This window comes from Microbacterium canaveralium (genome assembly GCF_047238045.1).
Taxonomy (GTDB): domain Bacteria; phylum Actinomycetota; class Actinomycetes; order Actinomycetales; family Microbacteriaceae; genus Microbacterium.
Genome location: NZ_JBDFMA010000003.1, coordinates 1361039 through 1414505 on the forward strand (window position 1 = coordinate 1361039; position 53467 = coordinate 1414505).

Genomic DNA, 53467 nt, shown 5'->3' on the forward strand with positions numbered 1-53467 from the left:
CCGTCTTCTTCGGATCGGCGGCGCGGTGGTTCACCGAGGACGTCGAGACCGCCTGAGGGCGGCATCCTGACTCACACCGCGCTGGCGCGCGTGGCGGAGTCGTCGATCGCCCGGGTGGCGATCTCGACGCTAGCGGGCCCACCGTGCCCGTCCTCCTCGACGACGTGCAGGAGGCTTCCCGGCCAGGCCCGATGCAGTTCCCACGCCGTGAGGACGGGGCCGCTGATGTCACGTCGTCCGTGCACGAGGACTCCGGGAATCCCGGCCAGTCGATGAGCGCGAGCCATGACCGCGTTCTCGCCCGGCAGGAAGCAGTCGTTCGCCCAGTAGTGAGTCACGAGCGTGGCGAAGTTCAGACGGTGCCGTGCGTCGTCGTGCAGCGGCCCGGGGGTGGCGAGGGGCCCCAACGAGATATGTGTGGCTTCCCATGCATCCCACCGCTCCGCGGCATCCGTGCGCACCGCGGGGTCGGCGTCGCGCAGGAGGCGGGCGTATCCCTCGATGGTCCGCTCGTCCGGGCGCAGAGGCTCTCGCAGGTGCTCATGCGCCTCCGGGAACACCGGTCTCATGCCGTCGGTGATCCAGTCGATCTCGGTCCGCCCGCCAGTCGTGACCGCGAGGTTGACGATCTCCGTCACCCGCTCGGGATGTGCGAGCGCATACGCGAGCGCGAGCGTCGATCCCCACGAGACGCCGTGCAGCAACCACTCGTGGATGCCGAGATGCTCGCGTACCGCTTCGATGTCGGCGATGAGGTGGGTCATGGTCTGCGTCTCGAGCGTGTCGAGGCGGTCGCATGCCCAGGGGGTGCTGCGTCCACATCCGCGCTGGTCGATTCCCACGATGAGGTGCCGAGTCGGATCGAAGTGTCGACGGTAGCCACCCCGACCGAGCCCACCGCCCGGGCCGCCATGCAGGTAGAGCGCGGGGCGTCCATCGGGGTTGCCCGATGCCTCCCAGTACAACCGGGCGCCGTCGGGCCGGGAGAGGAAGCCTGTCGTGAAAGGTTCGAGGGGAGGATGCACCACTGAGTCAGCCTAGGCCAGAGCTCGGGGCGGCTCTCCTCAGCGCCGGACGACCATCACGGTCGGGTCGAAGACGCGCTCGAGCGGACCCTCATCGTTCTCGTACGGTTGGCCTTCGCGCACCCAGTACTCGTACCCGCCGATCATCTCGCGAACCTGGTACCCGAGCCGGGCGAACTCGAGGGCGCCCTTCTGGCCTGCGTTGCATCCGGGGCTCCAGCAGTAGACCACCACTGGAATCTCGCGATCGAGTTCACTCGGGGCGCGATCGGCGATCTGGCGATAGGGGATGTGGACCGCGCCGGTGATGCGTCCCTGTGCCCACGCGTCGTCACCGCGGACGTCGACCAGGACGAAGGAGTCGCCCGCCCGCTGTGCAGCATAGACGTCGGAGGGATCCGTCTCGAAGGCGAGTCGGTGTGAGAAGTAGCTCTCGGCGTCGTTCATGGCACCACGGTAGAGCTGCGTCCCCCGGCGGGGGAGTGCCTGGGATGCCACTCAGCCACGGCATCCTGCCAGTTCGGCATCCCGTCGCGAAGAACCCGAGAACGACGGAACCCCGATGCCGAAGCACCGGGGTTCCGTCGTGATGACTACTCGCTCTTGTCGCCGTGAGGCGGGTTCTGCTCACCCAGGCCCTTCGGGGCGGGGAGCTCGACCTCGACGCGCTCACCGATTGCCATGTGAGGCCGGCCCTCGGCATCGGCCCGAGCATTCGCACCGGCGATCTCGTCGGTCTCCTCGTGGTCGATGTGGTCGAGCTCGTGGTGCTGGTGAGCCACCGCGGCGTCGAGCTCGGCCTGCGTCAGCGGAGTGAGGCGGTCTTCGAAGAACCACCGCGACACCGAAGCGCGGAAGTTCTGGAGAGCCGAGATCTGACCCTTGGCGTTCGGCCGCACCACGAGAGGCTCGTACGTCTCGTTGTCGACCAGCTTCCAGCGCTCGTACTCGTCCACGGGCTGGTGGACCTCGATGTACTCGCCACCCGGGAGACGCACGATGCGGCCGGACTCGTAGCCGTGCAGCGCGATCTCGCGATCCTTCTTCTGCAGCGCGATGCAGATGCGCTTCGTGACGAAGTACGCGATGATCGGGCCGACGATGAGCAGCGCCTGCAGGGCGTGGATGACGCCCTCCATCGTGAGGTGGAAGTGCGTCGCCATGATGTCGGACGAGGCGGCAGCCCACATGACCGCGTAGAACGTGACACCGGCGGCGCCGATGGCCGTGCGAGTGGCGGCGTTGCGGGGGCGCTGAGCGATGTGGTGCTCGCGCTTGTCACCGGTGATCCACGCCTCGATGAACGGGTAGATCAGCACGAGCACGATGAACAGACCCAGCACGCCGACCGGGATGATGATGTTCCAGGACCAGGTGTGGCCCCAGAGCACGAACTCGAGGTGCGGCGGGATCAGGCGCAGCATGCCGTCGGCGAAGCCGATGTACCAGTCGGGCTGAGTACCGGCCGACACCGGGGACGGGTCGTACGGACCGTAGTTCCAGATCGGGTTGATCGTCACCAGCGCGGCGATCAGCACGATCACACCGAAGGTGATGAAGAAGAACCCGCCCATCTTGGACGCGTACACCGGGAGGATCGGGTAGCCCACGACGTTGCTGTTCGTCCGAGCCGGGCCCGCGAACTGCGTGTGCTTGTTGATGATCATCAGCATGAGGTGCACGGCCAGCAGCGCCACGAGGATCGCCGGCAGCAGCAGGATGTGCAGCGTGTAGAGGCGCCCGACGATCGCGGTGCCCGGGAACTCGCCGCCGAACAGCAGGAACGACGTCCATGTGCCGATCAGGGGGAGACCCTTGATCATGCCGTCGATGATGCGGAGACCGTTACCCGAGAGGAGGTCGTCGGGGAGGGAGTATCCGGTGAAGCCCTCGGCCATCGCGAGGATGAAGAGGATGAAGCCGACGACCCAGTTCAGTTCGCGCGGCTTGCGGAAGGCGCCGGTGAAGAACACGCGGAGCATGTGCACGCCGATACCGGCGACGAACACCAGCGCGGCCCAGTGGTGGATCTGACGGACGAGCAGGCCGCCGCGGAGATCGAACGAAATGTGCAGCGCGGACTCCATCGCCGCGGACATCGCGATACCGCGCATCGGCTCGTAGGCGCCGTTGTAGTGCGTCTCGACCATCGAGGCCTGGAAGAAGAACGTCAGGAACGTGCCCGAGAGCAGGACGACGACGAAGCTCCACAGGGCGATCTCGCCCAGCATGAACGACCAGTGGTCGGGGAAGATCTTCCGACCGAGCTCTTTGACGATGCCCGAGATGCTCGTGCGCTCGTCGAGGTAGTTCGCGGCGGCGCCGACGAACCGACCACCGAGGGGCTTGCCGTTGAGGTCTGCCTTCGGCGGGCCCGAGTAGACCGCCGGTTCAGTGGTCACGTTCTCCGTGGGGTGGGTGGCGGTGCTCATGAGCGCTCCCAGAAGCTGGGGCCGACGGGCTCTTCGAAGTCACTCTGCGCGACGAGGTAGCCCTCGGCGTCGACGGAGATGGGGAGCTGCGGCAGGGGACGGGCGGCCGGGCCGAAGATGACGGCCGCTCCGTTGGCGACGTCGAACTGCGACTGGTGGCAGGGGCACAGAAGGTGGTGGGTCTGCTGCTCGTACAGGGCGACGGGGCAGCCGACGTGCGTGCAGACCTTGGAGTACGCGACGATGCCGTCGTACGTCCAGTCCATGCGGTTGGTCTCGGGGTTCAGCTGCTCGGGCTGCAGACGCATGAGCAGGACGATCGCCTTCGCCTTCTCCTCGAGATAGCCCTCGTCGTGGCCGAGGCCCGCGAGCTCTTCGGGGATGACGTGGAACGCGGAGCCGAGCGTGACGTCGGCGGCGCGGATCGGCCGTCCGGACGGGTCGTGCGCCAGGCGCATGCCGCCCTTCCACATGGTGTGGCTGAGCGCCTCAACCGGGTCGACGTCCTGAGGGGCGAGACCGCGGAACAGCGTGATGCCGGGGATCACCGAGGCGAGCAGCGCCGCGAACATCGAGTTGCGGATGATCTCACGCCGACCGAAACCGGAGTCTTTGTCGGCCTCGACGAAGGCGTTGATCGCACCTTCGCGGGTCGCATCGCGCCCACGCGTCGCGTGGCGGTCTTCGATGTGCTCCTTGTCGGACATGACCGACTTCGACCAGTGGATCGCGCCGATACCGATCGCCAGCAGCGCGAACGCGATGCCCAGACCGATGAAGAGGTTGTTGTACCGGATGTCGATCAGCGCGCCCGACTCGATCGGGAAGATCATATAGGCGATGCTCGCCCAGATGCTCGCCGCGACCGAGAAGTAGAACAGCGTGTAGACCGTGCGGACCGCACGCTTCATCGCCTGCGGGTCCTGATCGGTCATGCGCTGGCGGTGCCCCGGGATACCGGGGTTCTGCACGGGGTCGGGAACCGCGACGGCGAGCCCGGAGCCGGGCTTCCATGAAGCCCTCTCGTGCTCGAGTGCGTCTTCCTCGTGTGCCATGGTGCTCCTCGTACGTTACGTAATGTCGATGACGACGATCAGTTGGACTTCGCCGTGATCCACACGGTGAGCGCGATGAGCGCCCCGATGCCGAAGATCCAGATGAACAGACCCTCAGAGACCGGACCGAGTGATCCGAGTGCGTACCCGCCGGGGGACTCGGACTTCTGAAGGAACATCAGGTACGAGATGACGTCGCGCTTGTCTTCGGGCGTGAGGTTGAGGTCGTTGAAGACCGGCATGTTCTGCGGACCGGTGACCATCGCCGCATACATGTTGACCGGGGTGACCGTGTGCAGGTCGGGCGCCCACTTGCCCTCGGTGAGAGCGCCGCCGGCGCCGGCCACGTTGTGGCACATGGCGCAGTTGATGCGGAACAGCTCGGCGCCGTGGGACACATCGCCCTCGCCGTCGACGATCTCCTCGGATGGGTACGTCGGCCCGGGAGCGGCGGACTGCACGTAGGCGGCGATCGCGTTGATCTGCTCGTCGGTGAACTGCACCGGCTTCTGCGGAGCCTGCGGGCCCTGGGCCTGCAGCGGCATGCGACCGGTCGACACCTGGAAGTGGACCGAGAGCTCGCCGACGCCGAACAGCGAGGGCCCCTGCTGGCTGCCCTGCAGGTCGAGACCGTGGCAGGTCGCGCAGTTGGCCTGGAAGAGCTTCTTGCCCTCGTCGACCGTGCTGGCCGAGTTGGAGGCGCTCGTGGGGGTGTCGGTCGCGGCCATAGCGGCCGATGCGCCGGCGTAGATGCCGCCGGTCAGCAGCAGACCGATACCGATCAACGCGGCGGCGGCCAGGGGGCTGCGGCGTCCGTTGGAGCGACGCGGCTTCTTCTCTCGTGCCATGTGGGGTACAGCTCTCTTACTTCAGGAAGTAGATGACGAAGAACAGTGCAATCCAGACGACGTCGACGAAGTGCCAGTAGTAGGACACGACGATCGAGGTGGTCATCTCTTTGCGACCGAAGTTCTTCACGGCGTACGCCCGGCCGATCACGAGCAGGAAGGCGATGAGGCCGCCCGTCACGTGCAGGGCGTGGAAGCCGGTGGTCAGGTAGAAGGCCGACGCGTAGGGGTTGGCGCTGATGGGCATGCCCTCGGTCACCAGCGTCGCGTACTCCCACACCTGACCCGACACGAAGATCGCGCCGAGGATGAAGGTGAGGTAGAACCACTCCACCATTCCCCACTTGGCCAGACCGACTCGCTTGCCGGTGCGGTACGGCTGGTACCGCTCGGCGGCGAAGACGCCCATCTGGCACGTGACCGAGGACAGCACGAGGATGATCGTGTTGACGGTCGCGAAGGGGACGTTGAGCAGCTGCGTCTCTTCGGCCCACAGGGGCGCGGACGTGCTGCGCAGAGTGAAGTAGATCGCGAACAGGCCGGCGAAGAACATGACTTCGCTGCCCAGCCACACGATGGTGCCGACGGCGACCGGATCGGGCCGCTTCACGGCACGCACGGCCTGGGAGTACGTCGCTGGGGTCGTCACCATCCCATTATGCGGGATCCAACGCGGCGATATTCCCATCTCCCGCTGGAGTTATTCCATCGTCGAGACTTAGGGATACCTAAGAATCCGCAAGGAATCCCCGGTGCGGAACGGGTTCTCCAACCGTGCCCCACGACCGAGGACGACACGCCGTGTGTGGAAGGATCGTGGCATGGCGGAACCCTTCACCTGGCCCGATCTGCTCACCTCTCTGCTGGAGGGCCGCGACCTCAGCGTGTCGGAGTCGACATGGGCGATGCGTCGCGTCATGGCGGGTGAGGCGACACCCTCTCAGCTGGCCGGCTTCCTCATCGCGCTGCGCGCGAAGGGCGAGACGGTCGAGGAGATCGTCGGGTTCCGCGACGCGATCCTGGAGGCCGCCGTCCCGCTGCCCGTCCGCGCGGAGGTCCTCGACATCGTCGGCACCGGCGGCGATCGCTACGGCACCGTCAACGTTTCGACGATGGCGGCGGTCGTGGCTGCGGCATCCGGAGTCCCCGTCGTCAAGCACGGCAACCGCGCCGCCAGCTCGGCCTCCGGATCCTCCGACGTGTTGTCCTCCCTCGGTATCGCGCTGACCCTCGACCCTGACGCCGTGGCCGCGACTCTCGAGCGCACCGGCATCACGTTCGCCTTCGCCGCCGCATTCCACCCGGGATTCCGTCACGCGGGCCCGACGCGTGCCGAGCTCGGCGTCCCCACGGTGTTCAACTTCCTCGGTCCGCTGTGCAACCCTGCCCGCGCCGAGGCCAACGCGGTCGGGGTCGCGCATCTCGACCGGGTCCCGCTCATCACGGGAGTCTTCCGCACGCGCGGGGCGACGGCCCTGGTGTTCCGCGGCGACGACGGACTCGACGAGCTCACGACGACCGGGCACAGCCGCATCTGGGAGATCAGCCGGGGCGACGTGCACGAGCACGATCTGGATCCGCGGGATCTCGGCATCCCCCTGGCCGACATCGACGACCTGCTCGGTGGGTCGCCCGATCACAACGCCGAGGTCGTGCGACGGACGCTCGCGGGCGAAACCGGGGCCGTGCGCGACATCGTCCTGCTCAACGCGGCTGCGGGGCTCGTGTCGTACCGGTTGTTCCAGGATGCCGCCGAGGTGCAGCGCCCGATCCTGGAGCGCATCGCCGAGGCCATGTCCGACGCGGCGGCGGCGGTCGACGATGGTCGCGCGCTGAAGAAGCTGGACGAGTGGGTGGCGACGACCCGCGAGCTGGCGGGCTGAACATGCACCCGCTCGACGCGCTCACCGAGATCGCGTACCTGCTCGAGCGGGAGAGATCGTCGCGCTACAAGTCGAAGGCGTTCCGCACGGCCGCCGCGGCCATCGACGGACTGAGCGACGAGGAGCTGCGCGATCCGGGCCTGCGCCGGCGTCCGGGCATCGGGGACTCGACGTTCGCGGTGATCCGCGAGGCGCTGGACGGCGGTGTGCCCGAGCGCTTGGCGGTGTTGCGCGCGGCGGCTGGGGTGGTCGGCGGGGGAGAACTGCGGGCGGCGCTCCGCGGCGATCTGCACAGCCACAGCGACTGGTCGGACGGACTGACGCCGATCGAGCCGATGGTCGAGGCCGCGCGGCGGCTCGGGCACGAGTACCTCGCGCTGACGGATCACTCGCCTCGGCTCACCGTCGCCAACGGGCTGTCGCCCGAGCGGCTGCGTGAGCAGATCGAGATCGTGCGCGGATTCTCGGACGATCGCTTCTCGCTGCTGACGGGCATCGAGGTCGACATCCTGGATGACGGCGGTCTCGACCAGGAGGACGCCCTGCTTCGCGAGCTCGATGTCGTCGTGGCATCCGTTCATTCGAAGCTGCGCATGGAGGCGCCGGCGATGACGCGTCGCCTCGTCGCGGCGGTCGGTAATCCGCGGGTGAATGTGTTGGGCCACGTCACGGGGCGACTCGTGGAGGGCTCACGCGGGACACGCCCGCCATCGGAGTTCGACGCGAGAGCGGTGTTCGCGGCGTGCGCGGCGTCGGGGGTCGCCGTCGAGATCAACTCGCGTCCCGAACGCCAGGACCCGCCGGACGATCTTCTCGCCCTCGCCCTGGCGGAGGGATGCCTGTTCTCGATCGACTCGGACGCGCACGCGCCGGGCCAGCTGTCGCTGCTGGATCATGGCGCGGCCCGCGCCGAGGCGGCGGGCGTGCCGGCCGAACGCATCATCACGACGTGGCCTTTGCACCGGCTGCGAGAGTGGCTCGCGCGCGACCGCTGACGTCAGCGGCGCAGGGCCGCGACGGCTCGGGTCATCGACGTACCGAGGTTCCACCGCTCGGCCCACTTCGCGGCTGCCTCGGCGCGGGCGTCGTCGACGAGGATGCGGTCATCGGTCGGGACGAGGTCGAGGTCGCGCGCGACCCGCACCACCGTCGGCGCCACGTCGAGGTACTCGCCGGCGGCCAGGATCTTGGCCCGTTGGGCGGGGGTTCCCGCGGTGCCGTCGGCGGCGGCGGCCCGGATGCCGCCGAGGTCGCCGGACGCGGCCAGCAGCGCCGCGGCAGATTTCTCGCCGATGCCCGGGACACCCGGCAGCCCATCGGAGGGGTCACCCCGCAGGGCCGCGAAATCGGCGTATTGACTCGCGCGGATTCCGTAGCGCGCCTGGACGGCCGCGTCGTCGATGATCTCGAGGTTGCTCATTCCCCGGGCGGTATAGATGACCCGCACGGCGCGCTCGTCGTCGACGAGCTGGAACAGGTCGCGGTCGCCGGTGACGATGTCGACGGGGGCGTCGGCGTGGGTGGCGAGTGTGCCGATGACGTCGTCCGCCTCGTGGTCGGCGGCGCCGACGATCGAGATACCGAGCGTTTCGAGCGTTTCGCGGATGAGCGGGATCTGCGCCGTCAGCGCGGGCGGGACCTCTTCGACGTCGGGCGCGCCGTCGACGGTCTGCACGACTCGGTGAGCCTTGTACGTCGGAAGCAGATCCACCCGCCACCCCGGCCGCCAGTCATCGTCCCAGCAGGCCACGAGCCGCGTCGGCTCATAGGTCGTGACGAGCTTGGCGATGATGTCGAGCAGACCCCGCACGGCGTTGACGGACGTGCCGTCGTCGGCCTTGACCTTGTCGGGGACGCCGTAGAACGCGCGGAAGTACAGCGACGCGGTGTCGAGGAGGAGCAGCTTTTCCGGACGGGATGCCATGTCATCAGGGTAGTGATGACGTGCGGCTGGGCAGTGGCATCGGTGCCTTCTTTCAGGGCTGACCCGACCAATAGGCTTTCGATCATGTCCGGAGCGGTTTCGACACTCGCGGTCCTCGGCGTGCGCTGGGCAGAGTTCCCGCGCTCGGACTTCGGGCCCCGTGTGCGGCGCCGCATCGGACGCCGTCTTCCATCGACACGGCGGATTCTCGATTGGACGGTGGATGGCGTCCCTCTTCGGGAAGTGGTCCTCTTCCCGGAAGGGGTAACGGTCGACGAAGTGACATTCCTGGACGACGATCTCAGAGGCGACAGTTTCGTCATCGGGAGCTTGCGTGCGCTCCTCGGCGAGGACGTCTCGGGCGTGGACCCGTGGGTGTCCTTCATCGACGACCGCGTGGCCGTCTTGTTCTGTCCGCAGTGCGGCGATCTCGCGTGCGGGGCTCTGACCGTCGACGTGCATGTCGACGGCGAGATCGTCGAGTGGCGCGACATCGGATATCAGACTGGTCTCGGGGACGAGCGCGTGACGTCCACCACCCCGCCCGTCACGCTTCGTTTCGACCGCGCGCAGTACGAGGCGACAGTGCGCACGCTGCTCGCCGTGTGGAGTGCCTAGAGTGTCGGGGTGTCCTTCGGTGCCCGACCCCTCCGCCCCTCCGCCTCCGCCCCGTGCCCGTGCGGGCGCGCGGTGTTCGGCGAATGCTGTGGGCCGCTCCTGGACGGCGTCCCGGCGCCGTCGGCCGAACGCCTGATGCGGTCGCGGTACACCTCCTTCGTGGTCGGCGACGCCGACCACCTCGTCCGGACGTGGCATCCGCGTACCCGGCCGACCGAGATCGATCTCGACGACGACGCGGTCTGGGAGGGGCTCGTCGTCGATGAGGCGCTCGAGGACGGGGATGCCGCGGTGGTCGTGTTCCGCGCATCGTGGCGGCGCGCGGGGGAGCAGGGTGTGCTCTCGGAGCGGAGCAGGTTCACGCGCCGTGGAGGCCGCTGGGTGTACGTCGACGGTGACGTCGGCTGAGCACGTCAAGCCCGGCTCCGGTGTCGGAGGCGGTGCGTAGGCTCGCGAATCGACACCCGATGAGAGGACACACATGATCCCCGATGCGCTTCGCGATCTGCTCGAGAATCCGAACTACGGTGCGCTGGGCACCGTTCGTCCCGACGGATCGGTGCAGGTCAATCCGATGTGGTTCGAGTTCGACGGCGAACATCTGCTCTTCACCCACACGACGACGCGGCAGAAGTATCGCAACCTGCAGGCGAACCCGTCGATGAGCCTCATGGTCTTCGACCCCGATCAGCCGTACCGCTACATCGAAGTGCGCGGACGCCTGGTGGACGAGGTCGCTGATCCCGAGGGAGCGTTCTACGTGCGCCTCGGACAGCGCTACGGCAACCCCGCGCAGCAGGCGCCGCCCGACCGGGCGCAGCGCGTGATCCTGAAGATGTCGGTCGAGAAGGTCGGAGGGCAGTGACATGGAACGCATCGTGATCGTCGGTGGGCACGGCAAGGTCGCCCTGCATCTGGCGGGTCTGCTGGCCGAACGCGGAGACGAGGCGATCTCTGTCGTCCGCAACCCGGATCACCGCTCCGACGTGGAGGAGGCGGGCGGTCAGCCGCTGGTACTCGACGTCGAGACCGCTGAGGTCGACGATCTCGCCGCGGCCTTCGACGGCGCCGACGCCGTGGTGTGGTCGGCCGGTGCGGGCGGTGGCTCGGCGGAACGCACCTACGCGGTCGACCGCGACGCCGCGCAGCGTGCGGTCGACGCGGCCAGCCGGGCCGGTGTGCGGCGGTTCGTGATGGTGTCGTGGATCGGCTCGACGCCGGACCATGGCATCCCTCGGGACGACCCTTTCTTCGCGTACGCCGACGCCAAGCTCGCGGCCGACGATCACCTCCGCGCGAGCGACCTGGACTGGACGATCCTCGGCCCCGGCACCCTCACGCTCGACCCGCCGACCGGGCGCATCACCACGGCGCCCCAGGGGAAGGCCGAGGTCGGCCGCGCGGATGTGGCGGCCGTCGTGGCGGCGACCCTCCTGCAGCCGGCCACGATCGGCCGCTTCATCCGTTTCGGTGCGGGCGACACGCTGATCGCCGAAGCTCTCACCGACATCCCCGAAGGAGAGAACGAATGACCGCCCTGTCCCCGAAGGTCGAGGCCCTCGCCGCCCTGCACCACGCGCCCGAGATCCTGCGGGTGGTGAACGTATGGGACGTCGTGTCGGCCCGCGCCGTCGCCGACCTTCCTCAGACACGCGCTCTCGCGACCGCCGGTCACTCGATCGCCGCGACGTTCGGGTACGAAGACGGCGAGAAGATCCCGCTCGATCTCATGCTCGACATGGTCGGGCGCATCGTCGCCGCGGTCGATGTGCCCGTCTCGGCCGACCTCGACTCGGGGTACGGCAACCCGGGCGAGACCGTCCGCCGCGCCATCGGCGTGGGCGTCGTGGGTGCGAACGTCGAGGACCGCATGCAGCCGCTCGCCGATTCGGTCGCTGCCGTCGAAGCGATCATCGCCGCGGGGCAGGCCGAGGGCGTCCCGTTCGTCCTGAACGCGCGCACGGACGCCGTCCTGAAGGGCGGCGACCGTCCGCTGCAGGACAAGCTGACGGATGCCATCGAGCGCGGCCGCGCCTACCTCGCCGCCGGTGCCACCACTGTCTTCGTGCCGGGGTTGCTCGATGCGGACTCCACCCGGCGGCTCGTCGACGGGATCGGGGAACGCAAGGTGAGCGTCATCGGCGTCCCGGGCGCGCTCACCGCGGCGGAATACGAAGCCCTCGGCGTCGCGCGGATCTCCTACGGCCCGCAGACCCAGCGTGTCGCACTCACCGCTCTGCAGGACCTCGCGATCGACCTGTACGCCGACGGGGTCATCCCGTCGTCGGTGCGCGCGCTGAACTGAGGGGACTCAGTCCTCGACGTCGTCATCGGGATCGTCCACGACCACGATGACGCCGTCGGGGATCGGGTCGCCCAGCAGAGGTTCGGCCGCGATCGTGAGGTCGATGGTGGCGCGCAGCAGTCCGCCCATCGTGGGCGAGCGCAACAACTGCATCTGATCGAGTTCCCCGAGCGGGGCGATCGCGGCGACCTGCCAAGCGCGCTCGAGCGGCTCCTCCGACAGCTCCACCTCGGGGTCCCATCGTGTCGCACCGAACTCCCGAGCACGTCCCAGGACGCGGCGGACGATGCGTTCGGCCTCCTCGAGGAGGGGCGCGAGCGCGTCGTTCCATTCGAGATCCGGGAGGGGACGCACCTCGGCCCGCGGATAGGGGGCGTCGTCGAGCCACTCGACGATCTCGAACCGCTCGGCCCCGCGGGCGACGATCGACATCTGCCCGGCCTGCGGCACGACATGGCTGAGCCGCGCCATCGTGCCGAGCGCGAAACGCTGGTCGCCGCCACCGGTCTCGGTGCCGCGCTCGATGAGGACGACGCCGAACTCCGGGTCCGCTTCGTCGAGCAGCATGCCCAGCATGACGAGGTAGCGCTCTTCGAAGATCCGCAGCGCCAACGGCGTGTGGGGGAAGAGAACGGCTCCCAACGGGAACATCGCGGTACCCATGGCTCCAGTCAACCAGCGCTGCGGGGGACCGGGGTCGTCACGGCCGGGTTCGCGGCCGTTCAGGGCGATTCGTCGCGAAGCGTCTCGTGGATCCGGTGGAGGTCCATCAGCAGCGAGCCGATCAGGACCCAGTGCTCGGGCGAGGGCGTCCGGATCTGCAGGGGCCGCGTCAGCGCGGGCTCCTCGGCGACCGGCTCGCGTTCGGTGCCCGGGTCGAGCGAGAAGTCGAGGCGCACGTCGTGCGCCGCGCGGTGCAACTGCTCGGCGATGGCCCGGACGGACGGATCCTCGACGATGGACGACGTGTAGCCGTCGTAGACGGCGCGCGTCATCCCGATCGCCTGCGTCACGACCGGGGAGAACCGATCCAGCCGCGCCTGCATCTCGGCGAGGTCGGCACGGTGACGCGAGCTGCGCGGATTGAGCGAGAGGGAGTCCGCCCCGTCGCGGATCGCCTCGGCTGCGGCATCCCGGACGGGGCGCAGCAGGCGCGCCTCGAGCAGGAGCCCCTCGAGCGACTCGCGGGTCTGTGGGGTCTCGAGGGCGTCGGCGAGACGTTCCAGGGCCGCGGCGAGTTCACGGCCGAGGATGTCGAGCTTCTGGCGCGCCGGCGGGACGAGCACCGGTGGAACCAGCACGGTGTTCACCACGATGCCGATGATCGCTCCGATCACGGTCTCCACGACGCGGTCGAGCGCGTAGTTCGGTGTGGCCGTCCCGAGGGCCAAGACGAGCACCGCGCTGATCGCGACCTGGTTGGTGGCGCCGGGCGACATCCGCAGGGCCCACGCGACGAGGAGGGAGATGGCGCCGGCCAGCAGGATGACCCACGTCGGGGAGCCGAGAACGATGCCGAGCACGGACGCGATGACGACGCCGACGATCACGCCCACGCTCCGCTCGACGGCGCGCGTGAACGACTGGTTGATGCTCGGTTGGACGACCAGCACCGCCGCGATCGCGGCGAAGATCGGCGGAGGACCCGGCACGAGGATGTCGGCGACGATCCAGGCGGCGATCATCGCCACCGCCGATTTCGCCACCTGGAGGAACGGTCCGCGGCGCGCGGAACGGAAGCTCAGGCTTTCGCTCGGGAGTCGCAGCGGGAGGCGCATGAATCGAGCGTAGGACGCGCCGGCGCTCAGGACGGCCGGTCCAGCATGCCGGCGGCGTTGTCGGCGACCCATTCCATGAGCGGCAGGACTCGCTCCATGAGGTCACGTCCGAGGTCGGTCAGGGCGTACTCCACCCGAGGCGGCACCTCCGGGTAGGCGGTGCGCCGGACGAGGCCGTCGGCTTCGAGCGTCTTGAGGGTGCTGGCGAGCATCTTCTCGCTGATGCCCGTGATGTTGCGGCGGAGCTCGCCCCAGCGTTGCGTCCCGTCGGACAGGCCGACGAGGACCAGCACGCCCCACTTGCCCATCACGTGGTCGAGGACCGTCGGAGTAGGACATCCCTCCGTGAAAACTTCGGGACGCTCGGCGCGGATTTCCGCAAGACTCACCACCACGTGAGTACCTAACCACAAAGTGGGTACCGTCATTCCGGAATGTGCCCCTCCGAGACGCGTTGGTTTCGACGTACCAACGAAAGGACACCCCATGACCCTCCTCGTCTCCGCCGCCACCGGCCACCTCGGACGACACGTCCTCGACGCCCTCCTCGAGCGCGGCGTCCCGGCATCCGACATCGTCGCCGGCGTCCGCACGCCCGCCAAGGCGGAGGACATCGCCGCGCGCGGCATCCGCGTCGTCGAGTTCGACTACGTCCGTCCCGAGACCCTCACCGCCGGGCTCGAGGGCGTCACACGCGTTCTGCTCATCTCGGGCACCGACGCGGACCGCGCCACCGGCCACCGCAACGTCATCGAGGCTGCGCGGGCCGCGGGCATCGAGCGCCTCGTCTACACCAGCGCCCCGCGCGTCGACGAGATCGAGTACGCGCTCGGTGCCGATCACCTCGCCACGGAGCGCGCGATCGCCGAGTCGGGAGTGGATGCCACCATCCTCCGCAACAACTGGTACAACGAGAACTACCTGGACGCCGTCTCTCGCGCCGCGGACTCGGGCGTCATCGTCGCCGCCGTCGGTGACGGGCACGTCGCCAGCGCGAACCGCCGCGACTACGCCGAAGCGGCCGCCGTCGCGTTGACCACCGACGACCTGCGCGGTCAGACCCTCGAGCTCGCCGGCGATGTCGCGTGGACGTACGACGCGCTCGCCGCCGCTGCGTCGGAGGTGCTCGGGCGCGATGTCGCGTACCAGGCCGTGTCGGTCGAGCAGCTCGCCGCGGGCTTGGAGCAGGCGGGGCTGGATGCCGGAACCGCGGCGTTCGTCGCCGGCATCGACGACGCGATCGCCCGGGGTGTGCTGTCGCAGACCGACGGCACGCTCGCCCGGGTCATCGGTCACCCGACGACGCCGCTCATCGAGGGACTGCGCGCCGGCCTGAAGGGCTGACGACACCGGCGTGAGTCGCCAGGGTCCGTCGCGCAGGATCTCTTGCGGGCGCCAAGGCCTGGCGACTCACGCCTGGCGACTCACGCCTGGCGACTCACGCCTGGCGGCTCACGCCTGGCGACTCACGCCCTGCGGCGGGCCGTCAGCCTCCGCTCCCGCATCGCGAGGAAGAGCGGGAACGTGAAGGCGAACGCGGTGAGCCCGGAGAGCACGACGTAGACCCACGCGTGCCGCATGCCCTGGCGACGTGCCTCGACGAGGATGAACACGCTGCCGGCCACGGCGACCACCAGCAGGTCGACGGTGATCGACGACACGGCGGGGCCGCTTGATACGAGGTCGCCGAAGAAGTCGGCCATCTGGACCACCGCGAGGACGTTGAAGGTCCACGTACCGACGAGTCCGAGGATCGACAGCACGAGGAACGCCGCCGCGAGCGGGGTCCAATTCTTGGTGAGAGCAGCCATGCACCGATCGTGTCGGTTGGGCCGCGAGCGATCCAGCCCCGCGCCCGTGTCGATGGTCCGCGGTACCGTCAAGGGATGGATGCCGCCCGTGCGACCGCGCTGCTCGACGAGCTCGACCGCGCCGCCGGCCGTCGGCTGCGGCACCTGACCGCCGACGCCGAGAGCCTGCGTCTCGATCGGGCGGATGCTACGGCCGACGACGAGCACGATCCCGAAGGTTCGACCCTGTCGGGCGAGTGGGCGCACGTCGATGCGCTCTCACGCGAGGCGCGCGAGGAGCGAGACGAGATCCGTGCGGCGCGCGAGCGCGTGGCATCCGGCACCTTCGGCGTGTGCGAGGTGTGCGGCCAGCCGATCGCGGATGCGCGATTGGAGGTGCGTCCGACCGCGCGACGCTGCATCTCCTGCGCGATCTGATTCCGGTCCCCACGCGTAGGCTCGAGGGGTGGAACCGCTCCTCATCGTCCTGCTGTTCGCCAACGCCGTCTTCAACGCCGTCGTCTGGCCGCGGTTCTACCCGCGGATCGCGAAGGACCCGCGGGCCCGCGACGCCGCGGGCAAGCCCACCGCGTTCCTGATCGTGCACACCGTGTTGATCGCGATCGCCCTCGTGCTGGCGCTCGCATCGGTGATCGGGGCGATCGCCGCCCTCGTCTCCTAGGCCGACGCGCGCGGAGGTTCGGTAGAATCGAGATGCGGGTTCGCCCGCCGCACCTCGTGCATCTACCTACCGGACCGGCAAGGCGGCACCGCCCCCTGCTCCGGAGATCCCCATGCACCACCCCGTCCCGACCGCCACGCACCGCCCCCTGATCCACCACACGGGCTTCTGGTATTTCCCGGTCGCGTTCGTCGCCCGGCTGCCGTTCGCGATGATGACGGTCGGTGTCCTGGCCCTCGTCGTGTCGGTGCGCGGCTCGGTCGCGCTCGGCGGCCTCACCTCGGCGGCCGTCGGCGTCGGCGTGGTCGTCGCCGGCCCCATCCTCGGTGATCTCGCTGACCGCTTCGGGCAATCGCGCGTGCTCGTTCCCACGGGCTTGGCCAATGGCATCCTTCTCGCCGTCTTCCCGGTCGTCGTGGGCTCGCCGGCCGCCGACGGGTTTGTGCTCGCGACGGCCGTCGCGATCGGCCTCACCGGTCCGCAGACGGCGGCGATGTCGCGCAGCCGGGTCATGGCGCTGATCGGCGCGCGGGTCGTCCCCGAGCGGCGGGAGCGCACGTTCTCGCGCGCGATGGCGTACGAATCCGCCGCAGATGAGACGGCGTTCGTCATCGGGCCGTTCGTCGTCGGCGTGCTCGCAGCTGTGATCGCGCCGTGGGCGCCGATCGTCGCGGCGGCCGCGCTCAGCTTCGTGTTCGTCACCGCTTTCGCGCTCCACCCCACGGGGCGGGTGGTTCCGATCGCGGCCGAGCGCGGCGCCATGGCGCCCGCCCGCGACCTGCTGCAGCCGCGCATGCTCATGCTCGTGGTGGCGGTGTTCGGCGTGGGCGCGTTCTTCGGCTCGACGCTGACCTCGCTCACGGCGTTCATGGAGGCCCGCGGCGCCCCCGAGGCCGGCGCCCTGCTGTACGGAGTCATGGGCGTCGGTTCCGCGGTGCTCGCGCTTGCGGTGGCCGTCCTCCCGGCGCGGTTCCCGCTGCGATGGCGCCTCGTGGCCTTCGCGATCGTGCTGTTCGCCTCCGCGGGGGCCTACTCGGTGGGCGGATCCGTGACCACGGTGACGGCGGTGCTGTGCCTCATGGGCATCGGCGTCGGGCCGTCGCTCGTGACCCTGTTCAGCCTCGCCGGACACCGGGCTCCGGCCGGACGCACCGCCACGACGATGACGCTGCTCGCCTCGGCGCTGACCCTCGCCCAGGCGCTTTCCTCCGCCGTCACCGGCGCCGTGGCGGAACGCGGGTCGGTGGAGACGGCGATGCTCTTCCCGGCGGGAGCAGCCCTGCTCGTCTTGGCCATGGCGGCGCTCAACGCCGTCCATGCGCCCCGGTGGGATGCCGTCCGTCACTCGATCGGGTAGAACCTCCGGAGGATCAGACGCTGCCCGAACGTCCACACCGTCGTGACGGCGAGGTACAGGCCCGCGGCGAGCGGAACGAAGAGGGCGACGACCGCGGTCGTGAACGGCAGGGTGGTGACGATCCACGCGGTCCAGGCCGGGGCGGCCGGGTCCTGCGCCGGCCGGAGGAAGCGCCGGGTCAGCTCGCCCGCCCCGGCGATCACGGCGACGACGACGCAGAGGAGGAGGAGCGTCCTGGCATCCGCCGTTCCTCCGGTGACGGCGGCGAGCAGGCTCGTCCCCAGCGGCACGCCGGAGAGGGTCTGCGCGAGCAGCGCGTTGGCGTGGCCGCCGACCTGCGCGTGCAGAAACACGGCGTACAGCAGACCGACCACCGGGGCCTGGGCCAGGACGGGAAGGCATCCCGCGGTCGGTGAGACCCCGGCGTCGCGGTAGAGCTGCAGGGTCTCGCGCTGCAGGCGTTCGGGGTTCTTGCCCCACCGCTCGCGCAGGAGGCGCAGTCGTGGGGCCAGGCGTGCGCGGTCGCGCTCCGCGCGGGCCTGCGACACCCCGACGGGGATGAGCGCGGCACGGACGACGACGGTGACGAGGAGGACGGCGAGCGCCGCGGCCGCGCCGCCGGCGACGGGGGAGAGGAGGGCGGTCAGGGCGAGGAGGCCCTGGGTGGTCAGGTCGAGCAGGGCCGCCAACGGCGGCAGGGCGAAGAGGTCCAAGGAAGTGTCCGTTCGTGGGAGCGATCAGGGCGCGATCGGCCACGAAGGGATGCCACAGCGGTGCCGTCGACGGCGCCCGGGCGTTCTACGCGGCCGGAGCCGCGCGTCCGGGAGCTCGCGGGCGGGGGTGCCCGGCGGCGTCGGGATCGCTCTGCGCGAGCGGGGCGGAGGGGTCGATGGGCCGTGTCGGTCGAGCGGGGGGAGCGCCGGTGAGGAGCCGGAACACCAGCACGGCCACGGCGACCGTCAGCACCACGGCGGCCGCCAACGCCAGGGCGAGCAGAGGTGCGGGGGAGGCGCCGCCGTCGGGGGTGAGCGCGAGCTCCGCGGTGACGAGGAGGAGGTTCAGGGCGGTCAGGAACGACGCGATCATCCCGTGCCCCCTCTCATCGGTCCAGCCCTCACGCTACCAGCGGCCCGGTGGCTACGCTTTCGAGCATGACGACTCTCGTGATCACCCTGGTCGGCGACGACCGTGCAGGCCTCGTGGCATCCGTCGCCGACATCGTCGATGCGCACGGCGGCAACTGGGAGACGAGCGAGATGGCGGAACTGGCCGGAGCGTTCGCGGGCATCGTCGAGGTGTCGGTGGCCGCTGAACGGGCGGACGACCTGCGTGCCGCGCTCGAGGCGTCCGCCGAGACGCTGCGCGTGACGGTGCACGGTCCGGCGACCGTGCGCGAGACCGCGGCGCGGACGGTGGCGTTGACCGTGATGGGCAACGACCGGCCCGGGATCGTGCGGGAGATCACCGGTGCCCTGAGCGCGCGCGGCGCGAGTATCGAGCGGATGTCGACGCAGACGACGGATGCCGCGATGGCGGGCGGCCGTCTGTTCGAGGCGTCGCTGACCGCGACGCTGGGCGAGGACGGTCGAGTCGACGACCTCGTCGAGGACCTTCAGAACCTGGCGGCCGAGATCCAGGTCGACGTCACGCTGACCGACTGACGCGGATGCGGGCCACGAGCGCTGCGATCGCACGCCAGCCGACGAGGAACAGCAGCAGCGTGATCCCCGCGACGATCACGAACGCCACCGCGATCCCCTGACCGCTGAGCGCCCGGAGCAGCAGGCCGGCGACGAGCGTCACTCCCCAGACGGGCAGTCCCGTGCGGACGGGTGCGAAGGGGCGACGCCATCCCCGACTGACGATCCAGCCCAGCAGCATCGCCGCGAGGAACGGCCACGCCGTCGTGGCGAGCCCCGAGCCGGCGGGACCGAGCACATCGCCGTCGTGCGTGGCCCGACCGATCGCGGCGAACACGACGATGAGGACGGCATCGACGACGAGGGCGAGGAGGAGCGAGCGGCGATCGGGGGTCACCGATCCATCCTCGCACCCGGGCGAGGCGTATCGCGGGTCTATCGTTCCGCGCAGACACGGACGCAACGGCCGACGCGATCGGATGGAGTCTTCTGACCTCCGGAGGTTCCCCGTGCATGACCGCGATCGTTCCGCCCCCTCATTCACCCCCGCGCGCGTGCTCGTGGCGGCGTCCGTACTCGCCGCGGTGGTGGGGCTGACTCTGGCACCGCGCACCATCGCGTGGCCCGTCCGCTCCCTGTTCCTGGATGCTCTCGCGCACCTGCCCGCCCGAGTGAACGACGTGCTTCTGGGCGGGGACGCGGACACCGTGCTCAACGTGGCCTTCTTCGTGCCGCTCGGAATCGTGGTGGCGATGCTGCTGCCGCTGCGGTGGGCGCCGGCATCCGTTGTGCTGGGGGCCGCGGTCTCGCTCGCGGTGGAGATCGCGCAGTCGGTGATCCCGGGTCGTGTTCCCGATGCGGGTGACGTCGTGGCCAATACGACGGGCGCCCTCATCGGCACGGTCGTGGTCGTGATCGTGCGGCTCCTCGCGCGGCGGTGACTCCAGGCCTCGTACGCCCGCCCGGTCGCCCTGCACGGGAGTCAGCGCGGCAACCGCAGCCGCGCGTGGAGTCCACCGCCGTCGCGCGGCCACAGTTCGAGGGTTCCGCGATGAGCGCGCGCGATCGATGCCACCAGGGCGAGCCCGAGACCCGCGCCATCGGCTCCGGTGCGGGTGCGGCCGGCTCCCCGGACGAAAGGCTCGGGGAGTGTCGCCACGAGTGCGCGCGAGAGCGCGGGGCCGGTGTTCGCGATGTCCATGACGACCGAACCGCCGTCGGCGGCGACGGCGACACGCACCCACCCACCGGCGACGTTGTGCAGGACCGCGTTGCGCACGAGGTTCGTCACCGCCTGGCGCGCGAGCAGAGCGTCGACGTCGGCGACGATCCCCGCGGACTCCGTCATCGCGAGATCGACCCCGGACTCCTCGGCGTGGGGGCGCTCCTCGGCCACGACCGACGCGACGAGGGCGCCCATGTCGACGGCGTCGTGCGAGAGTGCACCGCCCCGCGACGCGCGGGCCAGTGCGAGCAGAGCCTCGGTGAGGCGGATGGCGCGCTCGTTGGTGACGTCGAGCCGGTGCAGAAGGACGGGCAGATCGACCGCGGCCGGGTCCGCCCGCGCGACCTCGAGCAGCGTTCGCATGGTCGCCAGCGGGGTGCGCAGCTCGTGCGAGGCGTTCGCCGCGAAGCGCTGCTGTTCGTCCAGGGTCGCGGCGACGCGGGTGAGCATCGCGTCGAACGTGTCCGCCAGATCGGTGAGCTCGTCGCGGCGCCCGTCGAGGTCGACGCGGCGCGAGAGATCGCCGTCGCGGACGGCCCGCGCAACGTCGGCGATCCTCGTGAGCGGGCGAAGCATCAGTCCCGAAACGATCCAACCGCCCCCGAGCCCGACGACAGCGAGACCCGCGACGGTGAACCAGGCGTAGCGGACAAACGCCTCGATGAGGTCGCGGCGTGCGGGCGTGAAGGCGCCGCTGTCGGAGAACAGGTTGCCCTCGGGTACGAATCGCAGCACGAGGAACCCCAGCGCGAACACCGCCGCGCCGACGAGGACCACGAACACGGCGTAGCTCAGCGTGAGCTTCAGCCGGACCGAGAGACCCGGGGCTCGCTCACGCATCGGCGGGACCCATCCGGTAGCCGACGCCCGCGACCGTCTGGATGAGCCAGGGCTCCCCGAGACGCTTCCTCAGCGTCGAAATCGTGATGCGCACGGCGTTCGTGAACGGGTCGGCGTTCTCGTCCCACGCCCGCTCCAGAAGGGTCTCGGCGCTGACCACCCCGCCCCCGGCGCTCATCAGCACCTGCAGGACCGCGAACTGCTTGCGCGTGAGAGAGACGTAGCGACCGTCGCGATACACCTCGCGACGGAACGGATCGAGCCGGATGCCGTGCTGCTCGAGGACCGGTGGGGTCGAGGCGGCGGGCCGACGCGCAAGAGCCCGCAGCCGTAGGACGAGCTCGCGCAGCACGAACGGTTTCGTGAGGTAGTCGTCCGCGCCGTTCTCGAACCCCGAGGCCTTGTCGTCGAGGCGGTCGGCGGCGGTGAGCATCAGAACACGCGGGCCCGCCGGCCGGGTCGACAGGTCGCGGGCGATCTCGTCGCCGTTCGGCCCCGGGATGTCACGGTCGAGCACGACGACGTCGTACGACGTGTAGCTCAGGAGGTCGAGGGCGGTGTGGCCGTCGCTCGCGATGTCCGCGGCGATGGCCTCCAGACGGAGACCGTCACGGATCGCCTCGGCGAGGAAGGGCTCGTCCTCGACGATCAGCACGCGCATGCCGTCATCGTAGGCGGGGACGTGTATTGCGGGTGTAAGTAGCGTGGGGTCATGGCGACCCGACTGCTGCTCCTGGCCGACACCCATGTGCCCACACGCGCGCGGGTACTACCGAAGGCGGTTCTGCTCGCGGCATCCGATGCGGATCTCATCGTGCACGCCGGTGACTGGGTCGACGCGGCCGTGCTCGATGAGCTGAGCGCCCTCGGTCCGGTGCTGGGGGTGTGGGGCAACAACGATGGCGCCGATCTCCGCTCCCGGCTGCCCGAGGTGGCGCGCGCCGAGATCGAGGGCGTGCGGATCGCGGTCGTCCACGAGACCGGGCCGGCGGTCGGGCGGGAGACGAGGATGGATGCCGCCTTCCCCGACACCGACCTCCTCGTCTTCGGCCACAGCCACATCCCGTGGGACACCGTGACACCTCGCGGCCTGCGCCTCCTCAATCCGGGTTCGCCGACCGATCGCCGCCGTCAGCCCGCGTGCACGTTGATGACCGCCACCCTCGCCGACGGTGGCATCCACGACGTGCGACGGCACGAGGTGTCGCGCGCTCCCGGTCGCTGACACCCGCGACGTCGGCGCCTATCGTCCGCGTATCGCCCGCGACATACGCGACCGCAACGCCGCAGACGCTGCACTGGGGACATGGCATCCTCGTCCACCGCGTCCACCACGCGTCGCGGCCTCGCACTCCTCGCGGTCGGCGGCGGCCTCGCCGTCCTCATGATCCTCGTCGCCGTCCTGTTGGCATCCACGACCGCCTCGTCGTTCACCGCGCGCGTCGTGGCCGGCGTGTCCTTCTCGCCCACGGAGACCGACGGCGTGATCGAGGAAGGAGCGCCGCTCTCGGTCGACGACGATACCCACGTCGCGATGACGAAACTGGACCCTGCGTTGCGCGATGCCCTCCGTGATGCACAGAACGCGGCGGCCGAGGACGGCGTCGTCTTCGACGTCACCAGCGGCTGGCGCAGTGTCGCGTACCAGCGCTGGCTCCTCGACGACGCGATCCGCACCTACGGCAGCGAAGACGTGGCGCGCGAGTACGTCGCCTCTCCCGAGCGCTCCAGCCACGTCACCGGGCACGCGGTCGATATCGGCTCCCTGGACGCCCAGCTGTGGCTGATGGAGCACGGTCGCCGGTGGGGGCTGTGCCAGACCTACGCCAACGAGCGCTGGCATTTCGAGCGAGCAACGGATGCCGGCGACGAATGCCCGACGCCGCATGCAGACGCCCGCGGTTGACACGGGCGGACGAAAAGACGGCGCCGACCCCGGAATCCGGAGTCGGCGCCGACGTGTCGAGCGTGGGTCAGACGCGGCGTGCGGCCGAGGTCATGGGGCACTCGAACGGGTCACGCGCGGCCAGGCCCACCTCGTTGAGGTACCTGATGACGATGCCGTAGGACTGCAGGAGCGACGTCTCGACATACGGCACGCCCAGGGTCTCGCAGTGCTCGCGCACGATCTCGCGCGTGCGGCTGAGATAGGGCCGCGGCATGTTCGGGAAGAGGTGGTGCTCGATCTGGTAGTTCAGGCCGCCCATGAGCCAGGTCGCCCACCACCCGCCGGCGATGTTGCGCGAGGTGTAGACCTGCTTGCTGAAGAAGTCGAGCTTGGCACCGGGTGCGATGACGGCCATGCCCTTGTGGTTCGGGGCGAACGAGGCGCCCATGTACACGCCGAAGACGGCCAGCTGCACGCCGAGGAAGGCGAACGCCATCCCGACGGGCAGGAAGATGAACACGGGGGCCACGAACACGGCGAAGCGCAGGGTGAGCAGCGCCAGCTCGGTCCAGCGTCCCTTGACCTCGCCGCGCGAGAGCAGGTGACGGAACGCGAGGGCGTGCAGGTTCAGTCCCTCGAGCGTCAGGAGCGGGAAGAACAGCCACCCCTGGCGAAGCGTGATCCAGCGGCGCAGGCCGCGAGCGGTGGCGGCGTCCTCGTCGAGGAAGGAGATCGTGTCGATCTCGATGTCGGGGTCTTTGCCGACGCGGTTGGGGTTGGCGTGGTGACGCGTGTGCTTGGTGGCCCACCACGACTGGCTCATGCCGACGATGCCGTTACCGATCCACAGCGCCAGGCGGTCATTGGCGCGACCGGAGGTGAAGATCTGGCGGTGATTGGCCTCGTGGGCGAGGAAAGCGACCTGCGTGAACAGGATGCCGAGGGCTGCGGCGATGAGCAGCTGGAACCAGCTGTCGCCGAGAAGGATGAAACCGGTGATCGCTCCGCCGAAGCCGAGCACGATCGCGGCGCCGACGAGGGAGTAGAAGACGGGGGTGCGGGCGAGGAACCCGCTCTCGCGAACGACCTGCGACAGCTCCGTGTAGGCCTTGGCGATCGGGGGGAATTCGGTGGTGCCGGAATAGGTCTGACGAACGGGGCCGAGACGGGACTCGACGATGGTGGAGGCGATGAAGATGCTCCTCGCGGTGATGACCGAAGTCGGGAACCGAGGCGTTTACCCGGGCTGTGGCCCACACTACGGGGGAGTCCATAAGGGTGCCGGTATACGACCTCATGCACGGCATACTCACCGGAAGTCGACACCTCGCGGACACCGCCGCATCGTTCGTCGGGTACCGCGTTGCGGGGAACGGCGAAGGCCGGGAGCCCGCCGAAGCGGCCTACCCGGCCTTCGCTGAGGAGCGTGAGCTCAGAGGGGGCGGATGTTCGCCGCCTGCATGCCCTTGGGGCCCTGCTCAGCGTCGAATTCGACCTTCTGTGCTTCCTGCAGCTCCTTGAAGCCATTGCCCTGGATCGCGCTGAAGTGCGCGAACAGGTCGGCCGAGCCGTCGTCGGGTGCGATGAACCCGTAGCCCTTCTCGGAGTTGAACCATTTCACGGTGCCAGTGGCCATCGTGTTCTTCCTTTTTCTTTTCGGGCCGCTGTTGCGACCGTGGGCGCCGCTCCGACGCATGCGGAGCGGACGTGGGCGCCGCGCGACCGGGAGGGTCGTGCGGAGTCGGTGAACGTCGATCGCGGCGCGGGCCGCGTCGACGGAGTCGTGGATGCCGAGATCTTCGCCGCGCGGCCCCTGGGCTTCGAAGCCCTCGGGGACGGCGCCGACGAAACCGGCGTATGCCGAGTCAGCCGTCGCGACGAAAACGTCGAGATCGGCCTGTCGCCACGACAAGGGCGGGGGGAGCAGAACAGACACGCAAACTTTCCGCGACCGAGGAGCGACCGAAGGTCGCTTCCGTGCAGGTCGCGCGGAGATGAGGAGGGAATCGCATCGACAACGGCTCGGTGCCGTGCGCCCGGCATCTCAGCGATGAGGCGGACGTCGATGAAGCAAGTCCCAGAACGAATACTCCACGGTAGCACGGAACACGCCGCAGACCTAAGGGTCTCGTGAGAGCAGACCCCGACCGCGGCGTCAACCGGTAGCGGGCGGCCGTTCCAGAGGCTGGGCTGAAGCCGCCCCATCGAACAGAGGATGACTCCATGACCGGCACCACGTCTGAACTCGACACGCTCAACGACCTGCTGAAGAAGTTCCGCTTCGCGATGCTCACGACGCGGACGACGGAGGGGGATTTGCACGCCCACCCGCTCACGGTGCAGGAGACGGAGTCTGACGGCGACCTGTGGTTTATCGTCGGGACGCATGCTTCCGCCGTCGAGAACGTCCGGCTCGACCCGAAGGTCGGGCTGTCGTTCAGCTCCGACGGACTGTGGCTCTCGCTCGCCGGCGAGGCCGAGGTGATCGACGACCTGGAGAAGCTGAAGGATCTGTGGTCCACGAGCGTCGAGGCATGGTTCCCCGACGGCCCGGAGTCGCCCGGCGTGACCCTCCTGAAGGTGTCGGCGTTGAGCGGCGAGTACTGGGGGAGCGCCGGCGGGCGCATCGCGACGGCGGTGGCCCTCGTGACATCCAAGGTCACCGGTGAGCGCCCGCGCGGCGAGAACGAGAAGTTCGACCTGCCCGCCTGACCGGCGGACAGGCCGTTCGGCGTCAGCCCGCGGGGTTGTCGACGGGCGCGTCGTCGGAATCGTCCGTGGTCGAGGGCAGGCTCGGGGCGTCAGCCGTTTCGAGCTCGTCGGGGCTGTCGGCATTGTCGGGTGTGGAGGTCATGGCATCCACCCGACTAGCCTCGCGCGATGAGCGCACGACCCTTGCGCGGGAGCGGTCGGTGTGCAGGGCGCAAGCCCCGAATCCGCGGGAGCGCGTGCTGGCACCATGACGCCATGGCACGACCTCCGTTGCGGACCAAACCCTGCGCCCACTGCGGCAGGCCTTTCTCCGATCGCAAGCGCTGGAGCGGGCGCGACCAGTGGGACGAGGTCCGGTACTGCTCGCGCGGATGCCGTGCGAAAGCGGCCACGCAGCGGCGGCGCTCATGAAGGCGGCGCTGATCCTCGCGACACAGCAGTTCGCGGAGCATCCGGCGTTCGCCGCGGACGACGTGGAGGAGTTCTTCTTCATCGAGTCGGCGCCACGGTTCGCGAAACTGCCCTACCACCGGCACAAGATCGTCCTGCTGGTCTCGGCGATGCGCCACACAGCCGCGCGACTTGAGGCCGAGGGCCGCACGGTGCGGAGGATCGCGCTCGAGGACGACCTGGGGTTCGCCGCGGGTCTCACGCGCCTCCTGATGGAGCACCGGGTGACCGAACTGACGTGGATGAGCGACCCCAACCGGCCGGTCGACGAGCGCATCGCCCGGCTGTGCGAAGCACACGGCGTCGCGACCGACATCCTTCCCGACGGGCTGTTCCTCACGCCCGAAGAGGAGGTCGACGCGTGGTTCGCGGAGCACCCCACGCCCCTGATGGAGGACTTCTACCACTGGCAACGTCGACGCACCGGCATCCTGATGGATGGCGGGAAGCCCGCGGGGCGACGGTGGAACTTCGACGCCGACAACCGCAAGCCGCTGCCGAAGAAGGGGGTGGAGATCCCCCCGCTTCCGCAGCTCGAGCACGACGAGATCACCCGGGAAGTCATCGCCGAGGTCGACGAACGCTTCCCCGACCACCCCGGCGCGGCGACGGACTTCTGGCTCCCCGTCACCCCGGATGACGCCCGCGCGTGGCTCGACGTCTTCGTCGCCGAGCGCCTCGCCGACTTCGGCCGGTACGAGGACGCGATGCGGGCCGACGAGCCCTTCCTCTTCCATGCCGTGATCTCGCCGATGCTCAACATCGGCCTGCTCACCGTCGAGGAGGTGATCGCCGCCGTCACGCGGACCGACGCGCCGTTGGCATCCGTCGAGGGGTTCGTGCGCCAGGTGATCGGCTGGCGCGAGTACATGCGGGGCATGTACCGGGCGCACCCGAAGCTCGAGCGCGTGAACGCCCTGCACCTCGAGAAACGCGTGGAGAAGTACTGGTACTCGGGGGAGCGGATGCCGTCCGAGCTGCCGGTGCCGGTGCGGACCGTGCTCGAGCGCGTGCACCGCTGGGGTTACGCGCACCACATCGAGCGGCTCATGGTGCTGGGCAATTGGTTCCTGCTGCAGGGGTATGCGCCGCGCCAGGTCAACGCCTGGTTCCTCGCGCTGTTCGTCGATGCGTACGACTGGGTGATGGTGCCCAACGTCATGGGCATGAGCCAGTACGCCGACGGCGGCTTCGTCGCGACCAAGCCGTACGTCTCGGGTGGGGCGTACCTGCAGAAGATGGGCTCGTGGTGGCCGTCGGCCCAGGATGCCAAGGACTCGGTCTTCACCGAGGCCTACTGGGCCTTCCTCGAGCGCCACGAGGACGTTCTCGCCGGCAACCATCGGTTGTCCCTCGCGCTCGCGCAGATGCGCAAGCGGAGGGACGCCGCGGGATAGTGCGGCGCACCGGTCTTCTCGACGGGCTGGGCGCCGGGGGCGGGCGCGGGCCGAACTCCTGAGAAACCGGCGCGGCACCCGGCCCCTGCGGCGTCGGTGGGCGATGTGCGGCGATGACTCAGGAGTTCGGCACAGGTCAGCCCTTCAGCTTGCGGAGCGCGGAGCCCTTGTGGGCGGCCGTGGCGTCGGTCTTCTCGGACTTCACGATGTAGGCCGGGTCGTCGTCGGAGGCCGTGAACTTCTGGCCGTCGTGCTGGAAGTCCTTCGTCTTCTTCTCCACCACCTCGCCTTGCGTGCGGCCCTGGGACGTGTCCCAGCTGACGCGGTCGCCCTTCGACAGATCCTTCGACATGATGCGGTCCTCTCTTTCGGTCCCGCCATGCTCGCGAGGCGTCCGGGCGGCCCGTGGGGGATTGACAGGTGCCGGACGGTAGGCGACCGGGCCGCGAAGCGAAACAGGTCGCCCATGTCGGACGCCCTGCGTAGCGTCGAAGGATCCCACCGATTCCCCGGACGTGAGGAGCGCCATGACCACCCCCACCACCGCCAACAACGGAGCGCCCGTCGCCAGCGACGAGCACTCGCAGAGCGTGGGAGCCGACGGCTCCATCTCCCTGACCGACCACTACCTCATCGAGAAGCTCGCGCAGTTCAACCGCGAGCGCGTGCCCGAGCGCGTGGTGCATGCCAAGGGCGGCGGGGCGTTCGGCACCTTCCGCACCACCGGAGACGTGTCGGCCTACACGCGTGCGGCACTGTTCCAGCGCGGCGCCGAGACCGAGATGCTCGCGCGCTTCTCCTCCGTCGCGGGCGAGCAGGGCAGCCCCGACACGTGGCGCGACCCCCGCGGATTCGCGCTGAAGTTCTACACGACCGAGGGCAACTACGATCTCGTCGGCAACAACACGCCCGTCTTCTTCGTCAAGGACGGCATCAAGTTCCCCGACTTCATCCGGTCGCAGAAGCGCCTCCCCGGCAGCCACCTGCGCGACAACACGATGCAGTGGGACTTCTGGACCCTCTCGCCCGAGAGCGCCCATCAGGTCACGTGGCTCATGGGCGACCGTGGCATCCCGGCCTCCTGGCGGCACATGAACGGGTACGGGTCGCACACGTACCAGTGGATCAACGCCGAGGGCGAGCGGTTCTGGGTGAAGTACCACTTCCACACCGATCAGGGCCATAAGACCCTCTCGCAGGACGAGGCCGATCAGATCGCCGGTCAGGACGCGGACTTCCACATCCGCGACCTGTACGCCGCGATCGAGCGCAGCGAGTTCCCCACGTGGACCCTCAAGGTGCAGATCATGCCGTACGAGGATGCCAAGACCTACCGCTTCAACCCGTTCGACCTGACGAAGGTGTGGCCGCACAGCGACTACCCCGAGATCGAGGTCGGCACGATGGAGCTCAACTGCAACCCGGGCAACTACTTCGCCGAGATCGAGCAGGCGACGTTCGAGCCGTCGAACTTCGTGCCCGGCATCGACGGCAGCCCCGACAAGATGCTGCAGGCCCGCATCTTCAGCTACGCCGACGCGCACCGCTACCGCGTCGGGACGAACTACCAGCAGCTGCCGGTGAACCGTCCCCACACCGAGGTGCACTCCTACTCCAAGGAGGGCGCGATGCGGTACGAGTACAACCCGCCCGAGGTCCCTGTCTACGCGCCGAACTCGCTCGGCGGTCCCGCGGCCGACCCGCGCCGGACGGGCGACGGCGGGTGGCAGAGCGACGGCGAGCTCGTCCGCTCCGCGGCGACTCTGCACCCCGAGGACGACGACTTCGGTCAGGCGGGAACACTCGTCCGCGAGGTCATGTCGGCCGAGCAGCGCGACCGTCTCGTCGAGACGATCACCGGTCACGTCGGCGGGGTCACCCGCCCGGACGTGCGGGCCCGTGCCGTGCAGTACTGGAAGAACGTGGATGCCGAAATCGGCGCCCGCCTTGAGGCGGCGCTGCCGCCGCTGGCGGACGCGACCGCTCCGGGCGAGCAGCTCAGCGAGCCGAACCCCGACGGCGACCTCGTGGGTCGCGACATCGCCGGCCGTATCTGACGCCGTCCCGGGGCGACCGCGCGCTCACAGCGTCGCGCGGTCGCCCCGGGTCAGCCGGAACCGGGATGCCAGGATGCCGACGACGAGAGCGCCGATCCCGCCCGCGGCCATGTCGCCGATCGTGTCGTCGTAGGTGACGAAGATGCTGTCGGTGAGGAAGCGGTAGCCGAACCACTCCACCATCTCCCACACCGCGCTGAGGGCAAGTCCTGCGACCGTCGCCACGACGATCGGTGTGCGACGCCGGCCGGTCGGGGCGAGGACCCCGGTGTCGTGGAGGACGACCAGGGCGACGGCAGCGAGAACGCCCGTGCACGCCGCGTGGACCACGAGATCCCACCCCGTCCAGGAACGGTACAGATCGATCACGTTGCTACCGGCGGCGACGAAGACCGTGACGCAGGTCACGAGGTCCAGCCCCGAGCGGAGCCCCAGCATGCGCGAGAGCATGACGGCGGGCAGGGCCATCGACAGCACCGCGGTGTCGGTCGCCGGGAGCGTGAACGTCGACACGACGACCGTGAGGATCGCCACGGCGCGGACGGCATCCGCGATCCACTCCACCGCGGTTCGGGGCGGTCGCTTCAGGTTCGCGTACATGGCGCGGATCATCGGGCCCCCGGAACCGGGATCCGCACTACGGCCTGGACCGGGAGGTGATCCGAGGGCCAGCTCGTTCCCGTGGGACGCGGGTCGATGCCCACGCCTCGCACTCCGACGTCGGGGGTCGAGAGGATCGCGTCGATGCGGCGCGCGCCGAGCTTCGGTCGGCGGTAGTTGTTGAACGTCCCCCACTCGGCGGTCCGGCGCACCGGGGCGTACGACCACGTGTCGACGAGGTGCCCTTCGGCGAACATCGCCGACAGCTCGGCGGAACGGACGGGGGCGTTGACGTCGGCGGTGAACACCAGCGGCAGATCCTCTCCCGCGACGAGGTCGGACAGCCAGCGCGCCGACCGGCGGCGGGCTCGGTGGGAGAACGCGTCGAAGTGGCTGTTGACGAAGACGAACGGCGCGGTGGTCTCGATGTCGCGGAAGCGCGCGATGACGGCGATGCGGGGGATGGTGTTGCCCCACCCCGTCGACCCGTCGACCGCGGGGGTGTCGGACAGCGCTGTCTGCCTCCAGTCCAGCAGCTCGAGGCGGTCGCGGTCGTAGAAGATCGGCGTGCCCTCGCCGCCGCGGTCGCGTCCGCGGCCGAGCCCGACCCGGCCGTACGTCGTGCCCAGGGAATCCTGCACCCAGCGGGCTTGATCGGGGAGGGCCTCCTGCGACCCCAGCACGTGGGGCTTGTTCGCGCCGAGGAACACGCGCAGGCGTTGCTTGCGCAGACCCCATCGGTCGTCGGAGGGCCACGTGATCCGCTCGAACCGCCGTCGGATGTTGAAGCTCATCACGTGCAGGTCGGGGGCATCCACGTTCGGGAAGAGCACCGCCGCCATCAGCCGCGCCGCCGCAGCCGTCGCGCCCACCGGAGCGGGGGGATCTCGCGCGGCCAGTGCGCGAACACCGTGCCCATGCCGCGGGAGAAACTCCTCGCGAACCGTCGCGGCCGCACCGTGCGGGAGGAGACGCGCATCTGGTGGTGGCCCGGCACGATGCGGATCCGGTGATCCTCGCCGAGGTGGAACGCCAGGTCGAGGTCGTCGTGCAGGCGCGGGTCGAGGTGCACTCGATCGCGCACGCTCTGCCAGGCCCGGCGGCGGAACGCCATGTTCGATCCCCACAGCGGGGCGTGACCGAGGGCCGGGTACGCGAACGCGGTGTAGGTCCCGAGGAACGCCCAGGCCATCGGCCGACGCTGACGTTCGGGACCGTCGTGGAAGACGGCGCCGGCGGTGACGGCATCCACCTCCGGATCCGAGAGGGCGTCGACCATGCTCGCGACCCACCCGCTGCCCGGGAGGCTGTCGGCATCCAGCCGCAGGACGAGGTCGCCGCGGGCCGCGTCGTACCCGGTCGCCGCGGCAACGGGGATGCCGGGCTCGCCGCAGAACACCACCCGGGCCCCAGCGGCTCGGGCAACGGCCGCGCTGTCGTCGCGGGACGCGTTGTCGACGACGACGATCTCGTCGGCGGGGCGCGACTGAGCGGCGAGGGCCTGCAGGCAGGCGGCGAGGGGGACGGCGTCGTCGCGGACGGGGATCACGATCGACACGGTGGGACCTTCGGGCACGGCACCTCCAGGGAAGCGGTCCTGCAACGCTACCGAGCGCTGCGGTGGGATCGGGCGGCCTTGCGCTCTGCGTACCCTGGATGCCATGGCATCCGCGGCATCCGTCCTCAACGTCTCGGCGTATCTCTTCACACGGATCGACGACCCCGCGGCGCTGCGCCCGGTGCTCAAGGCGCGCGCGGCGGCGGCGGGACTACGCGGCACGATCCTGCTCGCGGAAGAAGGCGTCAACCTTTTCCTCGCGGGCGAGCCCGATGCGGTGCGCGGCTTCCTCGACGATCTGCGCGCCGACGCGCGGTTCGCGCCCCTCGCCGCGAAGGAGAGCTGGTCGGAGACCGTGCCGTTCGGGCGTCTTCTGGTGAAGGTCAAGCGCGAGATCATCCGCATGGATCGCCCCGAGGTGCGCCCGCAGGACGGGCGCGCGCCCGCCGTGTCGCCGGCGACGCTGCGCCGCTGGCTCGACCGGGGGACCGACGACGAGGGTCGCGAGGTCGTCCTCGTCGATACGCGCAACGCGTTCGAGGTCGACTACGGCACGTTCGCGGGGGCGAAGGACTGGCGCATCGAGCGCTTCACCCAGTTCCCGGATGCCGCGAGCACCCACCGCGACGAGCTCGCGGGCAAGACCGTCGTCAGCTTCTGCACGGGCGGGATCCGCTGCGAGAAGGCGGCGCTGTACCTCCGCGACGAGGGGCTCGACGCGTACCAGCTCGACGGCGGCGTCCTCGGCTGGTTCGCTGACCAGGGCGACGCGCACTGGGACGGCGAGTGCTTCGTCTTCGACGAGCGCGAGGCCCTCGACCCGGCGCTCTCCGCCCGCACGGGCGCCTGACCGATGCTGTGGGACCAGCACGCGTGCGCCGAGCTCGTCGAGACCGCTGACCTGGCGGAGCTGCAGCGCTACCGTCCGGCCGGCGGCGGATTGGTGTCGCTCAACGTCGGTTACGCCCCGCACGGGCCCGAGGTCACGGCCTCCCTCCTCCGGGCTTTCCGCGCGCAGGTGACCGGGATCGACGGGCTGGAGCTCGCCGAGTCGGTCGCCGACGTCGACCGGATCGCCGCCGCGGGCGACACGGCGATCGTGTTCGACCTCGAGGACTGCGCTCCGCTCGGCGGCGACCTCGACGCCGTCGCGCCCCTCGTCGCGCAGGGCGTGCGCACGCTCGGGCCGGTCTACAACTACGCCAACGCGGCCGGGGGCGGATGCCTGGATGCCGACGACCCCGGCCTCACCCGGTGGGGGCGTGACCTCATCGCCGAGCTGAACCGTCGGGGAATGGTGCCCGACGGTTCGCACGTGGGCGCCCGGACCTCTCTCGACATGTGCGCCGTGTCGACCCGGCCGGTGGTGTTCAGCCACTCGTGCCTGAGAGCCGTGTGGGACCACCCCCGCAACATCACCGACGACCAGGCACGCGCCGCCGCCGACACCGGGGGAGTCGTCGGCATCACCGGCGTCGGTATCTTCCTCGGCCCCAACACGCCTACGCTCGACGCGATGGTGCGCCACATCGAGTACGCCGTGGAGCTCGTCGGCATCCGTCACGTCGGAGTGAGTACGGACTTCTCGTTCGACTGGGAGACGTTCCAGACGACCCTCGCTCACAGCCCGGCGCTCTACGACGCCAGCTACACGGCGTGGGGACCGGTGGAATGGATGCCGCCCGAGACCTTCATCGGCCTCGGGGCGACGCTGCGCGGGCGCGGCTGGAGAGAAGACGACATCGCGGCGGTGCTGGGCGGAAATTTCCGCCGCGTCGCGACCGAGAGCTGGGAGGCTCAGCCATGACCGACCTGACCGACGGCGCCGTGCTGCGCCGGGCCCGCCCCGGCGATGAGGCCGGCATCCTCGCGTGCATTCAGGCGCTCGCCGACTACGAACGCGAACCGGATGCCGTGGACAACACGGTCGAGATGCTCGCCGAAACGCTCTTCGGCGACGACCCGCGCGCGTTCGCGTTCGTCGTGGACGGCGGGGACGGCGAGATCCGCGCCATCGCGATCTGGTTCCTCACCTACTCGACGTGGACCGGGCGCCACGGCATCTGGCTGGAAGACCTCTACGTGCACGAGCGGTACCGGTCGAACGGGTACGGCGTGGCGCTGTTGTCGGCGCTCGCCGCCGAGTGCCTCGAACGCGGGTATCCGCGCCTGGAGTGGACGGTCCTGGATTGGAACGAGCCCGCGATCGGGTTCTACCGCGCCCTCGGCGCCGAAGCCATGGAGGAGTGGACGACGCGGCGCGTCACGGGCGCGGCGCTCGAGGCTCTGGCGCGGCGCGGCTGAGCTCCGTCTCGACGCGGACCAGAGAGAGGTCGAGGAACGGCAGGGCGTCCCGGGGCAGGACAGAGGTGCAGACGACGTGTTCGTCCACGCGGAAGCCGACGGCGTAGACGAACGGGTCGGTGTCGATGTGCACGCCCGGACGTTCTTCTCCGTTCACGCTGATCGAGGAATCGGCGACCGCGCTCGCTTTCACCCTCCACCCCTCCGACGTCGTGGGGCCGGCCGGAAGCCCGAGTTCCTCACGGAAGCTGTTCCGCAGGACGTGATTCGTGTGGTCCACAAGCTGCTGCGAGAGGGAATGCCGATCGCGGTCGGGTGACGCGTGCCACGCCGTCCGGGTCGCTTCCCACAGCATCGGATAAAGGAAGATCCGCGCCTGCTCCCGCAGCCAGGCGGGTCGGCCCCACGGCGGCTCTTCCTCGATCGCGCGTCGGGTCCGGTCATCCAGCTCGACCTCGTTCCGCGGGTCGGAGCGATCGTCGGGATACCGCCACAGCGTGTAGGTGAACTGCACGGACAGCTCGCCCAGGCCGTTCATCCCGCCTGACTCGGTGAACCCTGTGATCGGGACGCGAGTGAGCGAGCGCTGCGGCCGGAGCTGGAACACCGGGAACGAAACGGCGCGCAGCCGGGCGTCGGACGCGATGCCCGGATCGGGAGCGTCCATGGGCACGGTTCCGCCGAACTCCATGTTCTCCAGTGTCCCCCAGGGACGTGTCCATTCCCAGCCCCGTCGCGGGAATGCACGGCGAGGGCATCTGTGCACTGAGCACGCGAATCGGCGGGGTGTCGCGTCGAGGAGCGTCAGTGGCCGAACTCGGCGCGGATCTCCGCGACGCCCGCGAGTTCGGTCCGCAGTCGGTGCACGAGCGCGAGGCCGTCCGCGATCCAGCGATCCTCGTCCGGGAGCGGATCCTCCGGCTGACGATCCTGCCACTCGTCGTTCCACGCCGTCAGAGCGTCGAGGAGATCATCCGAGAGGGGGAACGTCTCCCGTGTCGCCGGGTAGGCATCGCTGAAGTTCTCCCAGAGGGGCAGTTCCACAAACCACTCCGGGAAGACGCGGATGAGCCGCCGACCGTCGTCCAGTCGCGGCGGTCTGGACGCTCGCAATTGCCGATCCTGCCAGCTCCACAGTGCCAGCCGGCCGCGCCGTTGCTCCTCGGTCTCGCGCTCAGGCACGGCCCCACTCCGGCTGCGGGTACTCGCTCGCGGGAGCGGCGACTGAGAGGACGGCGACCAGGCCGGCCAGGACGACGGCAGCAGCGATCGCCAGCGTGATGCCCACGATGACTCGGCGGCCACGGCCGGACCTCGAGCCGCGGAGTCCGACGAGCGCCGCGCCGATGAGCCCGATGATCCAGATCCCGAGTCCCAGGGCGCCCATGGCTAGGCCGATGGCGCGCTCGGAATCGTCCGAGTCCGAGTACGGGATGACGGTGATCCCGGGGCCGGCCAAGGTCAACCCGGATGCGCCGAGCATCAGGACGCCGACAAGGCCGGACAGCGCCGCCGCGACAGACAGGAGGAGTGCGCCGGTGATCCGCATGCTCCCATCTTGACGGGTGCGTCCCGCCGGTTCAGTGCTGCAGATCCTGCAGCACGGCCTCGGCGGCCCGCTGCCCCGACACGAGAGCGCCCTGGATCGATGCGGTGTCGCGGTGGTCGCCCGCGACGTACCGGCCGTCGCCGAGCCGCACGGGCCGGCGGAGGTGGAGCGGCGGGTCTTGGGCGGGGAGGGCGGCCGCGATGTCGTCGCGACGGAGCAACCGCCACGGGCGCGTGTCCACGCCCCACAGTTCGGCGAGGTGCTGTCGGACGTCCGCCTCCGTCGCGGTGGTGGGCAGCACGATCGTCGCCTCGACGAGGTGCTGGCCGCGCGGCGCATACGTGGGCGCGGTGTTGGTCACGATCGCCGTGTGGACGATCGGTCCTCGACGCAGACCGTCCACGCGCAACGCGGCATCGTCGTTGTGGCGTTCGTCGGTGGCGAACCACCACGTCTGCAGCCCTCGGGGGCGGGGCAACGGCACGTCCAGCGCGGGGTTCAGCCCCGTCGCCACCACGACGGCGCGGGCGTCGATGGCATCCGCGTCCTCGATCTCGACACGCCAGCCGCTCCCGTGCGGCCGGGTGGCGGTGACCCGGCGGGACAGCTGGATGCCGGCTCCGGCGCGCCGCGCGGTGTCCGCCAACTGCGCGGGAAGGGCGCCGATCCCCGCGGCCGGCACCCCGGGCGCGCCGAGGGCGAAGCTGCGGACGAGGAGCCGCACGAAGGTGTCGGACGACTCCTGCCGGTCGTCGGCGAGAACGCCCGCGAGGAACGGTTCCAGGACACTCTCGCGCACCGGTCCGCGCACACCCGCCCGGTCCCACGCCTCGGCGAGACGGCGATCGGGTCCGTGCTTCACGGTGCGCGGCCGCGTGAGGGCCGGAAGCGCCCACCGGGCGAGAGGCACGAGGTCGGCGGGGCGCACGAGCCCGCTCGCCAGCGACCTCGGGATCGTGGTGGGATGGCGCAGGGGATGAGCGATCCGTGCCACTCCGTCGTCGAGCCGGACACCGAGCGCCACGGGGAAGGAACGCAACGCCAGGGCGCCGAGGTCGACCCAGCGCCGCACAGCCGGGTACGCCGGGTTGAGCACGTGGAATCCGCGGTCGAGCCGGAAACCGTCGACAACGTCCGTGCGTTCGCGTCCGCCGACTGCGTCCTCGGCCTCGATGACGACGACGTCGCGCCCGGCCTCGGCCAGCCGTGTCGCGCACCGGAGCCCCGCCAGTCCTGCCCCGATCACCACGACGTCGTATTCGCTCATGGGTCGAGCGTAGGTAGCCGCGCCCGCCGATCAGCGGGGGTTGCGCGCGTCGGTGCTACGCGCCGAGATGACCGCTGTTGAGCGACGTGACCGGCATCCCGCCGGAATCACTCGTCATTTCGGGAGGCGGAGGTCATCTCGTTCCCCAGCGCCGCCCGCGCGAGATCCAACGCGTCCGACGGCGCGACGGCGAGGTCGCGCATCGCGCGCGCGAATGCCGCCGCGGCCTCGGCGGCGCGTGCGCGCGTGGCATCCATTCCGGCCGACACGAAGGTGCCCGCACGGCCGCGGGTCTCGACGAACCGCGCTTCCTCGAGTTCTTTGTAGACGCGTGCCACGGTGTTGGCGGCCAACCCGAGGTCGGTGGCGAGCGTGCGAACCGGCGGCAGACGCGTGCCGGTGGGCAGGTCGCCCGCGTCGATCAACGCGATGATCTGCGCGCGCACCTGCGCGAACGGCGGCGTCGACGACGCGGGGTCCAGACGGATGTCCATGGTGCCGCCACCGTATCAACCGTCCGGCCGCGCGGCCGGCACGACGAAGGGCCCGGATGCCATGGCATCCGGGCCCTCGTTCACAGACTTACGCGTTCGCGTCCTCGCGCTTGGGCAGTACCCAGCCGGGGCGCACGAAGTGGCACGTGTACCCGTTGGGGATGCGGATCAGGTAGTCCTGGTGCTCGGGCTCGGCCTCCCAGAAGGGGGCCTCAGGCTCGATCGTGGTGACGACCTTGGCGGGCCAGATGCCCGACGCGTCGACGTCGGCGATGGTGTCGCGGGCGACCTGCTCCTGCTCGGGGGAGAGCGGGAAGATCGCGGAGCGGTAGCTCGTGCCGATGTCGTTGCCCTGGCGGTTCAGGGTCGACGGGTCGTGGATCTGGAAGAAGAACGCCAGGATGTCGCGATACGACGTCTTCGTCGGGTCGAAGACGATCTCGACCGCCTCGGCGTGGCCGGGGTGGTTGCGGTACGTCGCGTGGTCGTTCTGTCCGCCGGTGTAGCCGACGCGCGTGTCGAGCACGCCGGGCTGGCGACGGATGAGGTCTTCGACGCCCCAGAAGCAGCCGCCCGCGAGGACGGCGGTCTCGGTGCCGGGGCGGCGGGTGATCTCGCCGGTGTCGGTGGGTCCGCTGGTCATGGTGTCGCTCCTTTTGCGATCGCGGTGAGAGAAGAGGGAGAGAAGGTTCACGACGCGCGGCTCTCGCGGAAGAGGGCCAGGTACGCGCCGTAGCCCTGGGTCTCGAGCTCGTTGACGGGAACGAACCGGAGCGCGGCCGAGTTCATGCAGTATCTCAGTCCGCCGGCCTGGCGGGGGCCGTCGTCGAAGACGTGGCCCAGGTGGCTGTCGGCTCCGCTGGAGCGCACCTCGGTGCGCTTCATCCAGAGCGTCCGGTCGGTCTTCTCCACGACGGCGGCGTCGTCGATGGGCTTGGTGAAACTCGGCCAGCCCGACCCGCTGTCGAACTTGTCGGTCGAGGAGAACAGCGGCTGCCCCGAAACGACGTCGACGTAGATGCCCTGCTCGTGGTTGTCCCAGTACTCGTTGCGGAACGGCGGCTCGGTCGCGTCGTCCTGCGTCACGGCGAACTGGCGGTCGGTGAGACGTCCCAGCGCCTCCGACGTCTTGCGGTACTCCGTGGTCACGGTGTGATCCTTTCGCCTGCGATGCCCGCTGCGGGCATCACTGAGGAGAACGCGCGACCCCGCGGATTTGGTCCCGCGGGGCTGGGAGCGGGCTGTGAGTTCACGGAGGTCCCGGATGCCGGGGGGCAACCCCCGGGTCTCTCATCGGTGACATCGCTAGCGTTGCGGGTCCACACCCAGGAGGATCCATGCCCCGCACCATCGTGATCACCGGAGCCAGCGACGGAATCGGCGCGGCCGCGGCACGCCAGCTGCACGAGATCGGCGAGGAGGTCGTGGTCGTGGGCCGCAATCCCGACAAGACGCGGCGCGTCGCGGACGCGCTCGGGGTCCGGTCGTTCACCGCCGACTTCTCCGACCTGGCGCAGGTGCGCGAACTCGCGGAGTCCCTGCGCGCCGAGTATCCCCGCATCGACGTCCTCGCGAACAACGCGGGCGGCATCTTCGGTGACCGCAAGCTCACAGGCGACGGGTTCGAGGTCACTTTCCAGGTGAACCACCTCGCTCCGTTTCTCCTGACGAACATGCTGCGCGAGACGCTCCTCGAGTCGCGTGCGTCGGTCATCCAGACCTCCAGCGCCGCCGCCCGACTCTTCTCGCGCTTCGACGTCGACGACCTGCAGGGGGAGCGCCGCTACTCCGCGTCGCGCGCGTACGGCAACGCCAAGCTCGCGAACGTCCTCTTCACGAAAGAGCTGAACCGACGCTTCGGCGACGCGGGACTCGCAGCCGTCGCGTACCACCCCGGCGTGATCGCCTCGAGTTTCGGCTCCACCGGCAGCGGATCGTGGCAGTTCCTCTACGGGGGCCCGCTCGCCGAACGCTTCATGACCTCGACCGACGTCGGCGGCGCCCGCCTCACCTGGCTCGCGCTCGGCAAGCCCGGCGTCGACTGGCAGCCCGGCGGCTTCTACGCGAACAACAAGCCCGCCAGGACGCATCGACGGGCCGATGACCCGGCGTTGGCGCGTCTGCTATGGGATCGCAGCGCCGAACTGGTGGGTCTGGCACGCTGAGAAACTGTCCGTTTCCTCCGGGATGACCCAGGATGCCGAATTCTTGGCGCCGTCTGGGTGGACGCTCATCGCGGGTCCGTCACCGCACGCCCGCGCGCGGCGGCTCGACGGTCCACCCGAGACGCTCCAGGGCGGCGTGGAGTCGCCGCGCTTGCGCCAAGGCGACCTCTCCTGAGACGTCGGAGTACACGTCGATGGCGAACGGCGGCGGGTCGGCGAACTTCGGGATCTCCACTTCCGCCCACGCGTGCGGGGCGAGCCAGACGCGCGGATGCGAGGTGCGGGCATCGTCGACCCCGCCGTCGGCCGCGAACGCAATGACATCGAGTGCGTCGATCTTGGTGATGGGCATGTCGACGACGAGTGTCACGGCGTGGAGTCTTTCGGTCATCGGGCACCTCCCGCGATCATCCTCACACGCGGGGTTCCGTCTCGGGCAGGCTGACCGGCTGCGGTCACCCCGGACTACCCTCGATCCATGCCTTCCCCTCGCGACGACCTCCAGGTTCTCGTCGACGCCGCAGCGGGCGAGATGTTCGCGGATCTGCGCGCGCTCCCGGTCGAGGGCGACGCGCGCGACGCGGCGGTGCTCATCCTTTTCGGAACCCTGGATGCCATTCCGAGCTCCCACACCTCGCGCGCGGTCCCGTCCGACCTCGACGTGCTCCTCCTCTCCCGCGCCGACACCCTGCGCGCGCATCCCGGGCAGGTCGCCTTCCCCGGCGGGCGCGTGGATCCCGGCGATGACGGCCCCATCGCCGCCGCGCTCCGCGAGGCGCGGGAGGAGACCGGACTCGATCCCGCGGGGGTCGACGTCATCGGGACCCTGCCGCGCGTACCGCTTGCCTATTCGCGCCACGTCGTGACCCCCGTCATCGCGTGGTGGGAGCGGCCGACGCCGGTACGAGCGGTGGATGCCGCCGAATCGGCGGCGGTGTTCCGGGCTCCTGTCGCCGACCTCCTCGACCCGGCGCGCCGTGGGGTCACCACGATGCGCCGGGACGGCCGCGAATGGCGGGGGCCGGCATTCGTCGTCCCGCACGCGGCCGGAGCCCACGTGGTGTGGGGCTTCACGGCGATGCTGCTGAGCGGCATGTTCGACCGCCTCGGATGGACGGAACCGTGGGATGGGACGCGCGAGATCGCGCTGCCGCCAGTCGGCGCGACCCCGGGGACGGCTCCTCCCCGGGCGACCATTCCCTAGCGTTTTCCCTTCCGTTCGTCATCCCGCGCTCCCGGGTGCCCGCGGGTCGCTAGCGTGGTGTTCGTGACTGCGCCCGTTGATCCCACCACCACCTCCGCCTGGACTCGCCTTACGGCCTTGCGCGAGAGCTTCGACCCCGATCTGCGCGGATGGTTCGCCGCCGATCCCGGCCGCGTCGATAGCCTCACGCGCACCGTGGGTGATCTGCACGTCGACCTCTCCAAGAACCTCGTCACGTCCGAGATCCTCGAAGCGCTCGTCGCGCTCGCCGACGAGACGGGCGTGCGCGAACGATTCGCCGAGATGCTGAGCGGCGTCCACCTCAACACCTCCGAGGATCGTGCGGTCCTGCACACCGCACTACGGCGCCCGGCGGGTGCCACGCCTCCGCTCCACGTCGACGGGCAGGACGTCGACCACGACGTCCAGGCCGTGCTTTCCGCGATGGCGGAGTTCGCCGAGCGTATGCGCAGCGGCGAGTGGCAGGGTGTGACCGGCAAGAAGGTCACGCACGTCGTCAACATCGGCATCGGGGGGTCCGACCTCGGCCCGGTGATGGTCTACGAGGCTCTCAAGCCGCTGGCGGATGCCGGCATCCAGGCCCGTTTCGTGAGCAACATCGACCCGACCGACATCGCCGAGAAGACGGCCGACCTCGACCCGGAGACGACGCTGTTCATCGTCGCGTCGAAGACCTTCACGACGCTCGAGACGCTCACCAACGCGCGCCTCGCGCGCGATTGGCTCTGGGCGGGTCTTGCGGGTACGGGCGCGATCGACGACTCCGACGCGGCTCGTGTCGACGCTGTCGCGCACCACTTCGTCGCGGTGTCCACCGCGCTCGACAAGGTGGAGGCGTTCGGCATCGACCCGGCGAACGCGTTCGGCTTCTGGGACTGGGTCGGCGGTCGGTACTCTGTCGACTCCGCGATCGGGCTCTCCCTCATGATCGCCTTCGGGCCGGCGGCGTTCCGCGACCTGCTGAGCGGCTTCCACACCGTCGACGTGCACGTCGCGACGACGCCCGTCGAGCAGAACGTCCCGGTCCTCATGGGCCTCCTCAACGTCTGGTACACCAACTTCCTCGGTGCCCAGTCGCACGCGGTTCTGCCGTACGCGCAGCAGCTCAGCCGCTTCGCCGCCTACCTGCAACAGCTCACGATGGAGTCCAACGGCAAGTCCGTCCGCTGGGACGGCTCGCCGGTCACGACCGACACGGGCGAGATCTTCTGGGGCGAGCCGGGCACGAACGGCCAGCACGCCTTCTACCAGCTCATCCACCAGGGCACGCGGCTCATCCCCGCCGACTTCATCGCCTTTGTGAACCCGGCCTATCCCCTCGCCGATGACGGCCGTGACGTGCACGGACTGTTTCTGGCGAACTTCCTCGCCCAGACCAAGGCGCTGGCGTTCGGGAAGACGGCCGAGGAGGTCGAGGGGGAGGGAACCACCGGCGCACTCGTGGCCGCCCGCACCTTCCCCGGCAACCGGCCGACCACGTCGATCTTCGCCCCGGCTCTGACGCCCGCCGTGCTCGGCCAGCTCATCGCGGTGTACGAGCACATCACCTTCACCCAGGGCACGGTATGGGGCATCAACTCCTTCGATCAGTGGGGCGTTGAGTTGGGCAAGCAGCTCGCGCTGCAGATCGCGCCCGCGATCGAGGGCGACAACGACGCTCTCGCGGCCCAGGATGCCTCGACGGCAGCGCTTCTGAACTACTACCGGGCGCACCGATCCTGACGGTTTCGGCGCCTTGAGTCGGGACCAGGTCCCGTAAACGCTGCGAACGGGTCGATTCGCGAGATTTTTCTCGCCGGATCGACCCGTTCGACGTTCGTCCCCGCGAGGGGGTCCGTCCGAGACGGATGTCGCCGAAGGGGCGTTGGCTGCTGGCGGTAGATAAACCCCTGGTCAGGCACCTATGCGACGGAGGGTGCGTTTCGCGCGCCGCGGTCGTTATCGCCAGCCGTGCCGCCCCGCGACGACCGCCCCATCGTGGCCGCCGCACTCACGACCCTTTCAGGTAACGGAGAGATAACGCTCAGAAGCGCCACCCACACTCGGGGACTCGTGTCGACCCGACGGCACGGTTCCCGCGTTCGTACCCGACGAAACGCGCTGATGACGAAAGATTCCCTCCGTTTTGCTGCGTTCCGACCTCAAGCTCGCCCATGTCCGCCGCGCCCGCCGCACCCTTGCCACCGCCGCCACGTGCGCCGGTGTCGCCCTGGGCATCGTCGTCACGACGGGAGTAGCCGCGGCGTCTCCGATCTCACTGCCGGATGCTGCGGCATCCACCTTCGCCGCGCCCGCGTTCCGCTCGGTGCAGGCGGTCACCACGTCCCCGACTCTCGAGGCGGTCGTCGGCGACGCCGATGCCGCGCTCACGCGCGCGCAGACGACCCTCTCCGACGCCGCAACCGTGGAGTCCGACATCGCCACGGCGGGCCTCTCGCTCTCGGTCGGCGACACATCGGTTGACACGTCCGCGTTGCAGACGGCTGTCGACCGGCTGTCGTCCTCCGACCTGCTGCCGGTCGTGCTCGTTCCCGCGCTCAGTCAGAACGCGGCCAGCGAGGCCGAGCGCGTTTCCGAGCGGGTCGCCGTGCTCCGCGGCAGTCTGAACGACGCCGTGGCCGCCAAGGCCGCAGCCGACGCGGCGGCCGAAGCGAAGAGGCAAGCAGAGGCGGCTGCGGCTGCCGAGGCGCAGCGCCAGAAAGAGGCCGCCGAGGCGCTGGCGCGCGTCAACACGCCGGCGGGTGCCAAGGAGTTCGCGGCCACCCTCGCGGCGGAGAAGTACGGGTGGGGCTCCGATCAGTTCTCGTGCCTGGAGTCGCTGTGGACCAAGGAGTCCGGCTGGGACTACCAGGCCTATAACCCCAGTGGCGCGACCGGGATCCCGCAGTCGCTCCCGGGGAGCAAGATGGCGACGTTCGGTGACGACTGGCAGACCAACGCCGCAACCCAGATCGCCTGGGGGCTCGATTACATTTTCCGCGGCTACGGCACGCCGTGCAGCGCGTGGGGCCACTCGCAGGCGACCAACTGGTACTGAGCGGAAACTCTCAGCCTGAGTCCTCCTCAGCGATATATCGTTGTATATCGCTGGACCCGTTCGGGGTCCGCATTTCGGGAGGTCATCATGAGTGGTTCGTTCCTAGGAGATGCATTCGGCGCCCGCGGAGGTGCCGCCGGCCAGGGCTGGCCGATGTCGAACATCATGGACGCGGTCGAGCAGCTGCGCGCGCAGTTCGAGCAGAAGACGTCCGGCGCGACGCGCATGAACAAGGGCGACGTGCGTTCCGCGGTGCTTTCGCTCCTGCTCGAGCAGCCGATGCACGGCTACCAGATCATCCGCGAGATCGAGGAGCGTAGCGGCGGCTCGTGGAAGCCGAGCCCCGGTTCGGTCTACCCGACCCTGCAGCTGCTCACCGACGAGGGCCTCGTTCAGGCCGAGGAGTCGGGCGGTCGCAAGACCTACTCACTCACCGAGGAAGGACGCGCTGCCGCAGGCGAGGAGACCACCGAGCGCTCCGCGCCCTGGGAGTCGGCCACCACGCGCGACAGCGGACGTATGACCGCTCTCCCCAAGGCCGGTGTCGAGCTCGCGCAGGCGGCGGCTCAGGTGGCGCGTACGGGCAACAAGGAGCAGGTCGCGGCGGCTGTCGAGGTCCTCGACGACGCCCGCCGTAAGCTCTACTCCATCCTCGCCCAGAGCTGAGGGTGCCCGAGCCCGACGGCAATCGCCGGGTCATCGGCATCCCGGAGATCCGATGACTGACGACGCCCTCCTGCGCGCCCGCTATCGGCGCATCACGCGGTTCGCCGCGCGCTACCTGGTCCAAGCCTGGTGGTACGAGCTGTTCCTGCCGCGGTTCGGCCTCGAGCGCATCTCCGCTCGTGGCCGGACCCGGCGACTTCAGCTCATCGCTCGACGCTTTCACGCTCTGGCCATCGATCTCGGCGGTCTGATGATCAAGGTGGGGCAGTTCATGTCGTCGCGCCTCGACGTCCTGCCGCCGGTCATCACGAAAGAGCTCGAGGGCCTTCAGGACGAGGTCCCCTCGGTCCCGTTCGCGCAGATGCGGGCGCGCGCGGAAGAAGAGCTCGGGATGCCACTCGAGCGAGCGTTCGCGTCCGTCGACGAGCGCCCGCTCGCGGCCGCGTCGCTCGGACAGGCGCACCGTGCGGTCCTGACCGACGATCTCGCCGCAGACACGGGTCTACGCGACGTGGTGCTCAAGATCCAGCGCCCCGGAATCGACAGGATCGTCGACGTCGACCTGCGCGCCCTGCGCAAGGTCGGTGTCTGGTTGAGCCGGGTCGCTCTCGTTCGCGACCGTGTCGACATGCCGGCGCTCGTCGAGGAGTTCGCCGCGACGAGCCTCGAAGAGATCGACTACCTCCATGAGGCCACGAACTCCGAGCGCTTCGCCGAGGACTTCGGCGGCGAAGGCGGAGTCGCCGTGCCCGAGGTCGTGTGGGAGCGCACCACGCGGCGCGTGCTCACCTTGCAAGACGTCACGGCCATCAAGATCAACGACGTCGATGCCCTCCGTGCGGCGGGGATCGATCCGTCCGAGGTCGCCGCACGTTTCGCCGCGGTCATGTTCGACCAGCTGTTCGACGACGGGTTCTTCCACGCCGACCCGCACCCGGGCAACGTGTTCGTGACTCCGATGCCCGAGGCGATGGATGCCGACTTCCCGGCGTGGCGGTTCACCTTCATCGACTTCGGAATGATGGGCGAGGTTCCGCCGAACCTGCGGCGCGGGCTCCGACGTGTACTGATCGCGGCCGCCTCCCGTGACGGCAAGGGGCTCGTCGATGGCATCCGCGACATCGGGGTGCTGCTGCCTTCGGCCGACACCGTGCAGCTCGAGCGCGCGATGACGCAATTGTTCTCCCGCTTCGGCGGGATGGGATTCGCCGAGCTGCAGGAGGTGGACCCCCGGGAGTTCCGAGCCTTCGCGGTCGAGTTCGGCGACGTGGTCCGGGCGCTGCCGTTCCAGCTGCCCGAGAACTTCCTCCTGATCGTGCGGGCGATGTCGCTCACCAGCGGCATGTGCAGTGCACTGGACCCCGCTTTCAACATCTGGGACGCCGTCGAACCCTATGCGCAGCGGCTCATCCGCGAGGAGGGCGGCAACACCGTCCAGGCGCTGGCGCGCGAAGCCGCCTCGGTGGCGGGTGTGGCGGCTCGCCTTCCGCGGCGTCTCGACGCGCTCATCTCGCGCGTGGAGGAGGGCGGTGTCTCGGCGCAGGTGCCTCGCGTCGAGCGCCGACTGCGTGACCTCGAGCGCATGGTCCGTCGCGTCGTGTCTGCCGTGCTGTTCACGGGGTTGCTGATCGGCGGCATCCTGCTGCAGGCGGAGCAGGCGGCCTTCGGCACCGTGCTGATGGTGCTCTCGGTCGGGCCTCTTGCTCACGCACTTCTCGCCGGGGTGGTCGCTCGCCGCAGCGGGCGCTGACGGTCAGCCCCCGCCGACCAGGGCGACGCATGGTCCGAGAAGCACGAGCCACGACGCCGCACTGACGATCAACACGCCCGTCGATACTCTGCGGGTGGCGTCGAAGAACATCCCCACGATGGCCGCGATCGCGATGAGGTAGAACGGCCAAAGAGCACCCCAGATGCCCATCGCACTCAGCAACGACCCGAGCATCACCGGGAAGCCGATGACGTGTGCCAGGCACCCGAGGCCGACGCCGGCGCCGACTCCCGGACCGCGAGAACCCGGCGGTGGCGGTGCGGAGAGACCCGACCCCGGCGCAGACGCGGTCGCTTCCGGCGGTGCCGTGTCCCGGGGCGGCGCGGGGATGCGGATCTCGGTCTCGTCCGGTGGAGCGAATCCGGCCGGATCCGCGGGCTCGACCGGGTGCGCGGGCCCGGCCGCAGCCTCGGGCCCGGCCCCAGCTGCGGTCCCGGCCGCAGCCTCGGCCCCGCTCCCCGCCCCGTGCCCCTCCGGTGCTCCAGGTCCGTCGGGTTGCGCCCTGCCGTCCGGCGGCACCTCGGCGTCGTCGTCAGGAGCGTCAGGTGGCTGAGGCATCCACGTGCCTTTCTGTGCGAGGGGAGCCGGAGGTGAAGTCGCCGCGCCGCGCCATCCAAGCGAGGCGTGCGAGGAGCAGGGGGATCGACACGGCCAGGAAGAGCTGCGGGCGCGTGAGTCCCGCCCACGCCACGTCGTTGCCGCGGACGAACTCGACACCGAACCGGAACACCGCGTACGCGGCGATGAAGAGCGTGAGCGTCTCGCCCGCGGCGATCGGTCGGTGCCGCAGCCAGAACCACAGCAGGCAGAACGCCGCCACGTGGAAGGCGATCTCGTAGACGAAGCTCGGATGCAGCGCGACGCCCGCGGGCGCGCCGACCCGTGCGGCCGCGGCGGGGTCGAGGACGATGCCCCAATCTCCCCCTGTCGGCGTCCCGGGCTTCTCGGTCAGGAAGCATCCGATCCGGCCGATCGCGAGCGCGAGGGCGACGGCGGGAGCGAAGAGATCGCCGCTGCGGTGCGGGTAGCGCACGATGCGCTTCGCGACGTGGACACCGGCCCACGCGCCTACCAACGCCGACAGCATCGATGCGTTTCCACGCGCGAGCTGGTCGAGCAGACTCAGGTTCTGGCTCGGATCGAGATGCTGTGCCCACGTGCCCAGGCGCGAGAACACCGCGGCACCGAGCAGGGCACCGAGCACCAGGTACACGACCCGGGGATCGTCGGCCTTACGCCGACGCTTCTCGATCAGGAAGACGATTCCCGCGGCGGCGAGCGCGATCGTGACCAGCGTGGAATGGGTGTCCCACGGCGGCAGCCACGGGGCGAGATCGGTGAGCGTGGGGAACACGGTCAGCTCCAGACCCGGATCCACATCAGCACCCACAGCGGGATGCAGATCACCGCGAGAACCTCGACGACCCAGAGGTACGCCAGCACCACGCGGGTGTCGCCGAGCTTGCAGCGTGAGCGGAGGAGACCCCCGCGGCGGGCGGCGCGATAGCCGCCGATGGCCACGCCCGCGAAGAGGGCGACCGCGAGGGGGCCGAACAGCGCGGCGAGCACCGCGATCGTCGTGAACACGCACAGCCGCAGCGGATCGAAGTCGCCCGGCGGATCCGCCACCGACGGGTCCCGTTGATTGAGGTGTGCGAACTCCCGGGCGCTCATCGCGCCGCCACCGGCAGGGATCGCCGACCCGTCGCCGTCGAGAGGCGCGTGCGCGACAGCGGGGCCCACGCCTGTACGGCACAGAAGGGCGCGCACTGGTGGGCATCGGTCGTCGCATTGACCGTCCCCACGTGCACACAGCACTGGGTCAACCGCTCTTCGATCATCGTGTTCATGTCCATGAACGGTTTGACGGTGACGCGCAGCACCCGCTCGCCCAGCATGGCGCGCAGGCGCGCGTGCTGGCCGGGGAGCTTGGAGGCGGCCAGCGTCGCGAGCGTTCCGATGCCCAGGTCGCAGTTTCGACAGATATCGCCCCAGATGGATGCCATCGACGGGTGCGACAGCGAGGACTGCTCGCTGAGCAGGTCGAGGAGCGATGTCTTCACCACTTCTCGGATCGCCTTGTTCACGTTCGAATCGGCGATGCGGTTCGCAATGAGGTCGGGGGAGAGGTCGAGGAACTCCTTCAGCCGATCGTGGCCGATGAGTCCCACGAGCGACTTCCACTCGCCGGAGTCGTCCTTGAGGAAGTACCCCACGGAGCAGCAGTGCGGATGACTGCAGGGCAGAGCGGTCAGATCGCGCCAGGTGATGTCGTCGTCGGTCTGCGGTCCGAGGCGGGCGAGGACGCCCGTGTGGGTCAACCGTTCGTTCGGATCGATGCCCGACCCTCGCCCGGACCCGAAGACCGGCTGGATGGTGACGCCGCCCACGTACGGGGTGTTCTGCGCGCGCCGGATGACGGCTCCGATCTCGTCGTCGTTGACGCCGAGCGTCGCGGTCATCGTGAGAGTCGTGAAGACCCCCGCAGCCGAGAGCCGCTCCAGGGCGCGCTCCTTGAATCGGCGGATGTCCGCACCGCGGTGGTAGCTCGACGACTCCGCTGATTCGCCGTCGTACTGCAGGTAGATCTCGACCCGTTGCCGGTGCTTCTTCAACACGTCGACGAACGCGTCATCCTGAGCAATACGCAGCCCGTTCGAGTTGATCAGGATGCGAACCACCGGCCGGGCGACCAGGTGCTCGAGCAGCTGCTCCAACCACGGATAGAGCGTCGGCTCGCCGCCGGAGAGCATGAGGACGTCGATCCGGTCGCGCTCTCTCTCGAGTCGGGCGTCTACCGACGCGAGCACCTCCGCCAACGGGGCGACGGCCGACGCAGCAGGACCGGACTCGGCGAAGCATGTCGGACAGCGAAGGTTGCAATGGTCCGCGAGGTCTTCGAGCAGGATGCACGTGTGCTGCGTCTGCATCGCCGGAAGGCCGTTCTCGTACGCCGCCGGCACGGGCGCGAAGTTGCCGATAGCGTCCGGCGTGTGCACCTTGGTCGGTGCCGTCCACTGCTCGAGATAGGTCAGGATCTCCGCCGACTCGTCGTACAGCGTCCGCACGAGCCCGTGAGTGGCGCACCCGCGTTCCAGCCAGACGGTTCCGTCGCGGTCGGCGAGCCACCCGGACAAGCGCTGCACCTGGTCCAGCGGACGCTCCGGATCCTCTTCGTGACACAGCGGGCAGAAGGCGTTCACGTATCGGTGGATGCGGTAATCGCGAAGGGGCATACCGGTTCCGGGGGGAGTCATCCGGCCACCCTAGCCATGCCGTCGCGGCACCCACCAGGCCTTTTCCACGGCCCACTCGTTGGGGAGGAGCGGTCCTGGGCGCCGCCCGCCGCGGCTCGCCGCCGCGAAAGACGGAAGCGCCGCACCGGATCTCTCCGGTGCGGCGCTTCACGGTTCGTCGCGGATCAGTACCATCCGGACGACTGCGAGTGACCCCAAGCGCCGCACGGGCTGCCGTAGCGACCCGAGATGTACCCGAGACCCCACGAGATCTGCGTCGCGGCGTTCGACTGCCAGTCGGCGCCGGCGGACCCCATCTTGCTGCCGGGCAGAGCCTGCGGGATGCCGTAGGCGCCGCTACCGGCGTTGTACGCGTGGACGTTCCACCCCGATTCGCGGTTCCACAGCGAAACGAGGCAGGAGAACTGGTCGTCGCCCCAGCCGTAGCCGGCCAGCATGCCGCGGGCGGTCGCCTGCGCGCCGCCCGGGCTGTTGTCGCCGGAGCCTCCACCGGTCGAGGGAGCCGCGATCGGCGCCGAGGCAGACGAGGATGACGACGAACCACTGGACGACGACGAGGTCGCCCGTGCCGCGGCGGCCTCTTCCTCGGCCTTCGCCTTGGCGGCGGCTTCGGCCTCCTCGCGCGCCTTCTCCGCGGCTTCCTCGGCCTGCTTCTTCGCCACAGCGGCGTCGAGGCTGCCACGCAGCTGCGCGACGCGCTGGTCGACGGCGGAGGCGGCCGTGGTCACCTGGTCGGTGAACTCGGGCAGGAACGTCGCGGGAAGCGACTCGGCCTCGGTCAGTCGCTGGGTCGCGGCGCTGAGCGCGGCCGTGTCGATCGTGGCGGGCTGGCCGATGTCGAGCCCGGATGCCGCGATGTCGTTCTGCACGCCGGTGGCGGCCTGCGCGGTGGTGTCGGCGGCGGCGACGGCCGCGCGAGCGGCGAGGGCTTCGGGGGCGGCATTCGCCGTGGGCGTGCTGTAGGACGCGAGGCGGAACGATGCCGACGCGAGATCGGTCGACGAGGCGGCGGATGCCAGCGGCGCGGTGCCCGTAAGGGCGGCGGTCGCGATCACTCCGACGGCGAGGACGCCGGCGGTCAGAGCGGGTCTGCGACGTGCTCGGCGGGAGGCCAGGCGACGGTCGCGGCGGTTGGATGAGGGCGTTGCATCAGAGCGCATAAAACCGGTTTCGTGTCACGGGGACGGCGCGGGTTTCGCACGTCCGACCCGCGAAGAGCGGGCACGAAACGGGGAGCCTGGCACGGCAGTCTGGACGGAACCTGGGTGGACTGCGCTTTCCGGGGGTCGGAAAATGGCTGATCTGCGGCTCTTACGGCAGCGGGGTCGGGGCGGTTCTCCCGCGCCCCGACCCCGCTCTCTCAGCCGACGACGACGGGTTCTGCGGGCACGCCGTCGGATTCCGAAGCGGCCAGCGTCGCGCGGGAACGACGACGGAACAGGACCGCGGCGAGCACCGCCCCACCCGCGAAGAAGGCCGCGCCCCAGGTGAACGCGGTCGTGTACCCGGCGACGGCGGCGGGGCCGAGGGCAGCGGGTCCGTCCGCCAGGTGGTCGGTCAGGTAGGTCGTCGTCGCGGTGGCGGCGATCGTGTTGAGCAGGGCTGTGCCGATGGATCCGCCGACCTGCTGGCTCGTGTTGACCATGGCGGATGCCACGCCGGCGAAGTGGCGGTCCACGCCCAGCGTCGCCGTCTGCATGGAGGCGGGCATGATCGAGCCCATCGCGAGGCCGAGGAGCACCAAGCCGGGCAGGACGTCGCTCACGTAGACGCTGTCCACGGTCAAACGCGTGAGAAGGAGCATGCCGATCGCGCCGAGGAGCATGCCGATGGGAACCATGACCTTTGCGCCGAGGCGGGGGAAGAGGAGATTCGTCGACAGCTGCGCGGCGACGACGAGCATCGCCACCATCGGGAGGAATGCCAGCCCGGTCTGAATGGGACTGAACTTCAGTGTCGCCTGCAGGAAGTAGGTGACGAACAGGAAGATGCCGAACATGCTCGCGCCCGCGATGAGGATCGACAGGTACGCGGCCGACCGGTTGCGATCGACCAGGATGACGAGGGGGAGGAGCGGGTGGGACGCCCGGCGCTGCCACAGCACGAACCCGGTCAGAAGGACCGCGGCCGCCGCGAGCGGTACCCAGCTCAGCGGCGAGTCCCATCCCTCGGTCTCCGCGTTGGCGAATCCGTAGACGACGCCGAACAGACCGGCCGACACCAGGACGGTGCCGGGGAGGTCGAGGCGCGGCCGCGGGCCGTCGCTCTCGACGCGGCCGACGAAGACGAGGGTGCCGATGATCGCGACGATCGCGAACGCCACGTTGATGTAGAGGTTCCAGCGCCAGTCGAGGGCCTCGGTGAGGAAGCCGCCGAGAAGCAGCCCGACGGCGCCACCGGCGCCGGCGATCGCGCCGAAGACGCCGAACGCACGGGCACGCTCCTTCGGGATGGTGAAGGTCGTCGTCAGAACGGCGAGTGCGGTCGGCGCGAGCAGCGCGCTGAAGACGCCCTGCAAGGCGCGGGCCGCGACGAGCACGCCGAAGTCGGGCGCGGCCCCGCCGAGCGCGGAGGCTGCGGCGAATCCGATGAGGCCGACGATGAAGGTGCGCTTGCGCCCGAAGAGGTCGGAGAGCCGGCCGCCGAGGAGCAGGAGCGAGCCGAAGGCGAGGGAGTAGGCCGTGACGACCCACTGGCGGTCGCCGTCGGAGAAGCCGAGGTCGGCCTGGGCGGACGGAAGGGCGATGTTCACGACGGTCGCATCGAGGACGACCATCAGCTGGGCGATGCCGACGATGGCGAGTGTCAGCCAACGTCGGCGGGACGGAGTCGCGGAAGCCGACCCAGCGGTCGGCGCGGCGGAGGTGGAGGTCATGCGCACAACATATACGGAACGTCAGAGTTTCGGAAATGAAATGTTCCTGAAACACTGTGTCTCGTAATGACGTAGGCTCAAGGCATCCGAACGGAAGGACGCTCGATGACGACGGCCCCGGAACAGACCGCCACCGAGGCTCCCCGGCTCGGTCGCAAACGCGACCTCAGCCGAGACCCGGAGATCCTCGAAGCGGCGCTCGATGTGCTCGCCGAGACGGGTTTCGAGCGAATGACGATCGATGAGGTCGCGACCCGGGCGCGCGCCGGCAAGGCGACGCTCTACCGACGCTGGCCATCGAAGTCCGAGCTCGTGATCGACGCGGTCGCGTGCATGAAGCGGGGCGCCTACGACCTCTCCGCCCTGCCCGACACCGGCACGCTGCGCGGAGACCTCGTCGCGATGATCAAGGAGCCTTCGATCGCCGACGCCCAGCGCAAGATGCAGGTGATGGCGGGCATCGTCTCGATGCTGTCGCGGTCGCCCGAACTCGCCGATGTCGCCGAACAGGCGCTGGTGGCCCCGCGCCGCGAGGCCAATCGTCTCCTGATCCAGCGCGCGATCGCGCGGGGAGAGGTGTCGGATGCCGTCGACGCCGACCTCGTCGCCTCTGTCGGCTCCGCCATGATCGCGCAGCGCATGCTCATCGAGCGCAAGCCGGTCACGCGGGCGTTCCTGCTCTCGATCATCGACTCCATCGTCTTGCCCGCGCTCGGTCTGCGCGCAGGGGACTGAGTGTCGGAGGCGGGCAGCTCGGCCCGACCTCTCGGGGCTGGATTCTGATAGCCTTGAG

At 69.7% G+C, this 53467-nt stretch carries 66 protein-coding genes (1 of these 66 only partly in view); 30 read left to right on the forward strand and 36 right to left on the reverse strand.

What is annotated here, in order from left to right; all coding sequences use genetic code 11:
* Window positions 1–56, forward strand: partial view of a PP2C family protein-serine/threonine phosphatase gene (locus tag ABC271_RS07380; protein ID WP_412924248.1) — the 3' portion only. Its footprint begins 733 nt before the window's first position; 56 of the gene's 789 nt are visible here — the last part of the coding sequence; its start codon lies beyond the left edge, outside the window; the stop codon is at window positions 54–56.
* A gap of 15 nt (window positions 57–71) precedes the next feature.
* Here ABC271_RS07380 and pip read toward each other — a convergent pair whose 3' ends face one another.
* The 6 genes from pip to ctaE form a co-directional block, all read right to left on the reverse strand.
* A complete protein-coding gene (pip, locus tag ABC271_RS07385; RefSeq protein ID WP_412924249.1) occupies window positions 72–1028 on the reverse strand; it encodes a prolyl aminopeptidase in 957 nt (318 codons plus the stop codon).
* Between the two features lie 36 nt (window positions 1029–1064).
* Window positions 1065–1472 carry a rhodanese-like domain-containing protein gene (locus tag ABC271_RS07390; RefSeq protein ID WP_412924250.1) on the reverse strand — a complete coding sequence of 136 codons (408 nt, stop codon included), beginning with the start codon at window positions 1470–1472 and terminating at the stop codon, window positions 1065–1067.
* A 146-nt stretch (window positions 1473–1618) separates the two neighbouring features.
* Window positions 1619–3457, reverse strand: a complete 1839-nt coding sequence (qcrB, locus tag ABC271_RS07395) for a cytochrome bc1 complex cytochrome b subunit (protein ID WP_412924251.1) — start codon at window positions 3455–3457, stop codon at window positions 1619–1621.
* The gene (gene qcrA / locus ABC271_RS07400; protein WP_412924252.1) at window positions 3454–4512 is read right to left on the reverse strand and encodes a cytochrome bc1 complex Rieske iron-sulfur subunit; all 1059 of its coding nucleotides are present in this window, start codon (window positions 4510–4512) and stop codon (window positions 3454–3456) included. The genes qcrB and qcrA overlap by 4 nt, the downstream gene beginning before the upstream one ends.
* 38 nt (window positions 4513–4550) lie before the next feature.
* Complete coding sequence (gene qcrC / locus ABC271_RS07405) at window positions 4551–5360, reverse strand: cytochrome bc1 complex diheme cytochrome c subunit (RefSeq protein ID WP_412924253.1); 810 nt, start codon at window positions 5358–5360, stop codon at window positions 4551–4553.
* A gap of 16 nt (window positions 5361–5376) precedes the next feature.
* Window positions 5377–6012 carry an aa3-type cytochrome oxidase subunit III gene (gene ctaE, locus ABC271_RS07410; protein WP_412924254.1) on the reverse strand — a complete coding sequence of 212 codons (636 nt, stop codon included), beginning with the start codon at window positions 6010–6012 and terminating at the stop codon, window positions 5377–5379.
* Window positions 6013–6181: 169 nt separating this feature from the next.
* Here ctaE and trpD point away from each other — a divergent pair, with 169 nt between their 5' ends.
* Together trpD and ABC271_RS07420 are read left to right on the forward strand one after the other, a co-directional pair.
* Entirely contained in the window at window positions 6182–7243 is a 1062-nt protein-coding gene (gene trpD / locus ABC271_RS07415) for an anthranilate phosphoribosyltransferase (RefSeq protein ID WP_412924255.1), read from the forward strand.
* A gap of 2 nt (window positions 7244–7245) precedes the next feature.
* Window positions 7246–8238 (forward strand): PHP domain-containing protein, encoded by a 993-nt coding sequence (locus ABC271_RS07420; protein WP_412924256.1) that lies wholly within the window; start codon window positions 7246–7248, stop codon window positions 8236–8238.
* Window positions 8239–8240: 2 nt separating this feature from the next.
* Here the strand turns inward: ABC271_RS07420 and ABC271_RS07425 are convergent, their stop codons facing one another.
* Window positions 8241–9167, reverse strand: a complete 927-nt coding sequence (locus tag ABC271_RS07425; RefSeq protein ID WP_412924257.1) for a 5'-3' exonuclease — start codon at window positions 9165–9167, stop codon at window positions 8241–8243.
* A gap of 279 nt (window positions 9168–9446) precedes the next feature.
* Here ABC271_RS07425 and ABC271_RS07430 point away from each other — a divergent pair, with 279 nt between their 5' ends.
* From ABC271_RS07430 to ABC271_RS07450, 5 genes are all read left to right on the forward strand, one after another.
* Window positions 9447–9785, forward strand: coding sequence for a hypothetical protein (locus ABC271_RS07430; protein ID WP_412924258.1), 339 nt, complete (start codon window positions 9447–9449; stop codon window positions 9783–9785).
* Between the two features lie 9 nt (window positions 9786–9794).
* Window positions 9795–10193, forward strand: a complete 399-nt coding sequence (locus tag ABC271_RS07435) for a YchJ family protein (protein WP_412924259.1) — start codon at window positions 9795–9797, stop codon at window positions 10191–10193.
* 73 nt (window positions 10194–10266) lie between these two features.
* A complete protein-coding gene (locus ABC271_RS07440; protein WP_412924260.1) occupies window positions 10267–10650 on the forward strand; it encodes a PPOX class F420-dependent oxidoreductase in 384 nt (127 codons plus the stop codon).
* Between the two features lies 1 nt (window position 10651).
* Window positions 10652–11317, forward strand: a complete 666-nt coding sequence (locus ABC271_RS07445; RefSeq protein ID WP_412924261.1) for an SDR family oxidoreductase — start codon at window positions 10652–10654, stop codon at window positions 11315–11317.
* On the forward strand, window positions 11314–12090 hold the full coding sequence (locus tag ABC271_RS07450) for an isocitrate lyase/PEP mutase family protein (protein WP_412924262.1): 777 nt from the start codon (window positions 11314–11316) through the stop codon (window positions 12088–12090). Before ABC271_RS07445 ends, ABC271_RS07450 begins: the two co-directional genes overlap by 4 nt.
* A 6-nt stretch (window positions 12091–12096) precedes the next feature.
* Here the strand turns inward: ABC271_RS07450 and ABC271_RS07455 are convergent, their stop codons facing one another.
* Genes ABC271_RS07455 through ABC271_RS07465 form a run of 3 tightly spaced genes read right to left on the reverse strand, consistent with a single transcriptional unit; the run spans window position 12097 to window position 14263 of the window.
* The gene (locus tag ABC271_RS07455) at window positions 12097–12753 is read right to left on the reverse strand and encodes an LON peptidase substrate-binding domain-containing protein (RefSeq protein ID WP_412924264.1); all 657 of its coding nucleotides are present in this window, start codon (window positions 12751–12753) and stop codon (window positions 12097–12099) included.
* Between the two features lie 59 nt (window positions 12754–12812).
* Entirely contained in the window at window positions 12813–13868 is a 1056-nt protein-coding gene (locus ABC271_RS07460) for an FUSC family protein (RefSeq protein ID WP_412924265.1), read from the reverse strand.
* 26 nt (window positions 13869–13894) lie between these two features.
* A complete protein-coding gene (locus ABC271_RS07465; RefSeq protein ID WP_412924266.1) occupies window positions 13895–14263 on the reverse strand; it encodes a winged helix-turn-helix transcriptional regulator in 369 nt (122 codons plus the stop codon).
* 91 nt (window positions 14264–14354) lie between these two features.
* Here ABC271_RS07465 and ABC271_RS07470 point away from each other — a divergent pair, with 91 nt between their 5' ends.
* A complete protein-coding gene (locus ABC271_RS07470; protein WP_412924267.1) occupies window positions 14355–15212 on the forward strand; it encodes an SDR family oxidoreductase in 858 nt (285 codons plus the stop codon).
* A 122-nt stretch (window positions 15213–15334) separates the two neighbouring features.
* Here the strand turns inward: ABC271_RS07470 and ABC271_RS07475 are convergent, their stop codons facing one another.
* The gene (locus ABC271_RS07475; RefSeq protein ID WP_412924268.1) at window positions 15335–15679 is read right to left on the reverse strand and encodes a DUF2834 domain-containing protein; all 345 of its coding nucleotides are present in this window, start codon (window positions 15677–15679) and stop codon (window positions 15335–15337) included.
* A 75-nt stretch (window positions 15680–15754) separates the two neighbouring features.
* Between ABC271_RS07475 and ABC271_RS07480 the strand changes: the two genes are divergently transcribed.
* The 3 genes from ABC271_RS07480 (at window position 15755) to ABC271_RS07490 (ending at window position 17697) form a co-directional block, all read left to right on the forward strand.
* Window positions 15755–16096 (forward strand): TraR/DksA family transcriptional regulator, encoded by a 342-nt coding sequence (locus ABC271_RS07480; protein ID WP_412924269.1) that lies wholly within the window; start codon window positions 15755–15757, stop codon window positions 16094–16096.
* 28 nt (window positions 16097–16124) lie between these two features.
* Window positions 16125–16340 carry an SCO4848 family membrane protein gene (locus ABC271_RS07485; RefSeq protein ID WP_412924270.1) on the forward strand — a complete coding sequence of 72 codons (216 nt, stop codon included), beginning with the start codon at window positions 16125–16127 and terminating at the stop codon, window positions 16338–16340.
* A gap of 112 nt (window positions 16341–16452) precedes the next feature.
* A complete protein-coding gene (locus ABC271_RS07490) occupies window positions 16453–17697 on the forward strand; it encodes an MFS transporter (protein ID WP_412924271.1) in 1245 nt (414 codons plus the stop codon).
* On the opposite strand, the gene ABC271_RS07495 is transcribed toward ABC271_RS07490, so the two are convergent.
* A complete protein-coding gene (locus tag ABC271_RS07495; protein WP_412924272.1) occupies window positions 17682–18410 on the reverse strand; it encodes a YidC/Oxa1 family membrane protein insertase in 729 nt (242 codons plus the stop codon). The genes ABC271_RS07490 and ABC271_RS07495 overlap by 16 nt on opposite strands.
* Before the next feature lie 85 nt (window positions 18411–18495).
* Window positions 18496–18783 (reverse strand): DUF6412 domain-containing protein, encoded by a 288-nt coding sequence (locus tag ABC271_RS07500; RefSeq protein WP_412924273.1) that lies wholly within the window; start codon window positions 18781–18783, stop codon window positions 18496–18498.
* A gap of 65 nt (window positions 18784–18848) precedes the next feature.
* Here ABC271_RS07500 and ABC271_RS07505 point away from each other — a divergent pair, with 65 nt between their 5' ends.
* A complete protein-coding gene (locus ABC271_RS07505; RefSeq protein ID WP_412924274.1) occupies window positions 18849–19358 on the forward strand; it encodes a glycine cleavage system transcriptional repressor in 510 nt (169 codons plus the stop codon).
* Here ABC271_RS07505 and ABC271_RS07510 read toward each other — a convergent pair.
* Window positions 19342–19734: a DUF3054 domain-containing protein gene (locus ABC271_RS07510; RefSeq protein ID WP_412924275.1), complete on the reverse strand. Its 393-nt coding sequence runs from the start codon at window positions 19732–19734 to the stop codon at window positions 19342–19344. The genes ABC271_RS07505 and ABC271_RS07510 overlap by 17 nt on opposite strands.
* A gap of 112 nt (window positions 19735–19846) precedes the next feature.
* Here ABC271_RS07510 and ABC271_RS07515 point away from each other — a divergent pair, with 112 nt between their 5' ends.
* The gene (locus ABC271_RS07515; protein WP_412924276.1) at window positions 19847–20278 is read left to right on the forward strand and encodes a VanZ family protein; all 432 of its coding nucleotides are present in this window, start codon (window positions 19847–19849) and stop codon (window positions 20276–20278) included.
* A 41-nt stretch (window positions 20279–20319) separates the two neighbouring features.
* On the opposite strand, the gene ABC271_RS07520 is transcribed toward ABC271_RS07515, so the two are convergent.
* Entirely contained in the window at window positions 20320–21402 is a 1083-nt protein-coding gene (locus tag ABC271_RS07520; RefSeq protein WP_412924277.1) for a sensor histidine kinase, read from the reverse strand.
* Window positions 21395–22063 (reverse strand): response regulator transcription factor, encoded by a 669-nt coding sequence (locus tag ABC271_RS07525; protein ID WP_412924278.1) that lies wholly within the window; start codon window positions 22061–22063, stop codon window positions 21395–21397. Before ABC271_RS07525 ends, ABC271_RS07520 begins: the two co-directional genes overlap by 8 nt.
* Window positions 22064–22114: 51 nt before the next feature.
* Between ABC271_RS07525 and ABC271_RS07530 the strand changes: the two genes are divergently transcribed.
* A complete protein-coding gene (locus ABC271_RS07530; RefSeq protein WP_412924279.1) occupies window positions 22115–22627 on the forward strand; it encodes a metallophosphoesterase family protein in 513 nt (170 codons plus the stop codon).
* Between the two features lie 81 nt (window positions 22628–22708).
* Window positions 22709–23308, forward strand: coding sequence for a M15 family metallopeptidase (locus ABC271_RS07535; RefSeq protein WP_412924280.1), 600 nt, complete (start codon window positions 22709–22711; stop codon window positions 23306–23308).
* 67 nt (window positions 23309–23375) lie between these two features.
* On the opposite strand, the gene ABC271_RS07540 is transcribed toward ABC271_RS07535, so the two are convergent.
* Together ABC271_RS07540 and ABC271_RS07545 are read right to left on the reverse strand one after the other, a co-directional pair.
* Complete coding sequence (locus ABC271_RS07540) at window positions 23376–24470, reverse strand: fatty acid desaturase family protein (RefSeq protein ID WP_412926118.1); 1095 nt, start codon at window positions 24468–24470, stop codon at window positions 23376–23378.
* A gap of 252 nt (window positions 24471–24722) precedes the next feature.
* The gene (locus ABC271_RS07545; RefSeq protein WP_026095524.1) at window positions 24723–24926 is read right to left on the reverse strand and encodes a cold-shock protein; all 204 of its coding nucleotides are present in this window, start codon (window positions 24924–24926) and stop codon (window positions 24723–24725) included.
* 587 nt (window positions 24927–25513) lie between these two features.
* Between ABC271_RS07545 and ABC271_RS07550 the strand changes: the two genes are divergently transcribed.
* From ABC271_RS07550 to ABC271_RS07560, 3 genes are all read left to right on the forward strand, one after another.
* Entirely contained in the window at window positions 25514–26002 is a 489-nt protein-coding gene (locus tag ABC271_RS07550; protein ID WP_412924281.1) for a pyridoxamine 5'-phosphate oxidase family protein, read from the forward strand.
* A gap of 255 nt (window positions 26003–26257) precedes the next feature.
* Window positions 26258–26413 (forward strand): DUF2256 domain-containing protein, encoded by a 156-nt coding sequence (locus ABC271_RS07555; protein WP_412924282.1) that lies wholly within the window; start codon window positions 26258–26260, stop codon window positions 26411–26413.
* Window positions 26410–27849 carry a cryptochrome/photolyase family protein gene (locus ABC271_RS07560; RefSeq protein ID WP_412924283.1) on the forward strand — a complete coding sequence of 480 codons (1440 nt, stop codon included), beginning with the start codon at window positions 26410–26412 and terminating at the stop codon, window positions 27847–27849. Before ABC271_RS07555 ends, ABC271_RS07560 begins: the two co-directional genes overlap by 4 nt.
* Window positions 27850–27985: 136 nt before the next feature.
* Here ABC271_RS07560 and ABC271_RS07565 read toward each other — a convergent pair whose 3' ends face one another.
* Entirely contained in the window at window positions 27986–28201 is a 216-nt protein-coding gene (locus ABC271_RS07565; protein WP_412924284.1) for a hypervirulence associated TUDOR domain-containing protein, read from the reverse strand.
* A 175-nt stretch (window positions 28202–28376) separates the two neighbouring features.
* On the opposite strand from ABC271_RS07565, the gene ABC271_RS07570 reads away from it, so the two are divergent.
* Window positions 28377–29906, forward strand: coding sequence for a catalase (locus ABC271_RS07570; protein ID WP_412924285.1), 1530 nt, complete (start codon window positions 28377–28379; stop codon window positions 29904–29906).
* Between the two features lie 24 nt (window positions 29907–29930).
* Here ABC271_RS07570 and ABC271_RS07575 read toward each other — a convergent pair whose 3' ends face one another.
* From ABC271_RS07575 to ABC271_RS07585, 3 genes are read right to left on the reverse strand one after another with little or no spacing between them, the layout of a single operon-like run.
* Entirely contained in the window at window positions 29931–30506 is a 576-nt protein-coding gene (locus tag ABC271_RS07575) for a DUF2238 domain-containing protein (protein ID WP_412924286.1), read from the reverse strand.
* Between the two features lie 8 nt (window positions 30507–30514).
* The gene (locus ABC271_RS07580) at window positions 30515–31348 is read right to left on the reverse strand and encodes an endonuclease/exonuclease/phosphatase family protein (RefSeq protein WP_412924287.1); all 834 of its coding nucleotides are present in this window, start codon (window positions 31346–31348) and stop codon (window positions 30515–30517) included.
* A complete protein-coding gene (locus ABC271_RS07585) occupies window positions 31348–32064 on the reverse strand; it encodes a glycosyltransferase family 2 protein (RefSeq protein ID WP_412924288.1) in 717 nt (238 codons plus the stop codon). The genes ABC271_RS07580 and ABC271_RS07585 overlap by 1 nt, the downstream gene beginning before the upstream one ends.
* A 103-nt stretch (window positions 32065–32167) precedes the next feature.
* Between ABC271_RS07585 and ABC271_RS07590 the strand changes: the two genes are divergently transcribed.
* From ABC271_RS07590 to ABC271_RS07600, 3 genes are read left to right on the forward strand one after another with little or no spacing between them, the layout of a single operon-like run.
* Window positions 32168–32914, forward strand: coding sequence for a sulfurtransferase (locus tag ABC271_RS07590; protein WP_412924289.1), 747 nt, complete (start codon window positions 32168–32170; stop codon window positions 32912–32914).
* Between the two features lie 3 nt (window positions 32915–32917).
* Window positions 32918–33871, forward strand: a complete 954-nt coding sequence (locus ABC271_RS07595; protein ID WP_412924290.1) for a dipeptidase — start codon at window positions 32918–32920, stop codon at window positions 33869–33871.
* Window positions 33868–34368: a GNAT family N-acetyltransferase gene (locus ABC271_RS07600; RefSeq protein WP_412924291.1), complete on the forward strand. Its 501-nt coding sequence runs from the start codon at window positions 33868–33870 to the stop codon at window positions 34366–34368. Before ABC271_RS07595 ends, ABC271_RS07600 begins: the two co-directional genes overlap by 4 nt.
* Here ABC271_RS07600 and ABC271_RS07605 read toward each other — a convergent pair.
* The 7 genes from ABC271_RS07605 to msrB all read right to left on the reverse strand — a co-directional run bounded on the left by ABC271_RS07605 (window position 34328) and on the right by msrB (window position 38827).
* Window positions 34328–35059, reverse strand: a complete 732-nt coding sequence (locus tag ABC271_RS07605; RefSeq protein WP_412924292.1) for a hypothetical protein — start codon at window positions 35057–35059, stop codon at window positions 34328–34330. The two genes, ABC271_RS07600 and ABC271_RS07605, sit on opposite strands and share 41 nt — an antisense overlap.
* A 113-nt stretch (window positions 35060–35172) precedes the next feature.
* Window positions 35173–35550, reverse strand: coding sequence for a hypothetical protein (locus ABC271_RS07610; RefSeq protein ID WP_412924293.1), 378 nt, complete (start codon window positions 35548–35550; stop codon window positions 35173–35175).
* Window positions 35543–35917, reverse strand: coding sequence for a hypothetical protein (locus ABC271_RS07615; protein ID WP_412924294.1), 375 nt, complete (start codon window positions 35915–35917; stop codon window positions 35543–35545). Before ABC271_RS07615 ends, ABC271_RS07610 begins: the two co-directional genes overlap by 8 nt.
* A gap of 31 nt (window positions 35918–35948) precedes the next feature.
* Complete coding sequence (locus ABC271_RS07620; protein ID WP_412924295.1) at window positions 35949–37184, reverse strand: NAD(P)/FAD-dependent oxidoreductase; 1236 nt, start codon at window positions 37182–37184, stop codon at window positions 35949–35951.
* A 107-nt stretch (window positions 37185–37291) separates the two neighbouring features.
* Window positions 37292–37678, reverse strand: a complete 387-nt coding sequence (locus tag ABC271_RS07625; RefSeq protein ID WP_412924296.1) for a GntR family transcriptional regulator — start codon at window positions 37676–37678, stop codon at window positions 37292–37294.
* 88 nt (window positions 37679–37766) lie between these two features.
* Window positions 37767–38321 (reverse strand): peptide-methionine (S)-S-oxide reductase MsrA, encoded by a 555-nt coding sequence (msrA, locus tag ABC271_RS07630; RefSeq protein ID WP_412924297.1) that lies wholly within the window; start codon window positions 38319–38321, stop codon window positions 37767–37769.
* 47 nt (window positions 38322–38368) lie between these two features.
* The gene (msrB, locus tag ABC271_RS07635) at window positions 38369–38827 is read right to left on the reverse strand and encodes a peptide-methionine (R)-S-oxide reductase MsrB (RefSeq protein WP_412924298.1); all 459 of its coding nucleotides are present in this window, start codon (window positions 38825–38827) and stop codon (window positions 38369–38371) included.
* 188 nt (window positions 38828–39015) lie between these two features.
* Between msrB and ABC271_RS07640 the strand changes: the two genes are divergently transcribed.
* Window positions 39016–39843, forward strand: coding sequence for an SDR family NAD(P)-dependent oxidoreductase (locus ABC271_RS07640; RefSeq protein WP_412924299.1), 828 nt, complete (start codon window positions 39016–39018; stop codon window positions 39841–39843).
* A gap of 79 nt (window positions 39844–39922) precedes the next feature.
* Here the strand turns inward: ABC271_RS07640 and ABC271_RS07645 are convergent, their stop codons facing one another.
* Entirely contained in the window at window positions 39923–40234 is a 312-nt protein-coding gene (locus tag ABC271_RS07645) for a hypothetical protein (protein ID WP_412924300.1), read from the reverse strand.
* Between the two features lie 141 nt (window positions 40235–40375).
* Between ABC271_RS07645 and ABC271_RS07650 the strand changes: the two genes are divergently transcribed.
* The 5 genes from ABC271_RS07650 to ABC271_RS07670 all read left to right on the forward strand — a co-directional run bounded on the left by ABC271_RS07650 (window position 40376) and on the right by ABC271_RS07670 (window position 46521).
* The gene (locus ABC271_RS07650) at window positions 40376–41047 is read left to right on the forward strand and encodes an NUDIX hydrolase (RefSeq protein WP_412926119.1); all 672 of its coding nucleotides are present in this window, start codon (window positions 40376–40378) and stop codon (window positions 41045–41047) included.
* A 63-nt stretch (window positions 41048–41110) separates the two neighbouring features.
* Complete coding sequence (gene pgi, locus ABC271_RS07655; protein WP_412924301.1) at window positions 41111–42790, forward strand: glucose-6-phosphate isomerase; 1680 nt, start codon at window positions 41111–41113, stop codon at window positions 42788–42790.
* A gap of 403 nt (window positions 42791–43193) precedes the next feature.
* Window positions 43194–44105 carry an aggregation-promoting factor C-terminal-like domain-containing protein gene (locus ABC271_RS07660; protein ID WP_412924302.1) on the forward strand — a complete coding sequence of 304 codons (912 nt, stop codon included), beginning with the start codon at window positions 43194–43196 and terminating at the stop codon, window positions 44103–44105.
* 87 nt (window positions 44106–44192) lie between these two features.
* Entirely contained in the window at window positions 44193–44771 is a 579-nt protein-coding gene (locus ABC271_RS07665) for a PadR family transcriptional regulator (RefSeq protein WP_412924303.1), read from the forward strand.
* 52 nt (window positions 44772–44823) lie between these two features.
* On the forward strand, window positions 44824–46521 hold the full coding sequence (locus ABC271_RS07670; RefSeq protein ID WP_412924304.1) for an ABC1 kinase family protein: 1698 nt from the start codon (window positions 44824–44826) through the stop codon (window positions 46519–46521).
* 3 nt (window positions 46522–46524) lie between these two features.
* On the opposite strand, the gene ABC271_RS07675 is transcribed toward ABC271_RS07670, so the two are convergent.
* From ABC271_RS07675 to ABC271_RS07700, 6 genes are all read right to left on the reverse strand, one after another.
* Window positions 46525–47100, reverse strand: a complete 576-nt coding sequence (locus ABC271_RS07675; protein ID WP_412924305.1) for a hypothetical protein — start codon at window positions 47098–47100, stop codon at window positions 46525–46527.
* Window positions 47084–47932 (reverse strand): prolipoprotein diacylglyceryl transferase, encoded by an 849-nt coding sequence (locus ABC271_RS07680; protein WP_412924306.1) that lies wholly within the window; start codon window positions 47930–47932, stop codon window positions 47084–47086. The genes ABC271_RS07675 and ABC271_RS07680 overlap by 17 nt, the downstream gene beginning before the upstream one ends.
* A complete protein-coding gene (locus ABC271_RS07685) occupies window positions 47899–48216 on the reverse strand; it encodes a hypothetical protein (RefSeq protein ID WP_412924307.1) in 318 nt (105 codons plus the stop codon). Before ABC271_RS07685 ends, ABC271_RS07680 begins: the two co-directional genes overlap by 34 nt.
* On the reverse strand, window positions 48213–49799 hold the full coding sequence (locus ABC271_RS07690; protein ID WP_412924308.1) for a radical SAM protein: 1587 nt from the start codon (window positions 49797–49799) through the stop codon (window positions 48213–48215). Before ABC271_RS07690 ends, ABC271_RS07685 begins: the two co-directional genes overlap by 4 nt.
* A gap of 164 nt (window positions 49800–49963) precedes the next feature.
* The gene (locus tag ABC271_RS07695) at window positions 49964–50959 is read right to left on the reverse strand and encodes an aggregation-promoting factor C-terminal-like domain-containing protein (RefSeq protein ID WP_412924309.1); all 996 of its coding nucleotides are present in this window, start codon (window positions 50957–50959) and stop codon (window positions 49964–49966) included.
* Window positions 50960–51159: 200 nt separating this feature from the next.
* Window positions 51160–52674, reverse strand: a complete 1515-nt coding sequence (locus tag ABC271_RS07700) for an MFS transporter (protein ID WP_412924310.1) — start codon at window positions 52672–52674, stop codon at window positions 51160–51162.
* 105 nt (window positions 52675–52779) lie between these two features.
* On the opposite strand from ABC271_RS07700, the gene ABC271_RS07705 reads away from it, so the two are divergent.
* The gene (locus ABC271_RS07705) at window positions 52780–53409 is read left to right on the forward strand and encodes a TetR/AcrR family transcriptional regulator (protein WP_412924311.1); all 630 of its coding nucleotides are present in this window, start codon (window positions 52780–52782) and stop codon (window positions 53407–53409) included.
* The last annotated feature ends 58 nt before the right edge of the window (window positions 53410–53467 follow it).

Coding starts and splice junctions, on each gene's coding strand:
- ABC271_RS07390 (WP_412924250.1), bottom strand. CDS start 1,472: ATGAACGACGCCGAGAGCTACTTCTCACACCGACTCGCCTTCGAGACG.
- qcrB (WP_412924251.1), bottom strand. CDS start 3,457: ATGAGCACCGCCACCCACCCCACGGAGAACGTGACCACTGAACCGGCG.
- qcrA (WP_412924252.1), bottom strand. CDS start 4,512: ATGGCACACGAGGAAGACGCACTCGAGCACGAGAGGGCTTCATGGAAG.
- qcrC (WP_412924253.1), bottom strand. CDS start 5,360: ATGGCACGAGAGAAGAAGCCGCGTCGCTCCAACGGACGCCGCAGCCCC.
- ctaE (WP_412924254.1), bottom strand. CDS start 6,012: ATGGTGACGACCCCAGCGACGTACTCCCAGGCCGTGCGTGCCGTGAAG.
- trpD (WP_412924255.1), top strand. CDS start 6,182: ATGGCGGAACCCTTCACCTGGCCCGATCTGCTCACCTCTCTGCTGGAG.
- ABC271_RS07420 (WP_412924256.1), top strand. CDS start 7,246: ATGCACCCGCTCGACGCGCTCACCGAGATCGCGTACCTGCTCGAGCGG.
- ABC271_RS07425 (WP_412924257.1), bottom strand. CDS start 9,167: ATGGCATCCCGTCCGGAAAAGCTGCTCCTCCTCGACACCGCGTCGCTG.
- ABC271_RS07440 (WP_412924260.1), top strand. CDS start 10,267: ATGATCCCCGATGCGCTTCGCGATCTGCTCGAGAATCCGAACTACGGT.
- ABC271_RS07445 (WP_412924261.1), top strand. CDS start 10,652: ATGGAACGCATCGTGATCGTCGGTGGGCACGGCAAGGTCGCCCTGCAT.
- ABC271_RS07450 (WP_412924262.1), top strand. CDS start 11,314: ATGACCGCCCTGTCCCCGAAGGTCGAGGCCCTCGCCGCCCTGCACCAC.
- ABC271_RS07455 (WP_412924264.1), bottom strand. CDS start 12,753: ATGGGTACCGCGATGTTCCCGTTGGGAGCCGTTCTCTTCCCCCACACG.
- ABC271_RS07460 (WP_412924265.1), bottom strand. CDS start 13,868: ATGCGCCTCCCGCTGCGACTCCCGAGCGAAAGCCTGAGCTTCCGTTCC.
- ABC271_RS07470 (WP_412924267.1), top strand. CDS start 14,355: ATGACCCTCCTCGTCTCCGCCGCCACCGGCCACCTCGGACGACACGTC.
- ABC271_RS07475 (WP_412924268.1), bottom strand. CDS start 15,679: ATGGCTGCTCTCACCAAGAATTGGACCCCGCTCGCGGCGGCGTTCCTC.
- ABC271_RS07480 (WP_412924269.1), top strand. CDS start 15,755: ATGGATGCCGCCCGTGCGACCGCGCTGCTCGACGAGCTCGACCGCGCC.
- ABC271_RS07490 (WP_412924271.1), top strand. CDS start 16,453: ATGCACCACCCCGTCCCGACCGCCACGCACCGCCCCCTGATCCACCAC.
- ABC271_RS07500 (WP_412924273.1), bottom strand. CDS start 18,783: ATGATCGCGTCGTTCCTGACCGCCCTGAACCTCCTCCTCGTCACCGCG.
- ABC271_RS07505 (WP_412924274.1), top strand. CDS start 18,849: ATGACGACTCTCGTGATCACCCTGGTCGGCGACGACCGTGCAGGCCTC.
- ABC271_RS07520 (WP_412924277.1), bottom strand. CDS start 21,402: ATGCGTGAGCGAGCCCCGGGTCTCTCGGTCCGGCTGAAGCTCACGCTG.
- ABC271_RS07525 (WP_412924278.1), bottom strand. CDS start 22,063: ATGCGCGTGCTGATCGTCGAGGACGAGCCCTTCCTCGCCGAGGCGATC.
- ABC271_RS07530 (WP_412924279.1), top strand. CDS start 22,115: ATGGCGACCCGACTGCTGCTCCTGGCCGACACCCATGTGCCCACACGC.
- ABC271_RS07535 (WP_412924280.1), top strand. CDS start 22,709: ATGGCATCCTCGTCCACCGCGTCCACCACGCGTCGCGGCCTCGCACTC.
- ABC271_RS07545 (WP_026095524.1), bottom strand. CDS start 24,926: ATGGCCACTGGCACCGTGAAATGGTTCAACTCCGAGAAGGGCTACGGG.
- ABC271_RS07550 (WP_412924281.1), top strand. CDS start 25,514: ATGACCGGCACCACGTCTGAACTCGACACGCTCAACGACCTGCTGAAG.
- ABC271_RS07555 (WP_412924282.1), top strand. CDS start 26,258: ATGGCACGACCTCCGTTGCGGACCAAACCCTGCGCCCACTGCGGCAGG.
- ABC271_RS07560 (WP_412924283.1), top strand. CDS start 26,410: ATGAAGGCGGCGCTGATCCTCGCGACACAGCAGTTCGCGGAGCATCCG.
- ABC271_RS07565 (WP_412924284.1), bottom strand. CDS start 28,201: ATGTCGAAGGATCTGTCGAAGGGCGACCGCGTCAGCTGGGACACGTCC.
- ABC271_RS07570 (WP_412924285.1), top strand. CDS start 28,377: ATGACCACCCCCACCACCGCCAACAACGGAGCGCCCGTCGCCAGCGAC.
- ABC271_RS07575 (WP_412924286.1), bottom strand. CDS start 30,506: ATGTACGCGAACCTGAAGCGACCGCCCCGAACCGCGGTGGAGTGGATC.
- ABC271_RS07580 (WP_412924287.1), bottom strand. CDS start 31,348: ATGGCGGCGGTGCTCTTCCCGAACGTGGATGCCCCCGACCTGCACGTG.
- ABC271_RS07590 (WP_412924289.1), top strand. CDS start 32,168: ATGGCATCCGCGGCATCCGTCCTCAACGTCTCGGCGTATCTCTTCACA.
- ABC271_RS07595 (WP_412924290.1), top strand. CDS start 32,918: ATGCTGTGGGACCAGCACGCGTGCGCCGAGCTCGTCGAGACCGCTGAC.
- ABC271_RS07600 (WP_412924291.1), top strand. CDS start 33,868: ATGACCGACCTGACCGACGGCGCCGTGCTGCGCCGGGCCCGCCCCGGC.
- ABC271_RS07605 (WP_412924292.1), bottom strand. CDS start 35,059: ATGGAGTTCGGCGGAACCGTGCCCATGGACGCTCCCGATCCGGGCATC.
- ABC271_RS07615 (WP_412924294.1), bottom strand. CDS start 35,917: ATGCGGATCACCGGCGCACTCCTCCTGTCTGTCGCGGCGGCGCTGTCC.
- ABC271_RS07620 (WP_412924295.1), bottom strand. CDS start 37,184: ATGAGCGAATACGACGTCGTGGTGATCGGGGCAGGACTGGCGGGGCTC.
- ABC271_RS07625 (WP_412924296.1), bottom strand. CDS start 37,678: ATGGACATCCGTCTGGACCCCGCGTCGTCGACGCCGCCGTTCGCGCAG.
- msrA (WP_412924297.1), bottom strand. CDS start 38,321: ATGACCAGCGGACCCACCGACACCGGCGAGATCACCCGCCGCCCCGGC.
- ABC271_RS07640 (WP_412924299.1), top strand. CDS start 39,016: ATGCCCCGCACCATCGTGATCACCGGAGCCAGCGACGGAATCGGCGCG.
- ABC271_RS07645 (WP_412924300.1), bottom strand. CDS start 40,234: ATGACCGAAAGACTCCACGCCGTGACACTCGTCGTCGACATGCCCATC.
- ABC271_RS07650 (WP_412926119.1), top strand. CDS start 40,376: ATGTTCGCGGATCTGCGCGCGCTCCCGGTCGAGGGCGACGCGCGCGAC.
- ABC271_RS07665 (WP_412924303.1), top strand. CDS start 44,193: ATGAGTGGTTCGTTCCTAGGAGATGCATTCGGCGCCCGCGGAGGTGCC.
- ABC271_RS07670 (WP_412924304.1), top strand. CDS start 44,824: ATGACTGACGACGCCCTCCTGCGCGCCCGCTATCGGCGCATCACGCGG.
- ABC271_RS07675 (WP_412924305.1), bottom strand. CDS start 47,100: ATGCCTCAGCCACCTGACGCTCCTGACGACGACGCCGAGGTGCCGCCG.
- ABC271_RS07685 (WP_412924307.1), bottom strand. CDS start 48,216: ATGAGCGCCCGGGAGTTCGCACACCTCAATCAACGGGACCCGTCGGTG.
- ABC271_RS07690 (WP_412924308.1), bottom strand. CDS start 49,799: ATGACTCCCCCCGGAACCGGTATGCCCCTTCGCGATTACCGCATCCAC.
- ABC271_RS07695 (WP_412924309.1), bottom strand. CDS start 50,959: ATGCGCTCTGATGCAACGCCCTCATCCAACCGCCGCGACCGTCGCCTG.
- ABC271_RS07700 (WP_412924310.1), bottom strand. CDS start 52,674: ATGACCTCCACCTCCGCCGCGCCGACCGCTGGGTCGGCTTCCGCGACT.
- ABC271_RS07705 (WP_412924311.1), top strand. CDS start 52,780: ATGACGACGGCCCCGGAACAGACCGCCACCGAGGCTCCCCGGCTCGGT.